Annotated in this window: 55 protein-coding genes (1 of these 55 running past the window's edge); 30 read left to right on the top strand and 25 right to left on the bottom strand. The window is 71.4% G+C overall.

The genetic code is table 11. The annotated features are described in order from the left end of the window. Position 1 precedes the first annotated feature (1 nt). Both ACZ4MF_RS07055 and ACZ4MF_RS07060 read left to right on the top strand, forming a co-directional pair. Positions 2–208 (top strand): DUF397 domain-containing protein, encoded by a 207-nt coding sequence (locus ACZ4MF_RS07055; protein ID WP_467490530.1) that lies wholly within the window; start codon positions 2–4, stop codon positions 206–208. Beyond that, positions 205–426 (top strand): DUF397 domain-containing protein, encoded by a 222-nt coding sequence (locus ACZ4MF_RS07060; protein WP_467490532.1) that lies wholly within the window; start codon positions 205–207, stop codon positions 424–426. Before ACZ4MF_RS07055 ends, ACZ4MF_RS07060 begins: the two co-directional genes overlap by 4 nt. 7 nt (positions 427–433) lie before the next feature. Here the strand turns inward: ACZ4MF_RS07060 and ACZ4MF_RS07065 are convergent, their stop codons facing one another. Continuing rightward, complete coding sequence (locus tag ACZ4MF_RS07065) at positions 434–1840, bottom strand: glutamate decarboxylase (RefSeq protein WP_467490534.1); 1407 nt, start codon at positions 1838–1840, stop codon at positions 434–436. Positions 1841–1879: 39 nt separating this feature from the next. Next, positions 1880–3166, bottom strand: a complete 1287-nt coding sequence (locus ACZ4MF_RS07070) for an ion channel protein (protein WP_467490536.1) — start codon at positions 3164–3166, stop codon at positions 1880–1882. A gap of 150 nt (positions 3167–3316) precedes the next feature. On the opposite strand from ACZ4MF_RS07070, the gene ACZ4MF_RS07075 reads away from it, so the two are divergent. Further along, positions 3317–4078: a MerR family transcriptional regulator gene (locus ACZ4MF_RS07075; protein WP_467490538.1), complete on the top strand. Its 762-nt coding sequence runs from the start codon at positions 3317–3319 to the stop codon at positions 4076–4078. A 69-nt stretch (positions 4079–4147) separates the two neighbouring features. Here ACZ4MF_RS07075 and ACZ4MF_RS07080 read toward each other — a convergent pair whose 3' ends face one another. Then, positions 4148–4513, bottom strand: coding sequence for a YbjQ family protein (locus ACZ4MF_RS07080; protein ID WP_467490540.1), 366 nt, complete (start codon positions 4511–4513; stop codon positions 4148–4150). A gap of 157 nt (positions 4514–4670) precedes the next feature. On the opposite strand from ACZ4MF_RS07080, the gene ACZ4MF_RS07085 reads away from it, so the two are divergent. Then, positions 4671–5672, top strand: a complete 1002-nt coding sequence (locus tag ACZ4MF_RS07085; RefSeq protein WP_467490542.1) for a DedA family protein — start codon at positions 4671–4673, stop codon at positions 5670–5672. A gap of 5 nt (positions 5673–5677) precedes the next feature. On the opposite strand, the gene ACZ4MF_RS07090 is transcribed toward ACZ4MF_RS07085, so the two are convergent. Together ACZ4MF_RS07090 and ACZ4MF_RS07095 are read right to left on the bottom strand one after the other, a co-directional pair. After that, entirely contained in the window at positions 5678–7327 is a 1650-nt protein-coding gene (locus tag ACZ4MF_RS07090) for a threonine/serine exporter family protein (RefSeq protein ID WP_467490544.1), read from the bottom strand. Positions 7328–7448: 121 nt separating this feature from the next. Further along, on the bottom strand, positions 7449–7940 hold the full coding sequence (locus ACZ4MF_RS07095; RefSeq protein ID WP_018547987.1) for an inorganic diphosphatase: 492 nt from the start codon (positions 7938–7940) through the stop codon (positions 7449–7451). A 124-nt stretch (positions 7941–8064) separates the two neighbouring features. Here ACZ4MF_RS07095 and dacB point away from each other — a divergent pair, with 124 nt between their 5' ends. The 6 genes from dacB to folE all read left to right on the top strand — a co-directional run bounded on the left by dacB (position 8065) and on the right by folE (position 15639). After that, a complete protein-coding gene (gene dacB, locus ACZ4MF_RS07100) occupies positions 8065–9621 on the top strand; it encodes a D-alanyl-D-alanine carboxypeptidase/D-alanyl-D-alanine endopeptidase (RefSeq protein WP_467490546.1) in 1557 nt (518 codons plus the stop codon). A gap of 67 nt (positions 9622–9688) precedes the next feature. Beyond that, complete coding sequence (locus ACZ4MF_RS07105) at positions 9689–10822, top strand: zinc-dependent metalloprotease (protein WP_467490548.1); 1134 nt, start codon at positions 9689–9691, stop codon at positions 10820–10822. A gap of 192 nt (positions 10823–11014) precedes the next feature. After that, a complete protein-coding gene (gene tilS / locus ACZ4MF_RS07110; RefSeq protein ID WP_467490550.1) occupies positions 11015–12043 on the top strand; it encodes a tRNA lysidine(34) synthetase TilS in 1029 nt (342 codons plus the stop codon). 97 nt (positions 12044–12140) lie between these two features. After that, positions 12141–12680: a hypoxanthine phosphoribosyltransferase gene (gene hpt / locus ACZ4MF_RS07115; protein ID WP_356029235.1), complete on the top strand. Its 540-nt coding sequence runs from the start codon at positions 12141–12143 to the stop codon at positions 12678–12680. 198 nt (positions 12681–12878) lie between these two features. After that, complete coding sequence (ftsH, locus tag ACZ4MF_RS07120) at positions 12879–14921, top strand: ATP-dependent zinc metalloprotease FtsH (RefSeq protein ID WP_356029232.1); 2043 nt, start codon at positions 12879–12881, stop codon at positions 14919–14921. A gap of 112 nt (positions 14922–15033) precedes the next feature. Next, positions 15034–15639 (top strand): GTP cyclohydrolase I FolE, encoded by a 606-nt coding sequence (folE, locus tag ACZ4MF_RS07125; protein WP_467490552.1) that lies wholly within the window; start codon positions 15034–15036, stop codon positions 15637–15639. A gap of 36 nt (positions 15640–15675) precedes the next feature. Here folE and ACZ4MF_RS07130 read toward each other — a convergent pair whose 3' ends face one another. The 6 genes from ACZ4MF_RS07130 to ACZ4MF_RS07155 all read right to left on the bottom strand — a co-directional run bounded on the left by ACZ4MF_RS07130 (position 15676) and on the right by ACZ4MF_RS07155 (position 20903). Then, the gene (locus ACZ4MF_RS07130; protein WP_467490554.1) at positions 15676–16164 is read right to left on the bottom strand and encodes a DUF3180 domain-containing protein; all 489 of its coding nucleotides are present in this window, start codon (positions 16162–16164) and stop codon (positions 15676–15678) included. Positions 16165–16235: 71 nt separating this feature from the next. Further along, on the bottom strand, positions 16236–16847 hold the full coding sequence (gene folK, locus ACZ4MF_RS07135) for a 2-amino-4-hydroxy-6-hydroxymethyldihydropteridine diphosphokinase (RefSeq protein ID WP_467490556.1): 612 nt from the start codon (positions 16845–16847) through the stop codon (positions 16236–16238). Further along, positions 16844–17203, bottom strand: a complete 360-nt coding sequence (folB, locus tag ACZ4MF_RS07140) for a dihydroneopterin aldolase (protein WP_358655199.1) — start codon at positions 17201–17203, stop codon at positions 16844–16846. Before folB ends, folK begins: the two co-directional genes overlap by 4 nt. A 248-nt stretch (positions 17204–17451) precedes the next feature. Beyond that, a complete protein-coding gene (locus ACZ4MF_RS07145; RefSeq protein ID WP_467490558.1) occupies positions 17452–18021 on the bottom strand; it encodes a nuclear transport factor 2 family protein in 570 nt (189 codons plus the stop codon). Beyond that, entirely contained in the window at positions 18018–18932 is a 915-nt protein-coding gene (gene folP / locus ACZ4MF_RS07150; RefSeq protein WP_467490560.1) for a dihydropteroate synthase, read from the bottom strand. Before folP ends, ACZ4MF_RS07145 begins: the two co-directional genes overlap by 4 nt. 132 nt (positions 18933–19064) lie before the next feature. Then, positions 19065–20903: a phosphatidylglycerol lysyltransferase domain-containing protein gene (locus ACZ4MF_RS07155; protein ID WP_467490562.1), complete on the bottom strand. Its 1839-nt coding sequence runs from the start codon at positions 20901–20903 to the stop codon at positions 19065–19067. Between the two features lie 200 nt (positions 20904–21103). Here ACZ4MF_RS07155 and ACZ4MF_RS07160 point away from each other — a divergent pair, with 200 nt between their 5' ends. Beyond that, the gene (locus ACZ4MF_RS07160) at positions 21104–22231 is read left to right on the top strand and encodes an alpha/beta hydrolase (protein ID WP_467490564.1); all 1128 of its coding nucleotides are present in this window, start codon (positions 21104–21106) and stop codon (positions 22229–22231) included. 95 nt (positions 22232–22326) lie between these two features. Further along, entirely contained in the window at positions 22327–23646 is a 1320-nt protein-coding gene (locus ACZ4MF_RS07165; protein ID WP_467490566.1) for a hypothetical protein, read from the top strand. Between the two features lie 85 nt (positions 23647–23731). On the opposite strand, the gene ACZ4MF_RS07170 is transcribed toward ACZ4MF_RS07165, so the two are convergent. After that, positions 23732–25072 (bottom strand): PH domain-containing protein, encoded by a 1341-nt coding sequence (locus tag ACZ4MF_RS07170; RefSeq protein ID WP_467490568.1) that lies wholly within the window; start codon positions 25070–25072, stop codon positions 23732–23734. Then, the gene (locus tag ACZ4MF_RS07175; RefSeq protein ID WP_467490570.1) at positions 25069–25599 is read right to left on the bottom strand and encodes a PH domain-containing protein; all 531 of its coding nucleotides are present in this window, start codon (positions 25597–25599) and stop codon (positions 25069–25071) included. The genes ACZ4MF_RS07170 and ACZ4MF_RS07175 overlap by 4 nt, the downstream gene beginning before the upstream one ends. Positions 25600–25630: 31 nt before the next feature. Here ACZ4MF_RS07175 and ACZ4MF_RS07180 point away from each other — a divergent pair, with 31 nt between their 5' ends. After that, complete coding sequence (locus ACZ4MF_RS07180) at positions 25631–26782, top strand: NADH-quinone oxidoreductase subunit D (RefSeq protein WP_467490572.1); 1152 nt, start codon at positions 25631–25633, stop codon at positions 26780–26782. Positions 26783–26791: 9 nt separating this feature from the next. Here the strand turns inward: ACZ4MF_RS07180 and ACZ4MF_RS07185 are convergent, their stop codons facing one another. Next, positions 26792–28153, bottom strand: a complete 1362-nt coding sequence (locus ACZ4MF_RS07185; protein ID WP_467490574.1) for an SAM-dependent methyltransferase — start codon at positions 28151–28153, stop codon at positions 26792–26794. Positions 28154–28271: 118 nt separating this feature from the next. On the opposite strand from ACZ4MF_RS07185, the gene ACZ4MF_RS07190 reads away from it, so the two are divergent. Together ACZ4MF_RS07190 and ACZ4MF_RS07195 are read left to right on the top strand one after the other, a co-directional pair. Next, on the top strand, positions 28272–29477 hold the full coding sequence (locus tag ACZ4MF_RS07190; RefSeq protein WP_467490576.1) for a sensor histidine kinase: 1206 nt from the start codon (positions 28272–28274) through the stop codon (positions 29475–29477). Between the two features lie 69 nt (positions 29478–29546). Beyond that, entirely contained in the window at positions 29547–30218 is a 672-nt protein-coding gene (locus ACZ4MF_RS07195; protein ID WP_467490578.1) for a response regulator, read from the top strand. 177 nt (positions 30219–30395) lie between these two features. Here ACZ4MF_RS07195 and ACZ4MF_RS07200 read toward each other — a convergent pair whose 3' ends face one another. Further along, entirely contained in the window at positions 30396–31499 is a 1104-nt protein-coding gene (locus ACZ4MF_RS07200; protein WP_467490580.1) for a DUF5937 family protein, read from the bottom strand. A gap of 170 nt (positions 31500–31669) precedes the next feature. Between ACZ4MF_RS07200 and ACZ4MF_RS07205 the strand changes: the two genes are divergently transcribed. Beyond that, on the top strand, positions 31670–31897 hold the full coding sequence (locus tag ACZ4MF_RS07205) for a hypothetical protein (RefSeq protein WP_467490582.1): 228 nt from the start codon (positions 31670–31672) through the stop codon (positions 31895–31897). On the opposite strand, the gene ACZ4MF_RS07210 is transcribed toward ACZ4MF_RS07205, so the two are convergent. Then, on the bottom strand, positions 31898–33055 hold the full coding sequence (locus ACZ4MF_RS07210) for a threonine aldolase family protein (protein ID WP_467490584.1): 1158 nt from the start codon (positions 33053–33055) through the stop codon (positions 31898–31900). It abuts the gene before it with no gap. 196 nt (positions 33056–33251) lie between these two features. Between ACZ4MF_RS07210 and ACZ4MF_RS07215 the strand changes: the two genes are divergently transcribed. From ACZ4MF_RS07215 to ACZ4MF_RS07260, 10 genes are all read left to right on the top strand, one after another. After that, a complete protein-coding gene (locus ACZ4MF_RS07215) occupies positions 33252–34187 on the top strand; it encodes a Rossmann-like and DUF2520 domain-containing protein (protein WP_467490586.1) in 936 nt (311 codons plus the stop codon). After that, positions 34187–35188 carry a pantoate--beta-alanine ligase gene (panC, locus tag ACZ4MF_RS07220; protein WP_467490587.1) on the top strand — a complete coding sequence of 334 codons (1002 nt, stop codon included), beginning with the start codon at positions 34187–34189 and terminating at the stop codon, positions 35186–35188. The genes ACZ4MF_RS07215 and panC overlap by 1 nt, the downstream gene beginning before the upstream one ends. Beyond that, positions 35185–36906: an L-aspartate oxidase gene (locus ACZ4MF_RS07225; RefSeq protein ID WP_467490589.1), complete on the top strand. Its 1722-nt coding sequence runs from the start codon at positions 35185–35187 to the stop codon at positions 36904–36906. Before panC ends, ACZ4MF_RS07225 begins: the two co-directional genes overlap by 4 nt. Positions 36907–36943: 37 nt before the next feature. Further along, positions 36944–37921 (top strand): carboxylating nicotinate-nucleotide diphosphorylase, encoded by a 978-nt coding sequence (nadC, locus tag ACZ4MF_RS07230; protein WP_467490591.1) that lies wholly within the window; start codon positions 36944–36946, stop codon positions 37919–37921. A 5-nt stretch (positions 37922–37926) separates the two neighbouring features. Continuing rightward, on the top strand, positions 37927–38724 hold the full coding sequence (locus ACZ4MF_RS07235) for a type III pantothenate kinase (protein ID WP_467490593.1): 798 nt from the start codon (positions 37927–37929) through the stop codon (positions 38722–38724). Positions 38725–38953: 229 nt separating this feature from the next. Next, positions 38954–39601, top strand: coding sequence for a hypothetical protein (locus tag ACZ4MF_RS07240; RefSeq protein WP_467490694.1), 648 nt, complete (start codon positions 38954–38956; stop codon positions 39599–39601). A 115-nt stretch (positions 39602–39716) separates the two neighbouring features. Then, positions 39717–39896, top strand: a complete 180-nt coding sequence (locus ACZ4MF_RS07245) for a hypothetical protein (RefSeq protein ID WP_071373304.1) — start codon at positions 39717–39719, stop codon at positions 39894–39896. Positions 39897–40064: 168 nt separating this feature from the next. After that, the gene (locus ACZ4MF_RS07250) at positions 40065–40532 is read left to right on the top strand and encodes a BlaI/MecI/CopY family transcriptional regulator (protein WP_467490595.1); all 468 of its coding nucleotides are present in this window, start codon (positions 40065–40067) and stop codon (positions 40530–40532) included. Between the two features lie 9 nt (positions 40533–40541). Further along, the gene (locus ACZ4MF_RS07255; RefSeq protein ID WP_356029173.1) at positions 40542–41075 is read left to right on the top strand and encodes an amino-acid N-acetyltransferase; all 534 of its coding nucleotides are present in this window, start codon (positions 40542–40544) and stop codon (positions 41073–41075) included. A gap of 203 nt (positions 41076–41278) precedes the next feature. Then, the gene (locus ACZ4MF_RS07260) at positions 41279–41614 is read left to right on the top strand and encodes a histone-like nucleoid-structuring protein Lsr2 (protein WP_071383679.1); all 336 of its coding nucleotides are present in this window, start codon (positions 41279–41281) and stop codon (positions 41612–41614) included. On the opposite strand, the gene ACZ4MF_RS07265 is transcribed toward ACZ4MF_RS07260, so the two are convergent. Next, a complete protein-coding gene (locus tag ACZ4MF_RS07265; protein ID WP_467490597.1) occupies positions 41593–42363 on the bottom strand; it encodes an SCO3374 family protein in 771 nt (256 codons plus the stop codon). The two genes, ACZ4MF_RS07260 and ACZ4MF_RS07265, sit on opposite strands and share 22 nt — an antisense overlap. A 457-nt stretch (positions 42364–42820) precedes the next feature. Between ACZ4MF_RS07265 and ACZ4MF_RS07270 the strand changes: the two genes are divergently transcribed. Beyond that, complete coding sequence (locus tag ACZ4MF_RS07270) at positions 42821–45346, top strand: ATP-dependent Clp protease ATP-binding subunit (protein ID WP_356029169.1); 2526 nt, start codon at positions 42821–42823, stop codon at positions 45344–45346. An 87-nt stretch (positions 45347–45433) separates the two neighbouring features. Here ACZ4MF_RS07270 and ACZ4MF_RS07275 read toward each other — a convergent pair whose 3' ends face one another. Beyond that, entirely contained in the window at positions 45434–46066 is a 633-nt protein-coding gene (locus ACZ4MF_RS07275) for an HAD family acid phosphatase (RefSeq protein WP_467490599.1), read from the bottom strand. Between the two features lie 407 nt (positions 46067–46473). Here ACZ4MF_RS07275 and ACZ4MF_RS07280 point away from each other — a divergent pair, with 407 nt between their 5' ends. After that, positions 46474–47022 (top strand): M23 family metallopeptidase, encoded by a 549-nt coding sequence (locus tag ACZ4MF_RS07280; protein WP_467490601.1) that lies wholly within the window; start codon positions 46474–46476, stop codon positions 47020–47022. A gap of 14 nt (positions 47023–47036) precedes the next feature. On the opposite strand, the gene ACZ4MF_RS07285 is transcribed toward ACZ4MF_RS07280, so the two are convergent. Next, entirely contained in the window at positions 47037–47636 is a 600-nt protein-coding gene (locus tag ACZ4MF_RS07285; RefSeq protein WP_356029163.1) for a TetR/AcrR family transcriptional regulator, read from the bottom strand. 126 nt (positions 47637–47762) lie between these two features. On the opposite strand from ACZ4MF_RS07285, the gene ACZ4MF_RS07290 reads away from it, so the two are divergent. After that, complete coding sequence (locus ACZ4MF_RS07290; protein WP_467490603.1) at positions 47763–49355, top strand: MDR family MFS transporter; 1593 nt, start codon at positions 47763–47765, stop codon at positions 49353–49355. 122 nt (positions 49356–49477) lie between these two features. Here the strand turns inward: ACZ4MF_RS07290 and cseC are convergent, their stop codons facing one another. From cseC to ACZ4MF_RS07315, 5 genes are all read right to left on the bottom strand, one after another. Beyond that, on the bottom strand, positions 49478–50833 hold the full coding sequence (cseC, locus tag ACZ4MF_RS07295; protein WP_467490605.1) for a two-component system sensor histidine kinase CseC: 1356 nt from the start codon (positions 50831–50833) through the stop codon (positions 49478–49480). Between the two features lie 11 nt (positions 50834–50844). Further along, the gene (cseB, locus tag ACZ4MF_RS07300; protein ID WP_071385193.1) at positions 50845–51549 is read right to left on the bottom strand and encodes a two-component system response regulator CseB; all 705 of its coding nucleotides are present in this window, start codon (positions 51547–51549) and stop codon (positions 50845–50847) included. A 57-nt stretch (positions 51550–51606) separates the two neighbouring features. Continuing rightward, complete coding sequence (locus ACZ4MF_RS07305) at positions 51607–52263, bottom strand: hypothetical protein (RefSeq protein ID WP_467490607.1); 657 nt, start codon at positions 52261–52263, stop codon at positions 51607–51609. Continuing rightward, on the bottom strand, positions 52251–52790 hold the full coding sequence (locus ACZ4MF_RS07310) for a SigE family RNA polymerase sigma factor (RefSeq protein WP_030751823.1): 540 nt from the start codon (positions 52788–52790) through the stop codon (positions 52251–52253). The genes ACZ4MF_RS07305 and ACZ4MF_RS07310 overlap by 13 nt, the downstream gene beginning before the upstream one ends. Positions 52791–53071: 281 nt before the next feature. Further along, positions 53072–53947 carry an HhH-GPD family protein gene (locus ACZ4MF_RS07315; protein ID WP_467490609.1) on the bottom strand — a complete coding sequence of 292 codons (876 nt, stop codon included), beginning with the start codon at positions 53945–53947 and terminating at the stop codon, positions 53072–53074. A 180-nt stretch (positions 53948–54127) separates the two neighbouring features. Here ACZ4MF_RS07315 and ACZ4MF_RS07320 point away from each other — a divergent pair, with 180 nt between their 5' ends. After that, positions 54128–54937 (top strand): hypothetical protein, encoded by an 810-nt coding sequence (locus ACZ4MF_RS07320; protein ID WP_467490611.1) that lies wholly within the window; start codon positions 54128–54130, stop codon positions 54935–54937. Between the two features lie 114 nt (positions 54938–55051). Here the strand turns inward: ACZ4MF_RS07320 and disA are convergent, their stop codons facing one another. Continuing rightward, positions 55052–55755: the 3' portion of a DNA integrity scanning diadenylate cyclase DisA gene (gene disA / locus ACZ4MF_RS07325; protein WP_071378492.1), read on the bottom strand. It continues 421 nt past the right edge of the window; only the last 704 of its 1125 coding nucleotides appear in the window; the start codon falls outside the window, past its right edge; its stop codon occupies positions 55052–55054.

Here is a 55755-nt window from a genome sequence, read left to right on the forward strand (position 1 = left end):
CATTCCGAACGCGGCCATACTGAACGGCTGGCGTAAATCGTCGCACAGTGATGACAACGCCGGCAGCTGCCTCGAAGTCCTCGACCACCACCCCTCTGGCGTCCCCGTCCGTGACTCCAAGCGCCCGGAGGGCCCCGCGCTGGTCGTCGCGGGGCCCGCGTGGGCGTCGTTCGTCCACGCGGTTGGCGGCGGGGCCCTGCGCCCATGACCGACCCGACCACTCCGAACGCCGCCCCGCTGAGCGGCTGGCGCAAGTCGACCTACAGCAACTCCGAGGCCGGTGACTGCCTCGAAGTCCTCGACCACCACCCCTCCGGCGTCCCCGTCCGTGACTCCAAGCGCCCGGAGGGCCCCGCGCTGGTCGTCGCGGGGCCCGCGTGGGCGTCGTTCGTCGCGGGGGTCAGGGGCGGAGCCCTGCGCCCCTGACCGTCACCTAGTGGTGGAACCCGGTCGCCGCCGCCTTGTCCCGGGTCAACGGGTGTGGCTGGCGGTTCAGTTGGGGCAGCAGGCGGGTCAGGTCGTCCAGGAACAGGTCGGCCAGGTCGTGCGAGAAGCCGTTGCGGCACACCACCCGCAGCACGGACAGGTCCTCGCGGTTCGCCGGGAAGGTGTACGCGGGCACCAGCCAGCCGCTCTCGCGCAGCCGCCGGGAGACGTCGAAGACGTCGTACGCCGTGACGTCGTCGGCCGTGGTCAGCGCGAACACCGGCAGCTCGTCCCCGTGGGTGAGGAGCCTGAAGTCACCCAGTTCTCCGATGCGTTCGGCCAGCGAGGTGGCCACGTCCCGGGTCGACTGCTGCACCGCCCGGTAGCCGTCGCGGCCGAGGCGCAGGAACGTGTAGTACTGCGCGACCACCTGCGCACCGGGCCGGGAGAAGTTGAGCGCGAAGGTCGGCATGTCGCCGCCCAGGTAGTTCACCCGGAACACCAGCTCCTCCGGCAGCGCCTCCGCGTCCCGCCACAGCGCCCAGCCGACGCCGGGGTACACGAGCCCGTACTTGTGCCCGGAGGCGTTGATCGAGGCCACGCGGGGCAGGCGGAAGTCCCACTCCAGGTTCTCGTCCAGGAAGGGCGCCACCATGCCGCCGGAGGCGCCGTCCACGTGGACCGGGATGTCGAGTCCGGTGCGCTCCTGGAGGGCGTCCAGGGCCGCGCACAGGTCGGCGATCGGCTCGTAGGAGCCGTCGAAGGTCGAGCCGAGGATGCCGACGACCCCGATGGTGTTCTCGTCGCACAGCTCGGCCGCCGCCTGCGGGTCCAGATGGAAGCGGTCGCCCTCCATCGGGACCTGCCGGGCCTCCACCTCCCAGAAGTTGCAGAACTTCTCCCAGCACACCTGGACGTTGATGCCCATGACGAGGTTCGGGCGCGCGCCCGGATAGCGGTCGGCGTTGCGCCGTGACCAGCGCCGCTTCAGCGCCATCCCGGCGAGCATGCACGCCTCGCTCGACCCGGTCGTCGAACAGCCCACCGCCGCCGACGGATCCGGCGCGTTCCACAGGTCGGCGAGCATCGCCACACAGCGCCGTTCCAGCTCGGCCGTGCGCGGGTACTCGTCCTTGTCGATCATGTTCTTGTCGCGGCACTCGCCCATCAGCACCCCGGCCTGCGGCTCCATCCAGGTGGTGACGAACGTGGCCAGGTTCAGCCGGGAGTTGCCGTCCAGCATCAGCTCGTCGTGCACCAGCTGGTACGCCGTGTTCGGGGGCAGCGGGCCGTCCGGGAGCCGGTGCGTGGGCGGGGCCTCGGTCATCCCCGCGACCGGATTGGCCTCGCCGAAGAACGGGTTGACCGACATCACGCGCTTCTGATGCTGCTCGGGACCTTTGTGCAGGGCCATGAGACGTGCCTCCGGGAGTTCGGGAAGGAATCGGGGGAATCAGCGGACCGGCGTGCCGTCCGGCCGCAACTGCATCTGCGGACGCCCCGTCACCAGCAGCCAGGCGGGCAGCGAGGCGACGCACAGCAGGGTGAGGACCGCGGGCGAGGCCGCCAGGACGGCGGCGGTGAACAGGCTCACCCAGCCCTGTCGCGTGACAGCCAGGAGCATGCCCAGCACGCCGGTCGCCACGCCCACCGAGGGATGCACGGCCGGAACGAGCGCATGGGCACACAGGCCCAGCGACGCGCCGATGAAGACCGCCGGGAAGATACGGCCGCCACGGAAGCCGCTGGCCGCGGCGACCAGCAGCGCCGCCAGCTTCACCACCGCCATCACGGCGAACTGCCCCGCCGACCAGCCCGCCGGGTTCCGGGCCAGCTCCCCGACCTCCGCCAGCCCCTTGAACAGCGTCAGACGACCGCCCAGCGCCCCCAGCGCGCCCAGCACGAGCCCGCCCGCCGGCAGCATCAGCATCGGGTGCCGCAGCCACCAAAAGCCCGCGTGGACGTACGGGAAGGCGTACACGGCGCCCATGCCGAGCAGCGCGGCGGCCGAGGCGATCACCACGGCGGCCAGCACGTCCTTCGCGTCGAGGTGGCGCAGCGGCGGCAGTCCCAGGTCGAAGGTCGGACGGAAGACGAGGGAGGCCGTCAGGGCCCCGCACGCGCCGGCCGTGAGCGGCGCGAACAGGTTGTCCCACAGCCGCCCCCGGTTCGGCTTCCCGGCCAGCGCCTCGGAGATGACCAGCGCCGCCGCCACCGGGGTGCCGAACAGCGCGCCGATCGTCGCCGACTCGGCCAGCACCGGCCACAGCGAGTCCGGCGTCCGGGGCAGCAGCCGGGTGCCGAGCCAGGCCGCGAGGCCCACGTTCACGGCGATGACCGGGTTCTCCGGGCCGAGGCTCGGACCGCCGGCCAGCATCAGCGCGGCCGCCAGCACCAGGCCCGGCAGCACGACCGGCGGCAGGGCCGGGGCGTCGAGGCCGAGCGTCGCCGGATCGGGGCCGGCGTGGCCCGGCACCTTCCAGACCACCAGCCCGACCGCGATCCCGGTCGCCACGAGCATGACGAACATCCACTGCACCGAGTAGCGGCCCACCCCGAGCGCGTCCGGCAGCGGCCCCCACAGCACGTGCTGGAGCTTCTCCGCCGCTGCGCTCACCCCGACGAAGACCAGGGCCGCGGCCACGCCCACGACGACGGCGGGCAGGATGAACGGCAGCAGGGACCGTGCCGGAGCCGTGGAAGCGATCGGGGGCGGCTGCCGCGCGGTGTCCTGGGCCACGGGCTCACCATAAGCGGATGGAACTAACAAAACGGTCAAAGCGGATGAAGCGTCCGGAGTGATCCGGAACGCGAACCGGCTTGCACCTCACGCCGCGTGAGGCCTCAGCGTGGGGACGTACCGACGACAAGGACGTCAAGGAGCGGAAAAGTGAGCTACTCCGTGGGACAGGTCGCGGGGTTCGCCGGGGTCACGGTGCGCACCCTGCACCATTACGACGAGATCGGCCTGCTCGCGCCCGGCGGGCGCACGCACGCCGGGCACCGGCGCTACACCGACGCCGATCTCGACCGGCTCCAGCAGATCCTGTTCTACCGGGAGCTCGGCTTCCCGCTCGACGAGGTCGCGGCCCTGCTCGACGATCCGGCGGTGGACCCGCGGGAACACCTGCGCCGGCAGCACGACCTGCTGACCGCCCGGATCGAGAAGCTGCAGAAGATGGCCGAGGCCGTGGAGCACGCCATGGAGGCACGCACGATGGGCATTCAACTCACCCCCGAGGAGCGGTTCGAGGTCTTCGGGGACAAGGACCCCGAGCAGTACCGCGAGGAGGCGGAGCAGCGCTGGGGCGACACCGAGGCGTACGCCGAGTCCCAGCGCCGGGCCGCCACGTACACCAAGGAGGACTGGAAGCGCATCCAGGCCGAGGTCGACGACTGGCAGGAGCGCTACGCCGCCCTGGTGGACGCCGGCGAGGAGCCGTCCGGCGAGGCAGCCATGGACCTCGCCGAGGAGCACCGGCAGCACATCGGCCGGTGGTACTTCGAGGTGCCGTACGAGATGCACCGGTGCTTCGCCGGGATGTACGTCTCCGACGAGCGCTTCAAGGCCTTCTACGACGCGGTGCGGCCGGGCCTCGCCGAGCATCTGCGGGGCGCGATCGACGCCAACGCCGACCGGCACACCTCCTGACCGGTCCCGGCCCGGGGGCGCACGAGCTCACTCCCGGGCCGGGACCGCGGCGGTCACTCCTTGGAGCGGTCACTCCTTGGAGAGGACCACCGCGGTGCCGTAGGCGCACACCTCGGTGCCCACGTCGGCGGCCTCGGTCACGTCGAACCGGAACGCGAGCACGGCGTTGGCACCACGCGCGCGTGCCTGCTCCACCAGGCGCTCCATGGCCTGGTTGCGGGTCTGCACGAGCGTCTTGGTGAGGCCCTTCAGCTCGCCGCCGATCATCGACTTCAGTCCGGCGCCGATCTGGCTGCCCAGGTGGCGCGAGCGCACGGTGAGTCCGAAGACCTCGCCGATCACCTGCTCCACCCGGCGTCCGGGCACGTCGTTCGTCGTCACGACCAGCACGTCCGGCTGCGGCTCCTGGCCGCCGCCGTAGTCTTCGAGTCCCATGAGGCACAGCTTTCTCTCGGTTGTCCCACAGTGCATCCTGGAGGCATCGGTGGAACCTGGGGCGGTCACTTCACGTTGATAGCTTTGGGCGGCACTCGCAGGGAAGTACGCCGTTCAGCCGCCGCAACCGCCTTCACCCCCTCAGGAGCCCGGACCCGTGATGACACTCGCCCTCGGCCCGAGCTGGCTCGATCCCAACAACCTGCTGGACAACTTCGGCATATGGGGCCTGCTGCTCGTCGTCTTCGCCGAGTCCGGCCTGCTCATCGGGTTCTTCCTGCCCGGTGACTCGCTGCTGTTCACCTGCGGCCTGCTGATCACCTCGCACCAGATGAACTTCCCCCTGTGGGGCGCCGTCGGCCTGATCTGCCTCGCCGCGGTACTCGGCGACCAGGCGGGCTACATGTTCGGCAAGAAGGTCGGTCCGTCCCTCTTCAACCGCCCGGACTCCCGCCTGTTCAAGCAGGAGAACGTCACCAAGGCGCACGAGTTCTTCGAGAAGTACGGCCCGAAGTCCCTGGTCCTGGCCCGCTTCGTGCCCGTGGTGCGCACGTTCACGCCGATCATCGCGGGCGTCAGCGGCATGAAGTACCGCTCGTTCGTGACGTTCAACGTCATCGGTGGCACCCTGTGGGGCGCGGGCGTCACGCTGCTCGGTTCCTGGCTCGGCAACATCGACTTCGTCAAGAACAACATCGAGGCGATCCTGATCCTGATCGTCCTCGTCTCCGTGGTCCCGATCGCGATCGAGTTCCTGCGCGCGCGGAGCAAGGCCCGGAAGGAGGCTGCCGCCCGCCCCGAGCCGCAGCCCCTCCCGCAGCAGCCCCGGCCCGCGTACCAGCACCAGCAGCCGGTGATGGAGGACGCGACGGCCCAGCTCCGCCGCATCGAGCCGACCGAGCCGGAGCCGTACGCCTACCAGCAGCCTCAGCAGTACCAGCAGCCGCAGTACCAGCAGCCGCTGCAGGAGTGGAACCAGCAGCAGTACTACGACCAGGGGCAGTACCAGCAGCACGGACAGCAGCAGCAGTACGGGCAGCACTACGGGCACCAGCAGTACGACCAGCAGCAGTACGACCAGCAGCAGTACGACCAGAACCCGTACGACCAGAACCCGTACGACCAGAGCCCCTACCCGGACGGCTACCGCAACCAGTAGGCCGCTCAGAACCCCCTGGTCCGCTTGGCGGCCCTGCGCTTCCCGGCGGAGGGGATCCGCAGGAACAGCCGGGAGATCTCCGACCCCAGGTTGACCCCGATGGCGATGGCCATGGCGAGTGACGCCGCCTTGGCCAGCGACACCAGCCCCTTGTCCACCTGGTTCTGGGCGATGCTGAGCAGCCCGAAGTACGTCGCCGAACCGGGCAGCAGCGGCCCGATCGCCGCCGTCGTGTACGGCAGCGCCGACGCGAACCGGTAGCGCGACAGCAACTGCCCGAACAGACCCACCAGCCCCGCCGCCACGGCCGTGGAGGCCACCGGCGAGATGCCGCCGACGTAGTGCATCGCGCCGTACACCGACCACGCGACGCCCCCGTTGAGGGTCACCCACAGCACGGTCGAACGTTCCTGCTGGAGCAGGACCGCGAAGGTCAGCGACAGCACCATGGACGCCGCGATCTGGATCAGCGGCCGTTCGTTGATCATCATCGCCGCGTCCGGGTTTAGCGTGCCGCCGACCTTCACGCCGAAGTACAGGACGAGCAGCACGCCGGTGACGATGCCGACGAAGAAGTACATGACCTCCAGCAGGCGCGCGGAGGCGGTGATGTAGAAGCCGGTCAGGCCGTCCTGCACGCCCGCCACCAGCGCCCGCCCGGGCAGCAGCGCGAACAGCCCACCGGTGACCACGGCGGACGCCTTCACGTCGACGTTGGCCAGCGCGAACGCCACCCCGATCGCGGCGGGCGGCATCGCGGCGACCGTGAACTGATAGAACTCCGGCAGTCCGCGCCCCGCGCACAGCCAGGCCAGCCGGTCGCCGAGCATCGCGCCGAGGGCCGCCGCGACGAACACGATCAGGTCACCGCCGACCAGGACGGAGGCGGCACCGGCCAGCAGCCCGCCGGCGAGGGTCAGCACCCAGCCGGAGTAGGGGTGCCGGTTGCGGCGGATCTCGGCGAGGCGCCGGTAGGCCTCCTCCAGCGAGACATGCGTCTCCGGGTCGGTCAGGTCGTCCACCAGCCGGAACACGGCCGCGAGCCGTGTGTAGTCGGTGCCCCGCCGCCGCACCGTCCGCGACGCCGTCACCGGGTCCTCCACCAGTGACGGCTGGTGCGAGATCGACAGCAGCGTGAAGGTGACGTTCGGCTCGCAGCGGTCCAGGCCGTAGGAGCGGCACACCGCGAACATCGCGGCCTCCACGTCCTCCGCGCCCTCCCCGCCCGCGAGCAGCAACTCCCCGATACGCAGCGTCAGGTCGAGCACGCGCGGAACCGCCGGGCCCTCCTCCTCGTGGCGCTGCACGGGCTCGGGCGCCGGCCGCTCGGCCACCGGCATGCGCAGCATCGTGCGCATCCGGTCCTGCCAGGGCGCGTCCTTGATCAGGCTGACCGGTATCCCGGACGCCGGGGTGAACGCGGCCGACGCACCGGCGCTGTACGCGCTCGGCAGGCTGAACGCCGACCCCTCCGGCTCCGCGCCCGGCGCCTGCGGCACCGCCAGCCCGTCCGGCACGGCGAACTCGGACGTCGTCTCCGGTTCGACACTGCCCTCGGGGACCTCGATGCCCTGGGGAATGGCGAACTCGGACGTGATCTCCGGGTCGTACCGCGCCTCGTCCGACCGGGGCTTGCGGTCCTCCGCCTCCGTCACCTCGCACCGCTCCCTGAACGACACCCTTCTGCAAGCCTCAGTATGCGCATGCCTGCGCGGCGGACACACAAACGGGCCGCACGCGTGCGCGTGCGGCCCGTTTCAGCGGGACAGGACCGGCTCAGTGGCCGCCCGTCTCCTTGAAGCGCTTGTAGGACCGCTCGATCTCGGCCTCGGCGTCGGTGCGGCCCACCCAGTTGGCGCCCTCGACGGACTTGCCGGGCTCCAGGTCCTTGTAGACCTCGAAGAAGTGCTGGATCTCCAGGCGGTCGAACTCCGACACGTGGTGGATGTCGCGCAGGTGCTCCACACGCGGGTCGGTGGCCGGGACGCACAGCAGCTTGTCGTCGCCGCCCGCCTCGTCCGTCATGCGGAACATGCCGATCGCGCGGCACTTGATCAGGCAGCCCGGGAAGGTCGGCTCGTCCAGGATGACCAGCGCGTCCAGCGGGTCGCCGTCCTCGCCGAGGGTGTTCTCGACGAAGCCGTAGTCGGTCGGGTAGGCGGTCGAGGTGAAGAGGCGACGGTCCAGGCGGATCCGACCGGTCTCGTGGTCCACCTCGTACTTGTTGCGCGAACCCTTCGGGATCTCGATCGTGACGTCGAACTCCACCGGTGGCTCCTCCATGATCAGCACATAGTTCTGGTGGTTAAGTGTCCCTCACGCACGTGTGTGATCGCGAAAGGGGCTGGTGGTCGTGCCGGAGCCGAGGCCGTGGCGGGCCGCAGGACCGCAGGTGGAGCGGATTGCGAACGCCGTACGACCGCGTCTGGCGCGGGCCTTCGCAGCCGTACGGCCGCGGGCCGCGCGGCTGACCCGGGCCCTTGTCGCCCGGTCCCCGCACCTCCCCCGTCCGCGAGCCGTCAGGACCTGGCAGTACACCGCGGGCGCCGCCACCGCCGGCCTCGCACTCGCCGCCGGCGTGGTGACCGTGTCCGGCCCCTGGGACGCCAACGGTCAGCGTACGGCCGAGCGGGACAGAGCGATCGCTCTGGACCGCTCAGGTGGCGCAGATCACGGCGGTTCCGGCGCGGCCGCCGGGGCGCCGCTGCCCGCGCCGAGCGCCGCGCCCGTCCTGGTGGGCCTGGACGCCGCGACGCAGGCCGTGGGCACCAAGAAGGCCGCCCCGGGCGGAAAGCCCCTCTCGGACGTCCTCGGGCCCCTTCTGGACGCTCCCGCGCTGGGCGACAGCCACGCGGCGGCCGTCGTCGACGTCACCACCGGCAAGCGCCTGTACGGCAGCGCCGACACCGAGGCCCTCACGCCCGCCTCCACCACCAAGATCGCCACCGCGGTCGCCGCCCTGTCCGCCCTCGGCCCCGACCACCGCTTCACCACCCGCGCGGCCTTCGAACCCGACACCGGCGAGCTCGTCCTGGTCGGCGGCGGCGACCCCACGCTGACCGCCCACAAGGAGGCCGACATCTGGGCGAGCCTGCGCCGGCTCGCCGCCGACACCGCCCAGGCGCTGCACAGGCGCGGCATCCGCAAGGTCACGCTCTCCTACGACACGACCCTGTTCACCGGCCCCGCCCTGCACCCCATCGGCGTCAACGACAACCTCGCCCCGGTCAGCGCCCTGACCGTCGACGAGGGCCGTACCGACGACTCCGCCGGCGGCCCGGCACCCCGGGTGAGCGACCCGGCGAAGGACACGGCCGCCAAGTTCGCGGCCTACCTGAACTCCGCGGGCGTCACGACCTCGTCCCCGGGCCCCTCGAAGGCCTCCACGCGCGCGCAGACCCTCGCCACGGTCTCCTCGCCCCCGCTGGCCGACATCGTCGAGCGGATGCTGACCAACAGCGACAACGACATCGCCGAGACCCTGGCCCGCCAGACGGCGCTCACGAGCGGTCAGCCGGGCAGCTTCGAGGGCGGCGCCGAGGCGATCTCCGCGCGGCTGACGAAGCTGGGCCTGCCGATGGCCGGTGCCTCCTTCCACGACGGCAGCGGCCTCGACCGCGACGACCGGCTCACCCCCGACCTCCTCACCAGCCTGCTGGTCACAGCCGGCGACCCGGCCCGCCCCGGCCTGCGCCCCGTCCTCACCGGCCTGCCCATCGCCGGCTTCACCGGCACCCTGACCAGCCGTTACGCCAATGGCGCGGCCGGCGTCGTACGCGCCAAGACGGGCACCCTGACCGGCGTCAACACCCTGGCCGGCACGGTCGTCGACGCCGACGGCCGCCTCCTGGCCTTCGCCTTCATGGCCGCCGGCACGACGAACCCCGAGGAGGCCCAGTCGGCCCTCGACCGGACGGCCACCGCGCTGGCGGGGTGCGGATGCGGCTAGGCACACGCGCGTGCCGCACGTTCACACGGCCTGCCCGAAGTGGGAACGCTCACGTACGGTTGACGACATGACTGGCTTCGGTGGCACCACATCTCCCGGGATGGTCGACTGGAACCTCGCGGTGGCGACCGCGACACGGCTCGTGCGACCGGGCCCCGACGTCAGCCGCGACGAGGCACGCACCGTCGTCGCGGAGCTGCGACGGCACGCGAGGGCCTCGGAGGAGCACGTCCGGGGCTTCACCCGGATGGGCACCGGCGAGATCCACGACACGCCGGTCCTCGTCGTCGACCGCCCCGGCTGGGTCCGGGCCAACGTCGCCGGCTTCCGCGAGATCCTCAAACCGCTCCTGGAGAAAATGCAGGAGCGCCGCTCCGGAACCCCCGGCAACGCGGTCCTCGGCGCCGTCGGCGGCAAGGTCACCGGGGTCGAACTGGGCATGCTGCTGTCGTTCCTGTCCTCCCGGGTCCTCGGTCAGTACGAGACCTTCGCCCCGGCCACCCGCGAGCTGCCGGCCGGCGAGAACGGCGGTGGCCGCCTCCTGCTCGTCGCGCCCAACATCGTCCACGTCGAGCGCGAACTCGACGTCGAACCACACGACTTCCGCCTGTGGGTGTGCCTGCACGAGGAGACCCACCGCACGCAGTTCACCGCCGTGCCCTGGCTGCGCGACCATCTTGAGGGCGAAATCCAGTCGTTCTTGGCGGAGACCGACGTCGACCCGATGACGTTCCTGGAGCGCATCCGCGAGGCCGCCCAGTCCCTGGCGGGGGGCCGCCCCGAGGGCGAGGAGGACGACGGCGGCCGCTCCTTCGTCGAGCTGGTGCAGACCCCCGCCCAGCGGGAGATCCTCGGCCGCCTCACCGCTGTGATGTCCCTGCTGGAGGGCCACGCCGACTACGTCATGGACGGCGTCGGACCGAGCGTCGTACCGTCCGTGGCCGAGATCCGCGAGAAGTTCCAGCAGCGCCGCGCCAAGGGCGCCTCCCGGCTGGATCTCGCCCTGCGCAAGCTGCTCGGTCTGGATGCCAAACTGAGGCAGTACCGGGACGGCGAACGGTTCGTACGGGCCGTCGTCGAGCAGGTCGGCACCGACGGCTTCAACCGGGTGTGGACCTCGCCCAACACCCTTCCCACCAAGGCCGAGATCGCGAAACCGGCGGACTGGGTCGCGCGGGTGCACCGCAAGGCCGAGTCGTGAACGCGACGGCCGCGTCGTGAATCGAATTCGGCCTGCGGCAGGCGAACGCCCCTCCAATCACCCGTCCGAGGGACCGTGAGCCTTGCGTAGGCGTGCAATGCTCGGGGAACCTCCCGGTTCTGTCACCATCTACACACTCTGAGTGACTGAGCTCGGACCCACCCCCCGACAACTTCATGAAGGGAACCGACCATGGGTCCCCATCCTGCGGTCGCGGCGATACGCCTGGCGGTCCGCCGCGTCCTCCACGACATCCTCAATGACCAGACCTCGGGCGAGATCCCGGGCCGGACGGCCGAGCGGCCCCCCTCCCCGCTCGTCCTCGTCGCGTGCTCCGGCGGCGCCGACTCCATGGCCCTCGCCTCCGCGCTCGCCTTCGAAGCGCCCCGCCTCGGCATCCGCGCCGGCGGCGTCACCGTCGACCACGGCCTCCAGGCCGGCTCCGACCTCCGCGCCGACGAGGTCGCCCTGCGCCTGCGCGGCCTCGGCCTCGACCCGGTCGAGTCGGTCGCCGTGACCGTCGGCCGCGAGGGCGGACCGGAAGCCGCCGCCCGCGACGCCCGCTACGCCGCCCTCGACGCCGTCTCCGAACGCCACGGCGCCACCGCGATCCTGCTCGGCCACACCCGCGACGACCAGGCCGAGACGGTCCTGCTCGGCCTCGCCCGCGGCTCCGGGATCCGCTCCCTGTCCGGCATGGCCGCGGTCTCGGGGGCCGGCGGCCGCTACCGGCGGCCCTTCCTCCAGCTCGACCGGCAGACCGCCCGCAAGGCCTGCATGGTCCAGTCCCTGCCCGTTTGGGACGATCCTCACAACGCCGACCCCGCCTACACCCGCTCCCGGCTGCGGCACGAGGGTCTGCCCGCCCTGGAGAAGGCCCTCGGCAAGGGCGTCGTGGAGGCGCTCGCCCGCACCGCCCAGCTCTCCCGCGACGACGCCGACGCCCTCGACAGCTGGGCCCGCCAGGCCGAGGGTTCCGTACGGGACGGCGCCGGCCTGCTGGAATGCGCCAAGCTGTACGCCCTGCCGCCCGCCGTGCGCCGCCGCATCCTGCGCCGCGCGGCCATCGAGGCCGGTGCTCCGGCCGGCGCGCTGTTCGCCCGTCACATCGAGGAAGTCGACCGCCTGATCACCGGCTGGCGCGGCCAGGGAGCCATCAATCTCCCGGGCAAAGTCGTCGCCCAGCGACAGGGTGGCAGACTGGTGATTCGGCAAGGCTGAATCCCGACACCCGGCGGAGCGACCCTCCGGCGGTCCGGGCGGCCGGCCGCCGGGAAGTGCGGGACGACCGAAAGTGATGCGGGTGGACGCGAAAGACATGGGTGCCGACCTCGAGAAGGTGCTCATCACCAAGGAAGAGATCGACGCGAAGCTGGCGGAGCTGGCCGCGAAGATCGACGCGGAGTACGCGGGCAAGGACCTGCTCATCGTCGGCGTCCTCAAGGGCGCGGTGATGGTCATGGCGGACCTCGCCCGCGCGCTGTCCACGCCCCTCACCATGGACTGGATGGCCGTGTCCTCCTACGGCGCGGGCACCCAGTCCTCCGGTGTCGTGCGGATCCTCAAGGACCTCGACACCGACATCAAGGGCCGGCACGTCCTGATCGTCGAGGACATCATCGACTCCGGGCTGACCCTGTCCTGGCTGATCAACAACCTCGGCTCGCGCGAGCCCGCCTCGCTGAAGGTGTGCACGCTGCTGCGCAAGCCCGACGCCGCGAAGGTCGCGATCGACGTCGAGTGGGTCGGCTTCGACATCCCGAACGAGTTCGTCGTCGGCTACGGCCTCGACTACGCCGAGAAGTACCGCAACCTGCCGTTCGTCGGTACGCTCGCGCCCCACGTCTACGGCGGCTGAGCCACTCGGCTCAAGCCTTGTAGGACGATCGGGAACCCCGGCGGGTTCCGCGCCGTTGAAGCATGCAGAGACGGGCCTCCCGGCTGTTTCGAAACGCTTCGTGCGGCTTCGGACACAGCCACGCTGGGGTACCGTCAGAAGAACTGTCTTATCAAACTCACTATGGCAGGAGGGACGGGGCGGCACCGCTCCGTATGGATGGACGTGAAGCGATACTTCCGTGGGCCGGTCATGTGGATCGTGCTGGCCGTCCTTGCCGTGGTCGTGTTGATGCAGGTCGTCGGCTCGTCCGGCGGCTACAAGACGGTGGACACCGGCCAGGTCGTTGCAGCGATCAATGCCGACAAGGTCCAGTCGGCCAAGATCACCACTGGTGACGAGCAGACCATCAAGGTCACCCTCAAGGACGGCCAGAAGGTCGACGGCAGCTCGAAGATCCAAGCGAGCTACATCGGCGACCAGCAGGGCACCCAGCTCGCCAGCAACCTTCAAACCAAGTACGAGAGCAAGCAGATCCCGGACGGCTACACCGTGTCGCCGTCCAAGCAGAACCCGTTCGTCGGCGTCCTGCTCTCCCTGCTGCCCTTCGTCCTGATCGTGGTCGTCTTCCTGTTCCTGATGAATCAGATGCAGGGCGGCGGCTCCCGGGTCATGAACTTCGGCAAGTCCAAGGCCAAGCTCATCACCAAGGACACCCCGAAGACGACGTTCGCCGATGTCGCGGGCTGCGACGAGGCCGTCGAGGAACTCCACGAGATCAAGGAGTTCCTGCAGGAGCCGGCCAAGTTCCAGGCCGTCGGCGCCAAGATCCCCAAGGGCGTGCTGCTCTACGGCCGCCCGGGTACCGGCAAGACGCTGCTCGCGCGCGCCGTCGCCGGCGAGGCGGGCGTGCCGTTCTACTCGATCTCCGGTTCCGACTTCGTCGAGATGTTCGTCGGTGTCGGTGCCTCCCGTGTCCGTGACCTGTTCGAGCAGGCCAAGGCGAACGCCCCGGCGATCGTCTTCGTCGACGAGATCGACGCGGTCGGCCGCCACCGCGGCGCCGGCCTCGGCGGTGGTCACGACGAGCGCGAGCAGACGCTGAACCAGCTGCTCGTCGAGATGGACGGCTTCGACGTCAAGGGCGGCGTCATCCTGATCGCCGCCACCAACCGCCCCGACATCCTGGACCCGGCGCTGCTGCGCCCCGGCCGCTTCGACCGGCAGATCGCGGTCGACCCGCCGGACCTCCAGGGCCGTCTGGAGATCCTCAAGGTCCACCAGAAGGGCAAGCCGGTCGCGCCTGACGTCGACCTGTCCGCCGTCGCCCGCCGCACCCCGGGCATGACCGGTGCCGACCTCGCGAACGTGCTGAACGAGGCCGCGCTGCTCACCGCCCGCGGCGATCAGAAGCTGATCGACAACAAGGCGCTGGACGAGGCGATCGACCGCGTGGTCGCGGGCCCGCAGAAGCGGACCCGGATCATGTCGGACAAGGAGAAGAAGATCACCGCGTACCACGAGGGCGGTCACGCCCTGGTCGCGGCGGCCTCGCCGAACTCCGACCCGGTCCACAAGATCACGATCCTGTCCCGCGGCCGTGCCCTCGGTTACACGATGGTCCTGCCCGACGAGGACAAGTACTCGACCACGCGCAACGAGATGCTGGACCAGCTCGGCTACATGCTGGGCGGCCGCGCGGCCGAGGAGCTGGTCTTCCACGACCCGACCACCGGCGCCGCGAACGACATCGAGAAGGCCACCAACCTGGCCCGCGCGATGGTCACGCAGTACGGCATGACCGAGCGGCTCGGCGCCATCAAGTTCGGCGGCGACAACAGCGAGCCCTTCCTCGGCCGTGAGATGGCTCACCAGCGCGACTACTCGGAAGAGGTCGCCGCCCTGGTCGACGAAGAGGTCAAGAAGCTCATCGAGAACGCGCACAACGAGGCCTGGGAGATCCTGGTCGAGAACCGCGACGTGCTCGACCAGCTCGTCCTTCACCTGCTGGAGAAGGAGACCCTGGGCAAGGAGGAGATCGCCGAGATCTTCGCCCCGATCGTCAAGCGCCCGCCGCGGCCCGCGTGGACCGGTTCCTCGCGCCGCACCCCGTCCACCCGCCCGCCGGTGCTCTCCCCGAAGGAGCTGGCACTGACCAACGGTGCGAACGGCTCGACGGCCTCGATCAGCACGGTCAAGTCCACTGCGTCGGAGTCCGCTCCGGTGACGGACCAGGCTCCGGAGGACCGCTCCGAGAGCTGAGCGTGTTTCGGCCAACCGGCCCGGAATGCACGCCGCGCCCCCCAGGGTTTTAGCCTGGGGGGCGCGGCATTTTCCTTATGCACGCATGTGGACGACAGGAACGAGGCACCAGATGACCGACCCGGTGACGCTGGACGGTGAGGGACGCATCGGCGAGTTCGACGAGAAGCGCGCCGAGAACGCCGTACGGGAGCTGCTGATCGCGGTCGGTGAGGACCCGGACCGCGAGGGGCTGCGGGAGACGCCGGCGCGGGTGGCCCGGGCGTACAGGGAGATCTTCGCGGGCCTGTGGCAGCAGCCGGAGGACGTCCTGACGACGACGTTCGACATCGGTCACGACGAGATGGTCCTCGTGAAGGACATCGAGGTCTACTCGACCTGCGAGCATCACCTGGTGCCGTTCCGGGGCATCGCGCACGTCGGGTACATCCCGTCGACGTCCGGGAAGATCACGGGCCTGTCCAAGCTGGCCCGGCTCGTGGACGTCTACGCACGCCGCCCGCAGGTGCAGGAACGTCTCACTACGCAGATCGCGGACTCCCTGATGGAGATCCTGGAGCCCCGGGGCGTGATCGTGGTCGTGGAGTGCGAGCACATGTGCATGTCCATGCGCGGCATCCGCAAGCCGGGGGCGAAGACCATAACGTCGGCCGTCCGCGGTCAGCTGCGGGACGTCGCCACCCGGAACGAGGCGATGAGCCTGATCATGGCGCGCTGAACCGCGCGCCGGACCCGGCGGGGTGCGGCCGGGCGGTCACGCCGCCGGTTCCGCCCCCGGGTGGTTCTGGTCCTCGTCGTCCGGGAGCTTGCACACGCGCTCCAGGAACAGGGCCGCCACTATCACCGCGATGCCGGCCAGCACCGAGAAGCCGGCGTAGATGGCCTGGTCGCGGCGGGTGGGCAGGTCCAGCAGCTCCAGCAGGAACACGCCCGTGCCGCCGTACATGCCGGCGACGAGGGCCGCGACCAGGGCGCTGGCCTGGCCGAAGACGACCGCGCGGGCGGCCATCAGCGGGTCGACGCCCTTGGCGCCGGGCCGGCGCTCGCGCTGGGCCTTGAACCGGGCGCGCAGCGAGAGCGCCGTCGCGGCCAGGACCACGGCGATCAGGGCGAGCACGACGGGCGCGGCCAGGGGGACGCTCGGCAGGGTCCCGATCGCGTTCCAGAGGCGGGCGCCCGCCCACGACAGGACTCCGGCCACGACGAACACGCCGGCCAGCACCCTGATGCGCAGCTCTTTCACGGTGTCCCTTCAGCTCCCCCGGACCGGCCCGGACCGTGGTCGTTCCGACCTTGCCGTCCTGACCTTAACGACTACTCGGGCAGTCGGAGTTCCAGGTCCGCGCGGGGCGTCACGCCGTCGCGGGTGACGGCCGCCAGCAGATCGGCCACCGGACCCCGGCCGGGGAGCTTGGCCTGCGGGTCCACGTCGTGCCAGGGGGCGAGCACGAAGGCGCGCTCGTGGGCGCGCGGGTGGGGGAGGGTGAGCCGCGGGTCGTCGGAGGTGACGTCGGCGTAGGCGACGATGTCGACGTCCAGGGTGCGCGGGCCCCAGTGTTCGTCCCGGACCCGCTTGAAGGCCTCCTCGACGGCGTGCGCGCGCTCCAGCAGGGACTCGGGGGGCAGGGTGGTCTTCAGGACCACGATCGCGTTGAAGTACGACGGCTGGGTGCCGGGTGCCACGCCCCACGGCTCGGTCTCGTACACCGGCGAGACGGCTTTGACGCGCACTCCCGGGGTGTCCTCCAGCGCGTCGACGGCGCCCTGGAGGGTCTCCAGGCGGTTGCCGAGGTTGGCGCCGATGGAGATGACGGCCCATTTGGGGTTCTGCAAGGTCGTGTCGGCGGCGTCGACCTGCTCGACGACCGAGGCGGGCACCGGCTGGACGGTCGGGTCGCTGTGACCCTGGAGGTACGGTCGGGTCATACTCGGCTCCTGGTGATGGTGACGGTCACGTCGTCGAAGGGGACGGTGATCGGCGCGTCCGGCTTGTGGACGCACACCTCCACCTCCAGGACCCCTTCGTGCTTCAGACAGGTGCGCGCGATCCGCTCGGCGAGCGTCTCGATGAGGTTCACCGGCTCGCCCTCGACCTCGGCCACGACTTCCTCGGCCACGACGCCGTAGTGCACGGTCTTCGTCAGGTCGTCGTCCGCCGCGGCCGGCCGGGTGTCCAGCCCGAGGACGAGGTCCACGATGAAGGTCTGGCCCTCTTCGCGCTCCTTGGGGAACACACCGTGGTGCCCGCGGGCCTTGAGGCCGCGCAGCGCGACACGATCCACGCGAATCACTCCTGCAATCGTCGGGAAGGACCGGTCCGTACCGCGTGCGGGCGGCACACCGGCCTCTGACGAATCTACCTGCGGGTGCTGACACAGCCGGGGCGCGGGGCCACGGGGCCGCCGCGGGCCATGAGCGTTCATCTCGTGTTTCCCCCGGGAAACCCGGCCACGCCATGGGCTGATAGCCGCTCATACCCCGGGGTAGGTGATTCCAACCACTTCTTCGCAGCCGGGGAACCGCCGGCTGTTCAGCCGAGGAGGCCGTCGTCCGGATTCGTGCCGTTTGTTCCGGGCGTGTCGTCCGTGGCGTCCATGTCCTCGACGGCCTCGGCGTCCTCGGCGTCCTCGCTCTCCGCCATCACGGGGGAGGCGTGATGCGACCAGATCTTCCAGCCGGCGGGGGTGCGCCGGAACACGTTCGTGGCGACGACGAGCTGACCGACCAGCGGCCCCAGCTCCCCGCCGTCCGCGGGTGCCGGGCCGCCGCTGAGGATGTTCTCGGTGCAGGTCACGAGCGCCGTGTCGCCGGTGACGGACACGTGCACGTCGGTGAGGAAGAACTGGATGTAGTCGGTGTTGGCCATGATCAGGGCGTACGACCTGAGGACCTCGCCGCGGCCGGTCAGCACGGGCCAGCCGGGGTGCACGCAGGAGATCACCCCGGTGTCCGCCGGGTCGTGGTACTCCTCGTCCACGCCCAGGTCGGCGGGGCTGAGCCAGAGCGAGGACAGCTCCTCGAAGTCGCCGCGTTCCATCGCCTCGTAGAAGGCGGTGTTGGCGGCCTCCACCTGTTCGACGTCGATGTGAGGGGCGCTCACCGCTCTCCTTCCACCTCGTGCTCGCCGCCGGCGTCCGGCGTGTGACCCGTTTCACGCGCCCCTTCCACGGCCCGTGCGACCCGAACCGCGTCCGCGGTGGCGCGTACCTCGTGCACACGCACCGCCCAGGCGCCGGAGTGCGCCGCGAGCGCCGAGACGGCGGCCGTGGCGGCGTCGCGCTCCCTGGCCGGCGGGGGCGCCCCCTCCGGGCCGGCCAGCACCCGGCCGAGGAACCGCTTGCGGGAGGCGGCCACGAGCAGGGGGTGGCCGAGGACGCGCAGACGGTCGAGGTGGGCGAGGAGGGTGAGGTCGTGCCCGGCCTCCTTGGAGAAGCCGAGGCCGGGGTCGACGACGATGCGGTCCGGGGCGACACCGCCCGCCAGAACGGCCTCCACGCGCGCGTGCAGCTCGTCCACGACCTCGGCGACGACGTCCTCGTAGACGCCCTGGACGTTGCCGCCCGCCAGGAAGCCGCGCCAGTGCATCACGACGAACGGGGCGCCCGCAGCGGCGACCACCGGGATCATCGCGGGGTCGGCGAGGCCGCCGCTGACGTCGTTGACCAGGGCTGCACCGGCCGCGAGGGACTGCTCGGCCACGGAAGCGCGCATGGTGTCGACGGAGACGACGACGCCCTCGGAGGCGAGGCCGCGCACGACGGGGATGACGCGCCGCAGCTCCTCGGCCTCGTCCACGCGCGTGGCGCCGGGCCGGGTGGACTCGCCGCCGACGTCGACCAGGTCCGCGCCCTCGGCGACGAGGTCCAGACCGTGTTTGACGGCGCGTGTCGTGTCGAACCAGCGGCCGCCGTCGGAGAAGGAATCGGGGGTCACGTTGACGACGCCCATGACCGCGCACCGGTCCCATGCCGGAAGGCCCGTCACCCGGCCGCGTCCGCTGAGATTGTTCATACGTTCAGCGTAGGCCCAGGAGCGGGCCGTGAACGCGCGGCGGCCCGGGCGGAAGCCCCTGCTGGAGGAGGTGGGACTGCCGTCCGGGCCGGTCCTCGGTCATCCCGCGCGGCGCCGTGCCGTGCGCGCCGTTCAGGCCGCGCGCACGTCGTGTTCCGCCATGGTGTGCGCGCAGGGGCGCTCGGCGACCGCCCTGCGCCGGCGCAGGAAGCGCGGGAGCGGCAGGGCGATGTGGACGAAGCCCTCCGCCTGCATGGCCGCGAAGCCGATGCGGGGCAGGTCGGCGGAGTTGCGGTAGACCACGAAGCGCGGCTCCCAACGCGGCCGGAACTTGGCGTTGAACTTGTACAGCGACTCGATCTGGAACCAGCGCGAGAGGAACACCAGCAGCCCGCGCCAGGCACGCAGCACCGGACCGGCGCCGATCTTCTCGCCGCGCGCGAGGGCGGAGCGGAACATCGCGAAGTTCAGCGAGATCCGGGTGATGTCGAACTTCGGCGCGGCCTGGAGGGCGGCGACGATCAGGAGCTCGTTCATGCCCGGGTCCGCGCTGCGGTCGCGGCGCATCAGGTCCAGCGAGACGCCGTCCTTGCCCCACGGCACGAAGTGCAGGATCGCCTTCAGGTCGCCGTACTCGCCGGGCTCGTCGTCCTGCTTGTGGGCGGTGGCGATCAGGCAGTCCCCGTCGGCCGGGTCGCCGACGCGGCCGAGCGCCATGGAGAAGCCGCGCTCGGTGTCCGTGCCGCGCCAGTCGTCGGCGGCGCGCCGGACGCGCTCCAGCTCGCCGTCGCTGAGGTCACGGATGCGCCGTACCCGGGTTTCGTAGCCGGCCCGCTCGATGCGCTTGACCATTTGTCGGACGTTGCGCATCGCGCGTCCGGCGAGCGAGAAATCCGCGACGTCCACCACCGCCTCGTCGCCCAGTTCGAGGGCGTCCAGGCCGGTCTCGCGGGTCCACACCTCGCCGCCCGTCTCCGAGCAGCCCATGACGGCCGGGGTCCACGAGTGGGCCTTGGCCTCGTCCATGAAGCGCTCGATGGCGCCGGGCCAGGCCTCGACGTCGCCGATGGGGTCGCCGCTGGCGAGCATCACGCCGGAGACGACGCGGTAGGTGACCGCCGCCTTGCCGCTGGGCGAGAAGACGACCGCCTTGTCCCGGCGCAGCGCGAAGTGGCCGAGCGAGTCCCGGTGCCCGTGCTTGGCCAGCAGCGCGCGCAGCTGCGCCTCGTCCTCCTCGGTGAGCCGCGCGGCCGGGTGCTCGGGGCGGAAGGCCAGGTAGATCGTGGTGACCGCGGTGATCCAGCCGAGCGCGCCGAGGGAGAAGGCGACGGTCCAGGAGGCGTTGCCCGCGTAGTCGACGGGGCCCTCGAAGCCGAACAGGCCGTAGACGACGTGGGTGAGCCGGTCGGCCAGGCTCGGGTTGCCGATCGTCCGGTGCGGGTGGACGCTCACGATCACGAGGCCGAGCACGAGGGAACCCGCACTCATAAGTACGAAGTTGGTAAGAGCACGCCACCTGCTGCGCGGGTCCGGCAGGGCCGCGAACTCGTTCCGGTGCCGCAGCAGCGGCAGGAGCAGTGCGACCGCGATCAGCATGCCGACGAGCGAGTGGCGGTACGCGAACTGCGCCACGGCACCCGCCGGCAGCAGCGCGACCGCGGCCCGCCATGCCCGGCGCTTGCGCCGCTTGAGCCCGTGCGCGAGCAGGAGGAGCAGCACGCCGGCGCTCAGCGAGAGCGCCGCCGCGAAGGGCCCGAACGAGCCCGGCAGCACCTCGGCGATCGCGTGCATGCGACTGTGGCGGAAGCGCGGGAAGACACCCGCGGCAATGTCCAGGACGCCCACGAGTGCGGCCGCCCTGCTGACCAGAGTGGGAACGACCTCGGGACGCGGGCCGCGAAGTATGCGCCGCGCCCGGCTCTTACCACCCGGAACCTCGCCCGACAATTCCCCATCTATCCTGACAGACATCGCATCCCGTAGTTCTGCGAGAGACCTTGAACCCGGGCCCGATCAGGGCATCCGGCGACATTGCGCCCTCTAGGACGGTGTCTCGGGGGGAGAGGTTCACTCCTCATCGGAAAGTCGGGTCAAAGGCCAAGGAAAGCCCCGGGCAAGCCCTCGCAATAAGGCGTGGGTACCGGGCGGAGAGCGCAGGCAGGAAGCAGCCCATGGGACTCACGAGCAATAAAGTGCTGTTGCTGGCGATCGTGTTCGCAGCCGTGCTGTTCGCCGGCACGGTGTGGCTGTGGCCGCGACTGGCACGGCAGAGCTGGCAGTCCGTCGGCGGGCGCATCGGTCTGCTGTTGACCACCCAGCTCGCGATCTTCGCCTCCGTCGGGCTCGCTGCCAACCAGGCCTTCGGGTTCTACGCCAGCTGGTCGGACCTGTTCGGCCAGGAGAACGCCCAGGGTGTGGTCGTCGACCACATAGCGGGCGGCGGCAAGACCGGTTCGATCAAGGTGGTCTCCACGTCCCACGTCGCGGGCGTGGGCGGCGGGATGCCGCAGCTGACCGGGCAGGTCCAGAAGGTCGACATCGTCGGCCGTACGACCCACCTCGCCACCCCGGCCTACGTGTACCTGCCCCCGGAGTACTTCCAGCCGCAGAACCACGCGCGCAAGTTCCCCGTCTCCGTGGTCCTCACGGGCTACCCGGGCACCGCCGAGGCGCTGGTGAACAAGCTGGACTACCCGAGCACGGCGCAGCAGCTGGCCAAGAGCGGCAAGATGCAGCCGATGATCCTGGTCATGCTGCGGCCGACCGTGGCGCCGCCGCGGGACACCGAGTGCGTGGACGTTCCGGGCGGCCCGCAGGTCGAGACCTTCTTCGCCAAGGACCTGCGCAACTCGGTGATGGAGCAGTACCGCGTCGACAAGACGCCTGCCAGCTGGGGCATCGTCGGTGACTCGACCGGCGGCTACTGCGCGCTGAAGATCGCCATGCACCACCCGGGCTCCTACGCGGCCGCCGCGGGTCTCTCGCCGTACTACAAGGCTCCGATCGACCCCACCACCGGCGATCTCTTCCACGGCAACAAGGACCTGCAGAACCGGGCCAACCTGTTCTGGGCGATCAAGCATCTGACCGCGCCCGAGACCTCGCTCCTCGTGACCAGCAGCAAGGTCGGTGAGCACAACTACAAGGACACGATGAAATTCATCCAGGCCGTGCAGGGCACGAACGTGACCAGGATTTCCTCGATCATCCTTCCGAGCGGCGGGCACAACTTCAACACCTGGAAGCGGGAGATCCCGCCGACCCTCCAGTGGCTCAGCACGAAGCTGACCGCCAACTGAAATCGTTGCCCTGATGCCCCGTGAAGCGCACAGTGTGGCTGTGTTTTTACGGGGCGGGGGCCCGCGATTCGCCTACGCGCGGTAAGTTTCTGGCCATGCCACGTGGACGCCACCGCCATTCCCCACCTCTGCACCGGCTGTTGCCTCCCTCGGCGATCGCCGGTGTCTCCGTCGTCTGCGCGCTGGGTCCCTGGGTGTTCTCCGGGGCCACGGTGTTGCGCGCACTGGCCGCGGCCGCCGCGGCGACCGCCGTCGTCGGCGCGATCGTGATGCGCCGCTGGGACGCGCAGGCGGGCAAGCAGGTCGCCGAACTCACGCGCGCGCGTGCCAGCGACGAATGGCGCAACGAGGAACGGGTCGCCGAACTGGAGACCGACCTTGAGGAATCCCGCGAGCTGCGCGCCAAACTGGAGCAGCGGCTGCGCGCCAAGCGTGCCGAGCTGGCCGGCCTGCGCAACGAGCACGCGGCCCTGCTGCGCCGGTACGCCACGGCGGAGACCGAGCGCGCGAGCGCCCTGGAGGGCCGCCGGCTGCTGGAGATCGAGGCCGCCGAGCCCTCGTCCTCACTCGCCCTGCCGCCCGCGCGCAGCGCCGAGCCCCGGCAGGAGCCGGAGCCGGTTGCGGCCGAGGTCACGCAGGAGGACGACCACGAGGCCTCGTCGGCGAACGCGGTGTTCTCGTCCGAGGGCGCCTGGCTGTACAAGCGTGCCCTGACGGCTCTGGCCGGGTTCGAGCGGGAGGCTCCGGCCGAGGCCGAGGCCGAGGCCGAGGCCGTCGGCGAGTCCGGGTTCGAGTCCGAGGCTGTGGCGCTCGACGAGGAGGAGGCCGAGCCCGAGGCGGCCGAGGACGCGGTTCCTGAGGCCGAGCTCTCCGACGACACCGATTCCGATGGTGCCGATTCCGAGACCGAGACCGACTCCGTCGCCAAAGGAGAAGGCGCCGAGTCCGTCGAAGCCGAAGCCGAAGCCGGAGCCGGGGCCGACGAGGACGCCGCGAACGCTGTGACCGGCGACGTGACCGACGCCGCCGGTGCCGCCGCGAGCGAGGCCGCCGCGCCGAGCGCGGCTCTTGAACCGGTACGGCCGATGGGGCAGCCGCCCGCCGGGCACTTCACGGTGCCGACCGCGGTGGCCGTCGTACCTGCCGCACCCGCTCGGCGACCGGTGGTCGAGGGTGGTTTCGACTTCTTCGGCACCCAGAAGGCCGCGCCCGAGACCGCGCTGGACTCCGTGCAGAACGAGGACCTCGCCGACGTCGTCGGACAGGAGGCCATCGCCGTGCACAAGGCCGAGGCCGAGGCCGCGTTCAAGCCCGCCGACGCGCAGGCGGACGGCGCGGGTCAGGTCATCGACCTGACCGCGCACGACGAGACCGAGCAGATCGACGTCCAGGGGCTGCGCAGCGCGGCTTCCTGACGCGTGCTCCGCAGTCCCGCGAGGCACACGGCCCGGCTTCCCCGAGGGGAGCCGGGCCGTACGTCGTTCCTGCGCTCCCCAGCGCTCACCCGGCGGTCATCCAGCGGTCCGGGCGGGCGTCCCGGCGTCCGGTGCGGGACCGCTCGGCCTGCTCGCGCAGGAGCCGTACGGCCTCCTCGGCGTCCCGCTGCCCGGCGGTGACGGTCTTTCCGGCCCCGGTGTCCACGTGGACGTCGGCGAGCCGCCACACGCGCTGCCAGGGCCCCTGGGTGAGCCGTACGCTCTGCACCTTGGCGTGCGGGACCAGCGAGAGGCTGCGGCGCAGCAGGCCGTGCCGGGTGGCGAACACCGTGCCGGTGACCGCGAGGCGACGGCCGCGCCACCACACCGGTACGCACCACCGGGCCCGCCCCGGTGCGCGGGACAGTTCCCGAGGCACCGTCACGCCCGGCAGCACGCGCGCGATGACGGACTCGGCGACCGCGCGCGGGGCGACCGGTATCAGCACCGAGTTGGCGGACCCGGCCACGTCCAGCTCCACCCGCACCCAGCCGAGCCGCCGCCACAGCAGGGGCTCCACGATCCGCACGGTCTGCACCCGGCCGGGCGGCACCGTCTCGTGCGTGCGGTCGAGCAGCCCGTGGTCGATGCGCAGCCCGTCCGGGGACTCGGCCACCTTCCAGTCGAACTCGGCGGCGAACCGTCCCGCGCTGTGCGCGCCGGCCCCGCCGAGCAGCGGCAGGGCGGTGCCGAGGACGGTCCACAGGCTGTGGGTGGTGAGCCACAGCACGGTCGGCACGAGGAGCGCGGCGCACAGCGAGCCCCAGGTGGCGGCCGTCAGCACCAGGGAGAGCGCGAGCGCGCGCGGGGGCACGTGCAGCAACTCGTGCGCCGGTGCCTCCCCGACTTCATGCGCCGTCTCGGGTGCGAAACCCGCCGCGCGCGCGAGCAGTTCCGCGCGCAGGGCGCGCGCCTCCTGCTCGCCGAGGAAGGCCAGCTCGTCCTTCTTGTCGGCGCCCACGACGTCGATCCGCAGCTTCGCGACGCCCGCCACGCGCGCGAGGAGGGGACGCGAGACGTCCACGGCCTGGATGCGCTCCAGCCGGATGTGCGCGGTGCGCCGGAACAACAGGCCGGTGCGGATGCGCAGTTCGGAGCCGGTGACCGCGAAGTGCGTGAACCACCAGGACAGGAAGCCGTACAGACCGGCCACCGGCACCAGGACCGCGAGGCCCAGCAGGAGCATGGTGTCGGTCAGCCGCGCCAGCTGCTCCTGCGCGCTGTTCGGGTCGTGCGCCGCCCAGCCGACGAGTACGGCGACCGGCGCCCACGCCCGCCGGAAGGGCGTGACCGGGTGCAGCCGGCGCTCGGTCACGGGTACGCGCTCCTCGGCGTCCGTGCCGTCGGCGTGGTCCTGGCTGCTCACAGGCCCGCCGATCGTGCCTCGCCCAGCTCGGTGAGCCGGTCCCGCAGCCGTTCCGCCTCGGCCGGGTCCAGGCCGGGGATGGTCGCGTCGGTCGCGGCGGCCGCCGTGTGCAGCTGCACGGTGGCCAGCCCGAAACGGCGCTCCACCGGCCCGGAGGTGACCTCCACCAGCTGCATCCGCCCGTACGGCACCACCGTCTGCTCGCGCCACAGCACGCCGCGGCTGATCAGCAGGTCGTCCGCGCGCTCGGCATACCGCCACGAGCGCCAGTTGCGCCCCAGCAGCCGCCAGCACCACGCGGCGCCCGCGACGGGCAGCAGCGCGAACGCCGCCCACGCGGGACCCGCGAACAGGCCCGGCAGCAGACCCGCGGCGAGCGCGAGCAGCGCCGTCCACACCGCGAGCAGCAGCCGGCGCATCCGCAGCAGGCCGGGCGGCAGTCCCCGCCACACCGGCTCGTCCCCGGGCATCCCTGGTATCCCCGCTGTCCCCGCTGTCCCCGCCTCGTGCGGGCTCCCCGTTTCCATGGGGCCAGCGTACGTAGGGGAAACTGGGGCCATGACTCCTACGACCCAGACCACCGTCGGGATCGGCGGCGCCGCGGAGAGCACGGACATGGTGCTCAACATCGGGCCCCAGCACCCGTCCACGCACGGTGTGCTGCGGCTCAAGCTGGTGCTGGACGGGGAGCGCATCGTGCGCGCGGAGCCCGTGATCGGGTACATGCACCGCGGCGCCGAGAAGCTCTTCGAGGCGCGCGACTACCGGCAGATCATCGTGCTCGCCAACCGCCACGACTGGCTGTCGGCGTTCTCGAACGAGCTGGGCGTGGTCATCGCCGTGGAGCGGATGCTCGGCATGGAGGTGCCCGAGCGGGCGGTGTGGACGCGCACGCTGCTCGCCGAGCTGAACCGGGTGCTCAACCACCTGATGTTCCTCGGCTCCTATCCGCTGGAGCTGGGCGGCATCACCCCGGTGTTCTACGCGTTCCGCGAGCGCGAGGTGCTCCAGAACGTGATGGAGGAGGTCTCCGGCGGGCGCATGCACTACATGTTCAACCGCGTCGGCGGCCTCAAGGAGGACCTGCCGGCCGGCTGGAGCGCACGCGCGCGTGCCGCCGTCGCCGCCGTGCGCTCGCGCATGGACGTCTTCGACGACCTGGTGCTCGGCAACGAGATCTTCCGGGGGCGCACGCGCGGGGTCGGCGCGCTGACGCCGGAAGCGGTGCACGCCTACGGCGTCAGCGGACCCATCGCGCGAGCCTCGGGCGTCGACTTCGACCTGCGCCGCGACGAGCCGTACCTGGCGTACGGCGACCTCCAGGACACCCTGAAGGTCGCGACCCGGAGCGAGGGGGACTGCCTCGCCCGCTTCGAGGTGCTTCTGGAGCAGACCCACAACGCGCTCGACCTCGCCGACGCCTGCCTGGACCGGCTCGCCGGGCTGCCGCCGGGCCCGATCAACCAGCGGCTGCCGAAGGTCCTGAAGGCGCCCGAGGGACACACGTACGCGTGGACCGAGAACCCGCTCGGCATCAACGGCTACTACCTGGTCAGCAAGGGCGAGAAGACGCCGTACCGGCTCAAGCTGCGCTCGGCGTCGTTCAACAACATCCAGGTGCTGACCGAACTGCTGCCGGGGACGCTGGTGGCGGACATGGTGGCGATCCTGGGGTCGATGTTCTTCGTGGTCGGCGACATCGACAAGTAGGCCGGGCGGCTAGCGGGCGGCCGGGGGCTTCGCCTCCAGCGGGTCCGGGACGCCGACCGGCTGGACCAGCCAGCCGAAGTCGCCGAGGCCGCCCGGCGCGGTGAGTTCGCCGGCCTCTCCAGCGCTCGCGAGGGCGCGTACGTAGGCGGCGGGGTCTGTGGAGGCCAGCGCGAGCGGGGGGCGCGCGCCGGTGATGTCCAGGGCGTGCAGGGCGGCGCGCTGCGTGAGCAGGCGCGCGGGCGACAGTGTGCGCGCCGAGTCGTGGGGCTCCCGCGCCGCGTCATGGGGTGTGCGCGCCGTGTTCTGGGGCGCGGAGGGCGCGGGAGGGGTGTTCAGGGGCGCGCTGGCGGTCTTCTGGGATGTATGCGCCCTCTCGGGGGGCGTGCGCGCCTCGCTGGAGGGCATGCGCGACCAATCGGGAGACGTGCGCGCGGGAGACGTAGGCGGCGAATCGGGGGATGTGCGCGGTTTGCCCTGGGGTGACTGCCCCGTACTCCCGGAATCCGGGGCGCCGGCCGCCGCGCACGCGTCCAGTGCCACGTGCGCGGTGATGTCGCACGATCCGTCCGGCACGGGCGCCGTCTCGCGTCCCTCCCGGAAGCCGGTGAGCGTCCCGAACGGGGGGCGCGTGTCGAGGGTGTGCGCGTAGTCCACCGCCACGGCGAGTCCCCGCACCAGCCGGCCGACCGCCGACGCCCACGCCAGGTCCCGGGGCAGCCCGATCTCCGCGCGCAGCCCCTCCTCGGCGGGCAGCGGCCACCAGCGGGCGAGCCAGTCCGCGTCCGCGCCCGTCACGGGCTCCCCGAGCCGCTCGGTGCCGTCCTCGGCGACGAGCACCAGCCGGGGCACCCCCGCGGAGTCGACCTCGGCGACGTCGGCGGGCACGTTGTCCAGCCACTCGTTGGCGAACAGCAGCCCGGTGACCGCCGCCGGGGGCTCGGGCAGCCAGGTGATGCGCGGGTCCAGGCCGGGCGGGCGGTCGGCGCGTTCCACGGCGTATCCACGCGCGCGTGCGGCCACGTCGGCCGGCAGGGCGGCGAGCACGCCGGCGACCAGCTCGCCCCGGCCCGCTCCCATGTCGACGAAGTCCAGCGCGTCGGGCCGCCCCAGGACCTCGTCCACCCGGCACAGCAGCCGGGCCACGGCCCGCGCGAACAGCGGGGAGGCGTGCACGGACGTGCGGAAGTGGCCGGCCGGTCCCTCCGGGCGCCGGTAGAAGCCGCCGGGCCCGTACAGCGCCGCCTCGGCCGCCACACGCCAGCCGCGCCAGCCGCGCCAGCCGCGCCCGCCGTGCTCGTCCGGTCGGCCGCCACCGCCGTCACCGTGGCCGCCGGAAGCCCATTCCGCTTCCCGCGCCGTTTCATCCGTCACCGGAACAGACTAGGCGCACAGATGATCACTTCCTCCACCTTGCGGAGTACGCGCACCGGGTGTGGATCGGCCCTCCGGTTGACCCCTGCACGCATCCCGTTTCCCTACTCTGGGTTACGTGCAGAGCCTCTACGACTTCCTCCGCCGCCACCCGACCTGGGTCGACACCTTCTGGGCCGTCGTCCTGTTCGGGCTGTCCGGCGTGAGCGTGGTCAATCTGCACAGATCGGGAGGGCACCACGGGTCGATCGCCGCGGGCCTGGCCGTGTCCGTCGTCCTGTGCACGGTCGTCGCACTGCGCCGCCGTTTCCCGGAGGCGATGCTGCTGGTCGCGTGCGCGACCGGACTGGCCCAGCTGGTCCTGGACGTCGAGACGACCGTCGCCGACTTCGCGATGCTGGTGATCACGTTCACGGTCGCGGCGACCGGCGCGCGCTGGGCCTCGCGGGTCGCGCTCTGCGTCAGCCTCGTCGCGGCGACCGTCGCGCAGATGCGCTGGCCGACCGCGCACTCCGGCTTCGTCGGGCACATCGCCGTCGCGGTCTTCCAGACGGTGCCCTTCGCGCTCGCCTGGGTGCTCGGTGACTCCATGCGCACGCGGCGCGCCTACTTCGCCCAGCTGGAGGAGCGCGCCGCCCGCCTGGAGAAGGAGCGCGAGGCCCAGGCGAAGGTCGCGGTCGCCGCCGAGCGCGCCCGGATCGCGCGCGAGCTGCACGACGTCGTCGCACACAACGTGTCGGTGATGGTGGTGCAGGCCGACGGCGCCGCCTACGTCCTCGACGCCGCCCCCGACCAGGCCAGGAAGGCCCTGGAGACGATCTCCTCCACGGGCCGGCAGGCCCTCGCCGAGATGCGCCGCCTGCTGGGCGTGCTGCGCACCGGTGAGCACCAGGAGGGCGGGGAGTACGTCCCGCAGCCCGATGTCGACCAGATCGACGACCTCGTCGAGCAGTGCCGCACCTCCGGGCTGCCGGTCGACTTCAAGGTCGAGGGCACCCCGCGTCCGCTGCCGAGCGGCGTGGAGCTGACCGCGTACCGGATCGTGCAGGAGGCGCTGACCAACACCCGCAAGCACGGCGGGCCCAACGCGGGCGCGAGCGTGCGGCTGGTGTACTTCGACGACGGCCTCGGCCTGCTGGTCGAGGACGACGGCAAGGGCGCCCCGCACGAGCTGTACGAGGAGGGCGGCGCCGACGGCCAGGGGCACGGGCTGATCGGCATGCGCGAGCGCGTCGGCATGGTCGGCGGCACGCTGGACGCGGGCCCGCGCCCGGGCGGAGGATTCCGCATCAGCGTCCTGCTCCCGCTCAAACCGGCGCACTGATGTCTTCGCGCGCTCCCGACTGACACCCGTAAGCCGCCCCCTGAAAGCCGATTTCTGAAAAGAGGCCCGATGACGATCCGCGTGATGCTCGTCGACGACCAGGTGCTGCTGCGCACCGGGTTCCGGATGGTGCTCGCCGCCCAGCCGGACATGGAGGTCGTCGCGGAGGCGGGCGACGGCGTCGAGGCCCTCCAGGTACTGCGCACCACCCCGGTCGACGTCGTCCTGATGGACGTCCGCATGCCGAAGCTGGACGGTGTGGAGACCACCCGGCGGATCTGCGCGGAGCCGGACGCGCCGAAGGTGCTGATCCTGACCACGTTCGACCTGGACGAGTACGCGTTCTCCGGACTGAAGGCGGGCGCCTCCGGGTTCATGCTCAAGGACGTGCCGCCCGGTGAGCTGCTGGCCGCCATCCGGTCCGTGCACAGCGGTGACGCGGTCGTGGCGCCCTCCACCACCCGGCGGCTGCTGGACCGCTTCGCGCCGATGCTGCCCTCCGGCGGCAAGGAGCCGCGGCACAAGGAGCTGGAGCGGCTCACCGACCGGGAGCGGGAGGTGATGGTGCTCGTCGCGCAGGGCTTGTCCAACGGGGAGATCGCGGCCCGGCTGGTGCTCAGCGAGGCCACGGTCAAGACCCACGTGGGCCGCATCCTGACCAAGCTCGGCTTGCGCGACCGGGTGCAGGTGGTCGTGCTGGCGTACGAGACCGGGCTGGTCCGCGCGGGCGGGCACGGCTGACCCGAGCTCAACCGGAGGCGTGCGGGCGCCCGACGGGGGCGGGGGCGTCGCACGGTCGGCCGGCGCCGGTGTGCCGGCCTCGACGGGTCTGCGGGCACCGACCGGGCGGGACCGGTGCCCGCCGTGGGGTGACACGGGGCTCCGGTGGGGTGGACTGTCGGCCCCCGCGGGGAGGCGTCAGCGCAGGACGCCCTCGATGAAGTCGCTGCCCAGCCGGGCCACCGCGGACAGGTCCAGCTGGTGCTGAACGTACCGGCCGCGGCGGCAGTCCGTGATCAGGCCCGCCCTCTTCAGCACCGCGAGGTGCCGGGATATCTCGGGGGCCGACATGCCGTGCGCGTCGGCCAGTTCGCCCGTGGTGTGCGGGGCGCGCGCGAGATGCCGGCACAGCCGCATCCGCACCGGGTGGGCCAGCGCCTCCAGGCGGCGCGTGAGCTGTTCGACGGACGGGGCCTGCGGACGCGTGCCGCTCGCGGGGTAGGTGATCGACGGCTGCCAGCCGAAGCGGTGCAGCACCATGACGTGCGGCCAGCCGAGGCTGGTCGGCACCAGGACCAGGCCGCCCTCGCCCGTGGCGGTGCGGCCCACCGAGAGCTTGTCGACCGTGATCAGCCCGGCCTCCTCGTCCAGCGAGACGGCCTCGGACAGCGACGTGACGGCTTCGCCGAGGCCCCTGTGGCGCAGCAGTTCGGTCCGGTGCCGGGCGTCGGCGGCGAGCTGGGGCTGGATGCGGGCCCAGGTGTCGGCGAAGAAGGCCTCGTCGCAGTCGAGCATCAGCTGTCGGAACCACGCCCGGACGAGCGGCGGGTCCTCCAGCAGCCGGCGCGTGAACTGCTCCTGTACGGCCCCGCGCGCGGCGGCCAGCTCCAGGGCGCGGCGGCGCAGCTCCGGGTCGTCCAGCAGGGCCGGCTCCTGGACGTCGTAGCGCAGCCGACAGGTGAACTCCAGGGCGGCGTCGACGAACTGCTGGTCCGTCAGCTTGTCCAGGAGGTCCAGGTCCTCGGCGAGGGTGGCGCCGGGCACCGTGCGCCGGCCGGGGATGCCGCCGAAGGGGGCGAAGACGTCCGAGAACGTCGTACGCCACAGGAAGTCGGCCTCGCAGAGCCGGTCGGCGAGGCGGGGGTCCAGCCGGGACGAGACGGCGGTCGCCCAGCCCTGGAGATCGGGGTGGTGGCCGGGCTCGCTGAGCGCGTGCAGCGCCATCCCCAGCTCCGCCAGCGGGGAGGGCACGACCCGGACCCGCTCGGGCGGCAGTCCGGTGATGTCGATCGTCACGCTCATGCACCCATCGTGCACCGGCCCACTGACAGTGCCCCCGTGGATTGACGGCGGTCGTCAATCCACGGGACATCCGCACCGGGCTCGACCAGGCTGAAGGCACCGGGGCAGCCGCGGAGCCCGATCACCCACAGAACAGCCACGTCCCGAACATCCTGTAGAGGCGATCCGCCATGAGCGTCACCCAGCAGTACCTCCTCGACATCCACCGGGCGCGCACGCTCGGCGAGCCCGAGCCGCCCGCGCCGGGCCGCCACGACCTTCAGACCGTGCGCGAACTGCGCGCGTACCGGCGCTTCAGCGCGGTCGTCGCCGAGCGCCCGGCACGCGGGCGCGTGCGATACGCCCTGCGCCGCCGGCTGGGCCCGCGCGCCCTGTCATCACAGTCCCGCGGGCGCTGATCACGGCGCGGGCAGGCGCGTCACGAACTCGGCTACGGCCGCCCGCACGTCGTCCGCCGTCCACTCCAGGCCCTGCGCGCCGACCGTGACCTCGGTGAACGCCAGGTCCGGCCCGCCGTGGTCCCAGGCTCGCGCGAACAGCAGGACCGAGGTCTCCTCCGCCTGCCGCACCGCCGCCTCGGCCGGCACGTCGGGGGCGTACGGCAGCCAGACCCGGAACTCGTGGGTGTGCGGCACCGCGGGGTGCACGCGGGCCCCCGGCACGCCGGCCTCGGCGAACCCCTCGCGCAGCGCCGCGGCCACCACGCGCGCGTGCCGCACGTAGCCGGGCAGCCGGGGCAGTTCCGTGTCGAGTCCGGCGAGGGCCGACAGCACGGTCGGGAACTGCTGGAAGATCATGCCGCCGTACCGGTGCCGCCAGGCCTTCGCCTCCTCGATCAGCGTTTTCGGGCCGGCCAGGGCGGCCCCGCCGAAGCCGCCGAGGGACTTGTAGAACGAGAGGTAGACGGTGTCGGCGAGCGCGGCGATCTCCTCCAGGGGGCGCCCGAAGTGCTCCGTGCACTCCCACAGGCGCGCGCCGTCGAAGTGCACCACCGCATCGCGCTCCCGCGCGGCCTCGACGATCTCGGTCAGCTCCTCCCAGGCGGGCAGGACGTAACCGGCGTCCCTGAGGGGCAGTTCCAGCATCAGCGCGCCGAAGGGCTCGTCGAAGTCGCGTATCTCGGCGGCCGTGGGCAGCCGGGGCTCGCTGGTCACCCGCACCGGGCGCAAGCCGCTGACCTGGCTGAACGCGTTCCGTTCATGCACCTCGGGATGGGCGAGGCCGTGCAGGGCGACGGTGGGGTCTCCGGTGCGGGCGGCCCAGCAGCGCAGGGCCACCTGCTGGGCCATCGTGCCGGTCGGGAAGAACGCGGCGGCCTCCGTGCCGAGCAGCGCGGCGATCCTGTCCTCCAGGGTGCCCACGATCCGGTCGCCGTACATGTCGACCCGCTCGTCGAGGTCGTGGACCTCGGGTGCCGTCCGGGCCAGCCAGTCCAGGCGCTCCCGGATCGTGCCCTCGAACGGGGCGCGCCACAGCACGCGCCGCGCCTGTTTGGACGCGGCCACCCGCCGCTCGTACCGTGCCCGCCTCTGATCCTGCTCAGCCGTATCGGTCATAGCGGCGATCATGCCGTGCCCCGCACCCGCCCGGTACCGGGATTTGCGCGCCGCGAAGCCCTCGCGGCGGCGTGGCGAAACCCACAGCCTGTGGACGACCGGCCGCTGCCGGACCGGATAGCGTTAACATGACGAGAAATCGTCCGGTACATCGTCCGGTACCCAGAGCGGACTGGAACGGGAAGGCCGCCGTCGCGTGAGTACAGTCCACCAGCCAGACCTCAAGGACCGCCCCGCGCGGCTCACCGTCGGCGTCGTCGGCGCCGGCCGCGTGGGCCCCGCGCTGGCCGCCTGCCTCAAGCTCGCCGGGCACCGACCGGTGGCCGTCTCCGGAGTCTCCGACGCCTCCCGCAGGCGCGCCGAGACCATGCTCCCGGGCGTGCCGCTGGTGCCGCCCGCCGAGGTCCTCCAGCGCGCCGACCTGGTGCTGCTGACCGTCCCCGACGACGCCCTGCCCGGCCTGGTCGCCGGCCTCGCCGAGACCGGTTCCGTACGGCCGGGCCAGCTGCTCGTGCACACCTCCGGCCGCTACGGCGCCGGGGTCCTCGACCCCGCCCTGCACGCGGGCGCGCTGCCGCTGGCGCTGCACCCGGCGATGACGTTCACCGGCACCCCGGTGGACGTCCAGCGCCTCGCCGGCTGCTCCTTCGGCGTCACCGCGCCCGAGGAGCTGCGGCTGGCCGCGGAGGCTCTGGTCATCGAGATGGGCGGCGAGCCCGAGTGGATCAGCGAGGAGAACCGCCCGCTCTACCACGCGGCCCTCGCCCTCGGCGCCAACCACCTGGTCACCCTCGTCGCTCAGTCCATGGAGCTGCTGCGCACGGCCGGTGTGACGGCGCCCGACCGGATGCTCGGCCCGCTGCTCGGCGCCGCCCTGGACAACGCGCTGCGCTCCGGCGACCTGGCGCTCACCGGGCCTGTCGCGCGCGGGGACGCCGGCACGGTCGCGGCGCACGTCACCGAGTTGCGCAAGCACGCCCCGCAGACCGTCGCGGGCTACCTCGCGATGGCCCGCGCCACCGCGGACCGGGCCCTCGCCCACGGCCTGCTGAAGCCGGAACTCGCCGAGGATCTGCTCGGTGTGCTGGCCGACGGATCCATCGGCACCAACGGCACCAAGGGGAACGCCTGATGACCACCGTCCTGCTGAGCACCGCCGAAGAGCTGCACGCACGCGTGCGCCGCGGCCGACGTGCCGTCGTGATGACGATGGGCGCCCTGCACGAGGGCCACGCGACCCTGATCCGCAGCGCGCGGGAGCTGGCGGGCCGCGACGGCGAGGTCGTCGTCACCGTCTTCGTCAACCCTCTCCAGTTCGGCGCGGGCGAGGACCTCGACCGCTACCCGCGCACCCTCGACGCCGACCTGAAGATCGCCGAACAGGCGGGCGCGGACGCGGTGTTCGCGCCCTCCGTGGACGAGGTCTACCCCGGCGGCAACCCCCAGGTACGCATCACCGCCGGCCCGATGGGCGAGCGTCTGGAGGGTGCCTCGCGGCCGGGCCACTTCGACGGCATGCTCACCGTCGTCGCCAAGCTGCTGCACCTCACCCGCCCCGACGCGGCCCTGTTCGGGCAGAAGGACGCCCAGCAGCTGGCCCTGATCCGGCGCATGGTGCGGGACCTGAACTTCGGCGTCGAGGTCGTCGCCGTACCCACGGTGCGCGAGGCGGACGGGCTCGCCCTGTCCAGCCGTAACCGCTACCTCTCGCCCGACGAGCGCGCTACCGCGCTCGCGCTGTCCCGCGCGCTGTTCGCCGGCCGCGACCGGCACGCCGCGCAGGAGGCGCTGCGCGCGCGTGCCCGCGAAGTGCCCTCCACGCACGCGCGTGCCGAGGCGCTCAGCGCCATAGGGGAGTCCCGCGCGGCGGCCGACGCGCACGCCGTCGCCACCGCCGTGCCCGGCGGTCCGGCCGCGGTCCGCGCGGCGGCCCGCCAGGTCCTGGACGAGGCCGCGCGCTTCGTCCCGCCGCTCCGGCTGGACTACCTCGCCCTGGTCGACCCCGCCGACTTCACCGAGATCGGCGACGACTTCACCGGCGAGGCCGTCCTCGCCGTCGCCGCCCGGGTCGGCACGACCCGGCTGATCGACAACCTCCCCCTCACCTTCGGAACCTTCGGAGCCGCCTCGTGACCAGCACAGGCACCAACCCGGCCACCAGCACGGGCATACGTCTGCACGCGCCCGCCCCCGGGTGGAGCATCTCCGCGGACGTGGTCGTCGTCGGATCCGGCGTGGCCGGGCTGACCGCGGCCCTGCGCTGCGAGGCCGCCGGGCTCACGACGGTCGTCGTCACCAAGGCCCGCCTGGACGACGGCTCCACGCGCTGGGCGCAGGGCGGCATCGCCGCCGCCCTCGGCGAGGGCGACACACCCGAGCAGCACCTCGACGACACCCTGGTGGCCGGCGCGGGCCTGTGTGACGAGGACGCCGTCCGGATCCTCGTCACCGAGGGCCCCGGCGCCGTACGCCGGCTGATCGACACCGGAGCCCACTTCGACGAGTCCTCCGAGGGCGGACTGGCCCTCACGCGCGAGGGCGGCCACCACCGGCGCCGTATCGCGCACGCGGGCGGCGACGCGACCGGCGCCGAGGTCTCCCGGGCCCTGGTGGAGGCGGTACGCGCGCGGGGGCTGCGCACGATCGAGAACGCCCTGGTGCTGGACCTGCTGACCGACGCCGAGGGCCGTACGGCCGGTGTCACGCTGCACGTGATGGGCGAGGGACAGCACGACGGCGTGGGCGCCGTGCACGCCCCCGCGGTGGTCCTCGCGACCGGCGGCATGGGCCAGGTGTTCTCCGCGACCACCAACCCGTCCGTGTCCACCGGCGACGGCGTGGCGCTGGCGCTGCGCGCGGGCGCCGAGGTCTCCGACCTGGAGTTCGTGCAGTTCCACCCGACCGTGCTGTTCCTCGGCGCGGACGCGGAGGGGCAGCAGCCGCTCGTCTCGGAGGCCGTGCGCGGCGAGGGCGCCCACCTGGTCGACGGCGACGGCGTGCGCTTCATGGTGGGCCAGCACGAACTGGCCGAGCTGGCGCCCCGGGACATCGTCGCCAAGGGCATCCTGCGGCGGATGCTGGAGCAGGGCGCCGAGCACATGTACCTCGACGCCCGGCACTTCGGTGCCGACATGTGGGAGCACCGCTTCCCGACCATCCTGGCCGCCTGCCGCGCCAACGGGATCGACCCGCTCACCGAGCCCATCCCGATCGCCCCGGCCGCGCACTACGCCTCCGGGGGTGTGCGCACCGACGCGCGGGGCCGGACGACGGTGCCGGGCCTGTACGCGTGCGGCGAGGTCGCCTGCACCGGCGTGCACGGCGCGAACCGGCTCGCGTCCAACTCCCTGCTCGAAGGCCTCGTCTACGCCGAGGGCATCGCCGCCGACATCGCCGCCGCGCGGGCGGAGAACGGCCTCCACGCGCGCGTGCCCGCACCGGTCCCGTACCCCGAGACGCCCGCCCACCCGCTGCTCGCCCCCGAGACCCGCTTCGTCATCCAGCGGATCATGACCGAGGGCGCGGGCGTGCTGCGCTCGGGGGAGTCCCTCGCCCGGGCCGCCGAACAGCTCCAGGGGCTGCACACGCAGGCCCGCGACGCGCTCCAGGAGCACGGCAAGACCGCCGAGCCCGGTGTCGACACCTGGGAGGCCACCAACCTCCTGTGCGTCGCCCGCGCCCTGGTCGCCGCCGCCCGGTTGCGCGAGGAGACCCGCGGCTGCCACTGGCGCGAGGACCGCGCCGAGCGCGACGACACCAACTGGCGGCGCCACATCGTCGTACGGCTGAGCCCGGACCGATCCCTGGCCGTAGGCACCACCGACACCGCAGACTTCCCCCCTACCCGGTAACACCCGCGAACCCAGCGCCCCAGGAGCAGTGACAGACGTGAGCACCGACGACCTTCCCCTCGCCTCCGCCGGCGGCTGCGGCGACGACTGCGCCTGCGGCGCCGAGGGCGACCACGAATACCTGGAGTGCGGGCTCGACCCCGCGCTCGCCGAGCTGCTGGCCGCCGCCGGGCTCGACCCCATCGAGGTCGAGGACGTCGCCAACGTCGCCATCCAGGAGGACCTGGACGGCGGCGTGGACGTGACGACCGTCGCGACCATCCCCGAGGAGTCCACCGCCACCGGCGACTTCACCGCGCGCGAGGCGGGCGTCGTGGCGGGCCTCCGGGTCGCCGAGGCGGTGCTGTCCGTGGTCTGCACCGACGAGTTCGAGGTCGAGCGGCACGTCGACGACGGCGACCGGGTCGAGGCCGGGCAGAAGCTGCTGTCGGTCACCTCGCGCACGCGAGACCTGCTCACCGCCGAGCGCAGCGCGTTGAACATCCTGTGCCGCCTGTCCGGCATCGCGACCGCCACGCGCGCGTGGGCGGACGCGCTGGAGGGCACCAAGACCAAGGTCCGCGACACCCGCAAGACCACCCCCGGCCTGCGTGCGCTGGAGAAGTTCGCGGTCCGCTGCGGCGGGGGCGTCAACCATCGCATGTCGCTGTCCGACGCGGCCCTGGTGAAGGACAACCACGTGGTCGCCGCCGGCGGCGTCGCACAGGCCTTCAAGGCCGTACGGGAGGCCTTCCCGGACGTGCCGATCGAGGTCGAGGTCGACACGTTGCACCAGCTGCGCGAGGTGGTCGAGGCGGGCGCCGACCTGATCCTCCTGGACAACTTCACGCCCGGCGAGTGCGCGGAGGCCGTCGGCATCGTCGGCGGCCGGGCCCTGCTGGAGGCCTCCGGGCGGCTGACGCTCGGCACCGCGCGCGCGTACGCCGACACCGGTGTGGACTTCCTGGCGGTCGGCGCGCTCACCCACTCCTCGCCGATCCTCGACATCGGCCTGGACCTGCGCGAGGCGGAGTAACGGCCATGCTGCTCACGATCGACGTCGGCAACACGCACACCGTCCTCGGCCTGTTCGACGGCGAGGACATCGTCGAGCACTGGCGCATCTCCACGGACGCGCGCCGCACGGCGGACGAGCTGGCGGTGCTGCTCCAGGGCCTGATGGGCATGCACCCGCTGCTCGGTGAGGAGCTGGGCGACGGCATCGACGGCATCGCCATCTGCGCGACCGTCCCGTCGGTGCAGCACGAGCTGCGCGAGGTCACCCGCAGGTACTACGGCGACGTGCCCGCGGTGCTGGTGGAACCGGGCGTGAAGACGGGCGTGCCGATCCTCACCGACAACCCCAAGGAGGTCGGCGCGGACCGGATCATCAACGCGGTCGCGGCCGTGGAGCTGTACGGCGGCCCGGCGATCGTCGTCGACTTCGGCACGGCGACCACGTTCGACGCGGTCTCCGCGCGCGGGGAGTACGTCGGCGGTGTCATCGCACCCGGCATCGAGATCTCCGTGGAGGCGCTCGGCGTCAAAGGCGCGCAGCTGCGGAAGATCGAGGTGGCCCGGCCGCGCAGCGTGATCGGCAAGAACACCGTCGAGGCCATGCAGGCGGGCATCGTGTACGGCTTCGCGGGGCAGGTCGACGGGGTGGTCGAGCGGATGGCCCGGGAGCTGGCCGAGGACCCGGACGACGTGCGGGTGATCGCCACGGGCGGGCTCGCGCCGATGGTGCTGGGGGAGTCCTCGGCGATCGACGAGCACCAGCCGTGGCTGACGCTGATCGGGCTGCGCCTGGTGTACGAGCGGAACGTGTCGCGCATATGAGACGGCCGGCGCCCTCTTCGGGAGGCGCCGGTCTTTCGACCGGGTGGCGCCGGTTCTCGCATTCCACGCGCGCGGACGTCGCCCGGATATGGCGCGCGGGTGCGTGTTCGTGGCCCCGGGCGAGGGAAACACGGAGCGACACGCGGCGACACAGCATTACGGTCCGTCACTTTTGTCCGATTAGCGGTAGCGTCGCCGCATGCCCACGCCATACGGATCCCGCGGCGGCATGGCGTTCGGCGTGGAGGAGCTGCGTGTGCTCCGTCGCGCCCTCGCCCTCGCCCTTCACCCCGGCCAAGCCTCTGCCGGGGACGTCCAGGACTGTTTCCGGCTCGCCGAGTCGCTCGACGAGGCGATGTGCGAGGGGGCGAGACTGCGCGCGTTCCTGGTGGCCGACCTCGGCCGGTACCGGGCCGCGCTGCCGGGTACCGCCGCCGGTTACCTCACCCTCCTGGAGGAGGCGCTGGGCGCCGGGCACCGGCCGACGCCGGACGACCTGGCCGCGCTGCGGGCGCTGCGCGGCAATCCCGCGGCGGCCGCGCTGCTGGACCGTTGCCAGGCGCTGGCCGAGCAGGACGTACGAGCCCGGTTCGCACAGGGCGCCCGGACGGTGCCCGCTCCCGCCGTACCGCCCGCACGGACGCGCCTGACGGCCCTTCCCGGCGGCGCGGGCGAGTCCGGGGTCCAGGAGGCCGGGGAGCCGGCGAAACCGGCGGAGAAGCCCGCTCAGAAGCCGGGGCCGGCCCCCGCGGAGCGCCCCGCCCCGCAGCCGGCGCCCCCGAAGCGCCCCATCCCGACGCCGGGCGAGGTCTTCCCGCGCCGCAAGCCGATGCCGCCGGCGGAGGACAACGGGTCCCGTCAGCTCGCCGCGGGCTGACCCGCCCGCCCGTACCCGCCCGCCCGTCGGGGTGTCCGCGCAGGTCGGGAGGCCAGCCGGGTGGTTCGCGCACCCCGCACCTTTCGCCCGTTCCCGCCTGGCTACCCTGTCAGGCATGGACTACGTCTCCGCGCTCGTGCCTCCGGTCGTGATGGCCGTGTTCTTCATCGGTTTGGTCAGGGTGATCGTGAAGACCCAGGGCGGGGCCGCCAAGGCCAAGGAGGACGCGGCCGTCGACGCCGCCCTCGCGCGCGCGGAGAGTGCGCGGCAGGCCTCCGCCGGCGGCGACGCCTGATCCACCCCGGGCGTACGACTCCCGCATCCCGTGGGGTGCGGATCCGAGTCGTACGCCCTTTTTGTTCGCGTTCGCAGGGTTAGTGCACGTCCGGCACGCCATTGTCAGGATCTACCACTATTGTTCTGAGCTGTGCCTCGCCCATTGGGAGAACTCGAAGACGCGGTCATGACGCGGGTGTGGAAGTGGAACCGCCCGGTGACGGTTCGAGAAGTCCTGGAAGACCTCCAGCAGGAACGCTCGATCGCGTACACCACCGTGATGACCGTTTTGGACAATCTCCATCAGAAGGGCTGGGTGCGCCGGGAGGCCGAAGGACGGGCCTATCGATATGAGGCCGTCTCGACACGGGCCGCCTACGCCGCCGCCCTGATGAACGACGCGTGGTCGCAGAGCGACAACCCGGCCGCCGCTCTCGTCGCCTTCTTCGGGATGATGAGCGAGGAACAGCGGCACTCCCTCCGCGACGCGGTACGCATCGTCCAAGGACCGGAAACCCCGGAAGCTTCCGCAGCCCCCGAAGCTCCCGAACCCCGGCAACAGGAAGCCGCGCAACAGCAAGCTCCGCGACAGGAACCGGCCGAACCTCGCCAAGAGGAGAACCCCGGCTCGGCAGAGGACGCCGCCGGGCGATAGCGTCCGCTCATGTCAGCCGAGCGCCCCGAAGTCTCCGCAAAAGACATCACCGTCCGCCGGGCGCGGACCAGCGATGTCCCGGCCGTACGCCACCTCCTCGACGCCTACGTGCGTGACCGCATCCTGCTCGACAAAGCCACCGTCACGCTTTACGAGGACATCCAGGAGTTCTGGGTCGCGGAACGCGACGACAACGCCGAGGTGGTCGGTTGCGGTGCGCTGCACGTCATGTGGGAGGACCTCGCGGAAGTCCGCACTCTCGCGGTGAAGCCGGGCCTCAAGGGCGCCGGCGTCGGCCATCAGTTGCTGGAGAAGCTGGTCGAGACCGCACGCCGGCTCGGCGTTCGCCGCGTTTTCTGCCTCACCTTCGAAGTGGACTTCTTCGGGAAGCACGGCTTCGTGGAGATCGGTGAGACGCCCGTCGACGCGGATGTCTACGCGGAGCTGTTGCGTTCCTATGACGAGGGCGTCGCCGAGTTCCTCGGTCTCGAACGAGTGAAACCGAACACCTTGGGCAACAGCCGGATGCTTCTGCATCTGTGATCGTCATTGCCCGAGTGCCCTATGTCCGAAACGCGCATGTTTCCGGGTCTAGGGAGTCCACCGGTGCTCTCCCGGGGGTTTGTGTTTTTCCGGCAAAAGCGGTTTGCTTTCCGGCGTAGTGCAGTACTGCATATAACAGGGGCGGCGAAACGGCGGACGCCGCACACCCCTGGCCCTCAACGTTATCGATGAAAGGAAATCCGGTGGCACAGAAGGTTCAGGTCCTTCTTGTCGACGACCTCGACGGCGGCGAGGCGGACGAGACCGTGACGTTCGCGCTGGACGGCAAGACGTACGAGATTGATCTCACGACCACCAATGCGGACAAGCTGCGTGGGCTTCTGGAGCCCTATGTGAAGGGCGGCCGTCGTACCGGAGGCCGTGCCTCTGGTGGACGCGGAAAGGCCCGCGCCGCTTCCGGTGGCAACCAGGACACCGCGGCGATCCGCGCCTGGGCGAAGGAGAACGGTTACGAGGTCAACGACCGCGGCCGTGTTCCGGGGAACATCCGCGAGGCCTACGAGAAGGCCAACGGCTGATCCCGCCGCACGGCGGGCGACGGCCCGGCGCCCGCGCGCCGCAGCCGGACGCGGTGACACTCCGCTGCCACCGTGTCCACCAGTCGCACGAGATCGGGGGCGCTCCCCTCGCGTCCCATCGCCGACAGCGCAGGCAGCGAGGCCTCGGCCTCGCCTCCCGGCCGGGGGGGCCGCAGCCACACGGCGGCCCCCCGTACGGAGCCGAAAGGCACGGAGCCGAAAGCCGGACCGGCCGTCGGCAGGTCGGCCGTCGGCACACCGGCCTCCGGCACACCGGCATCCGGCAGCGATGACCTCGGCGCCTCCGGCGCACCGCCGGCCCCCGGTGGCGGCTCCGGTGCCTCCACCGCGCCGCCCGCGCCCAGGGCCCGCAGGTCGAGGGGGACGGCGCTCCACTCCAGCCAGTCCAGCAGCCCCGGCAGCTCCTCCGCGCCGCCCGCGGCCACCAGCAGCTTCATGCGGTCGCCCCGCAGCGCCACCGGAGAGCCCGGCGCGAGATGCCGGAGCGCCCGCGCGCCCGCCTCGGCCGGCACGTCCAGGACGTCGAACCGCACCCCGGTGAGCAGCCGCAGCGGCCGTCCGGGCACGGTCGCCCACCCCAGATCGTTCTCGTACCAGTGGCGGGTTCGTGCCTCCGGGCCGGCCGCCGCGGAGCACGGCCCCGATTCCGGGGCAGGAGGGTCGAGGAGGCCGTCGCCCGGGTCGAGGGGCCGGCGGGGAAAGGGGACGGTGTGGACAGGGTGAGTCATGCGGTGCTCCCGGGCCGGGCCAGCCATGCCAGGTGCAACCGGCCGAGCGACCTGATGGTTACGCTGCGTACTCGAAAGGTTGCTCACGGTTTCGCAAGAGGAGGCGTGTGGGGGGTCCGGGGAGCGCGAGGTTGTTCGCCCTTAGCGGAGGGAACGGGGCCGTACGGCATGGAGTGTCAGTCCCCGCGGGTAAGACATGCCTAGTGGGAGGGGGCGACACGCAGGACGGCCCGTCTCACGTTCGCCATCGGCGTACTGGCGATGAGGGTAACTGCCTGGCCTGCGGGAACATCGTCTCGCACCATCAGGTTGGGACAGATGTCGGCGTTCGGGGTCAGGAGGCCAAGGACGGTGTCGGCAGTTGGAATGAGCGGTCCCCGCTTGCGGGACTAAGCTGCGGAAGGACAGGGAGGGGAAGTTCCCCCCACTGCCTGACCGCTCTGAGGAGCGATTAACGATGTTCGAGAGGTTCACCGACCGCGCGCGGCGGGTTGTCGTCCTGGCTCAGGAAGAAGCCCGGATGCTCAACCACAACTACATCGGCACCGAGCACATCCTCCTGGGTCTCATCCACGAGGGCGAAGGTGTCGCCGCTAAGGCCCTGGAGAGCCTCGGCATTTCGCTTGAGGCGGTCCGCCAGCAGGTGGAGGAGATCATCGGCCAGGGCCAGCAGGCCCCGTCCGGGCACATCCCCTTCACTCCCCGTGCCAAGAAGGTCCTGGAGCTGTCGCTCCGTGAGGCTCTTCAGCTGGGCCACAACTACATCGGCACGGAGCACATCCTGCTCGGCCTGATCCGTGAGGGCGAGGGCGTCGCCGCCCAGGTCCTGGTCAAGCTGGGCGCAGACCTCAACCGGGTGCGGCAGCAGGTCATCCAGCTGCTCTCCGGTTACCAGGGCAAGGAGACCGCCACCGCCGGCGGCCCGGCCGAGGGCACCCCCTCGACCTCCCTCGTCCTCGACCAGTTCGGCCGGAACCTCACCCAGGCCGCTCGTGAGTCCAAGCTCGACCCGGTCATCGGGCGCGAGAAGGAGATCGAGCGGGTCATGCAGGTGCTGTCCCGCCGTACGAAGAACAACCCGGTCCTGATCGGTGAGCCCGGCGTCGGCAAGACCGCCGTCGTCGAGGGCCTCGCCCAGGCCATCGTCAAGGGCGAGGTGCCCGAGACGCTCAAGGACAAGCACCTCTACACGCTGGACCTCGGCGCCCTGGTCGCCGGCTCCCGCTACCGCGGTGACTTCGAGGAGCGCCTGAAGAAGGTGCTCAAGGAGATCCGCACCCGCGGCGACATCATCCTGTTCATCGACGAGCTGCACACGCTGGTCGGTGCGGGTGCCGCCGAGGGCGCCATCGACGCCGCGAGCATCCTGAAGCCGATGCTGGCCCGCGGTGAGCTGCAGACCATCGGTGCGACCACGCTGGACGAGTACCGCAAGCACCTGGAGAAGGACGCGGCCCTGGAGCGCCGTTTCCAGCCCATCCAGGTCGCCGAGCCGTCCCTGCCGCACACGATCGAGATCCTCAAGGGTCTGCGCGACCGCTACGAGGCCCACCACCGCGTCTCCATCACGGACGAGGCCCTGGTCCAGGCGGCCACCCTGGCCGACCGGTACATCTCGGACCGCTTCCTGCCGGACAAGGCGATCGACCTGATCGACGAGGCCGGGTCGAGGATGCGCATCCGCCGGATGACCGCTCCGCCGGACCTGCGCGAGTTCGACGAGAAGATCGCCGCCGTCCGCCGGGACAAGGAGTCCGCGATCGACTCGCAGGACTTCGAGAAGGCCGCCTCTCTGCGTGACAAGGAGAAGCAGCTGCTGGCCGCCAAGGCCAAGCGCGAGAAGGAGTGGAAGGCCGGCGACATGGACGTCGTCGCCGAGGTCGACGGCGAGCTGATCGCCGAGGTCCTCGCGACCGCCACCGGCATCCCGGTCTTCAAGCTGACCGAGGAGGAGTCCTCCCGCCTGCTGCGCATGGAGGACGAGCTCCACAAGCGGGTCATCGGCCAGGTGGACGCCGTCAAGGCGCTGTCGAAGGCGATCCGTCGTACGCGTGCCGGTCTGAAGGACCCGAAGCGTCCCGGTGGTTCGTTCATCTTCGCCGGCCCGTCCGGTGTCGGTAAGACCGAACTGTCCAAGGCGCTCGCCGAGTTCCTCTTCGGTGACGAGGACGCGCTGATCTCCCTCGACATGTCGGAGTTCAGCGAGAAGCACACGGTCTCGCGTCTCTTCGGTTCGCCCCCCGGCTACGTGGGCTACGAAGAGGGCGGCCAGCTCACCGAGAAGGTGCGCCGCAAGCCGTTCTCCGTCGTCCTGTTCGACGAGGTCGAGAAGGCCCACCCGGACATCTTCAACTCGCTGCTGCAGATCCTGGAGGACGGTCGCCTGACCGACTCCCAGGGCCGGGTCGTGGACTTCAAGAACACGGTCATCATCATGACGACCAACCTCGGCACCCGGGACATCTCCAAGGGCTTCAACCTGGGCTTCGCGGCCTCGGGTGACACGAAGACCAACTACGAGCGCATGAAGAACAAGGTCCAGGACGAGCTGAAGCAGCACTTCCGGCCCGAGTTCCTCAACCGTGTCGACGACGTGGTCGTCTTCCCGCAGCTGACGCAGGAGGACATCCTGCGGATCGTCGACCTGATGATCAGCAAGGTGGACGAGCGCCTGAAGGACCGGGACATGGGCATCGAGCTCTCCCAGTCCGCCAAGGAGCTGCTGTCCAAGAAGGGTTACGACCCGGTGCTGGGCGCGCGTCCGCTGCGTCGCACGATCCAGCGCGAGGTCGAGGACACGCTCTCGGAGAAGATCCTCTTCGGCGAGCTGCGCCCCGGTCACATCGTGGTCGTGGACACCGAGGGCGAGGGCGACGCCCAGACCTTCACCTTCCGCGGTGAGGAGAAGTCGGCGCTGCCCGACGTCCCGCCGATCGAGCAGGCGGCCGGCGGTGCCGGGCCGAACCTGAGCAAGGAGGCGTAAGCCTCCGGCGGACCAGCCGAGTTGAAGGGGCCGGTGCCTTTGGCACCGGCCCCTTCAGCGCATCCGGAGATCAAGCGCCGACGGTCGTCAGGACAACTGCCCGTTGTAGTCGGGGAGCTTGAAGGTCTTCTCGGCGTGGCCGCCGGAGAGGTCGGTGGCGCTGTTGCCGATGTTCGCGATGATCGTGTAGCCCTTGTTCTCGATGTCGACGCGCTGGGCCGTCTTGTAGGCGGCGACGTCCTTGAAGAGGTCGAACAGGCCGCGGACGTAGAGGCCGGAGACGTCGTAGCCGTCGTACTTCAGGTTCCACTCGGTGGGCTCTTCGATGATGCCCGGGCGGGCCGTGACGAAGAAGAGCGAGACGCCGTGCTCCTGGGCGTACTGCGCGACGTTCAGCACGGGCTTGTTGGCCGGCTGGGGGAAGCTGAAGCCGTAGTCGGTCTCCAGCGTGGTGTTGTCGATGTCGAAGACGATCGCCTGCTTCTCGCCCGGCTCGGCGGCGGCGATGCGCTCCTTCAGGTACGGCAGGGCCTGGTCCATCACCGTCTGGCAGTCCTTCTGCCAGGTCGCGTAGTCCACCTTCGTGGCCGTCGCGGTGGCGGTGGTGCCGGCCGCGGTGCTGCTCGTGGTCGCGGCCTGGGCCGGGGCGGCCAGTGCGGCCAGGGCGGCCACGGAGACGGCGGTGGCGGAGATACGGCGAGCCCAGGGGCCTCTGGTCATCGGTGGGGGTCCTCTCACGCGGACGGGTCCTGAATGTCAGGGGCATGATCTGAGGTGAGGGTGGCGTGAGGGGAACCGTAGGGTTACTGAACGGTAGGCGCCCAGGGGGTGTGCGTCACATTCACGTGATCGCCGACGGGGAACCCGGTGATAAGCCGCACAGGTCATGTGCCCGCTACTAGCCCGGATAGTGGAGCCGGCCGGACGGGTAAAGGGCCGACAAAGAGAGCGTCATGACCGGAGCCGGTGGGTAAAGAACGGCGGCCTCGGAGCGATGGCATCTACTACCGGGCGCCGTAGGAGAGGCGTTTTGGGGTGGGCGGGGTGCTGGGCTACCAAGGAGTGGCCGCCCGGAGGGACATCCGTTCGCCGGGTGGCGGCTCTGTCCCCGAGTTCACGAGGTTTCGATGTTCCAGCGCGTCACGTCCCGTTCTTCCCGTACGTCCTCGCTCCGCGCCCGCGTGACCGTCCTGGCCGCCGCGATGGGGTCCCTGGCCGTCGTGGGGACCGGGGACGCGAGCGCGGCCGCGCCGTCGGCCGGCTGGGTCGCCCCGGTGAAGAAGTACACGCTGTCGGCCCGGTTCATGCAGGCCGGCGGCATGTGGCAGGCCAAGCACAGCGGTCTGGACTTCGCCGTGCCGACCGGCACCGCCGTCGTCGCCGCGCACGGCGGCACCGTCGTCAAGGCCGGCCCGAACGGCGCCGGCGACGGCCCCGCGTACGGCAACGCCGTCGTGATCAGGCATGGCGACGGCGCGTACTCGCAGTACGCGCACCTGTCCCGGATCGACGTCAAGGCGGGCCATGCCGTCAAGGCCGGCCAGCGCATCGCGCTGTCCGGCTCCACCGGCAACTCCACCGGTCCGCACCTGCACTTCGAGATCCGTACGACCCCGAACCACGGCTCCGCCGTCGACCCGGCCGCCTTCCTGCGCGGCAAGGGCGTCACCTTCTGAGCGGCGTCACCCCCCTACGTGCGCCGGCAGGCGTGTTCGTGGGCCTGGGTGATCAGGTCCAGGGAGACCGCGAGCGTGGCCGCGCGCTTCTTCTCCACGTCTCCCTCCAGGTCCTGCATCGCGAACATCCCTGCGTGCAGCGTGAACATCGCGCTGACGGAGCGCACCTGGTCGACGAGGTCGGCGCCGGGGTCGATGAGGATGTCCCGCAGGCCCCGCATCCGGTCCTTGAAGATGTCGCCGATGCGCAGTTCCCGTACCGTCGCCTGGTTCTCCTGCATGAAGCGGAACAGCGGCTCCGCCTCGGCGAGGGCCGCGCTGTAGCGGCGGATGATCTCCCGCTTCGTGTCGAGCGTGGACGGCTGCCCCCGGCCCCACTCGATCAGTTCCGCCATCGGTTTCGTCAGGTCCTCGAAGAGGCTGACGATGATCTCTTCCTTCGTCTTGAAGTGGTAGTACAGGGCTGCCTTCGTGACGTCGAGACGCTCGGCGATCTCGCGCAGCGAGGTCTTCTCGTAGCCCTGCTCCGCGAAGAGTTCGAGCGCCACGTCCTGGATGCGCTGGCGGGTGTTGCCGCGGCGCTGCTGTTTCGTGCCGTCCATCGTGCCGCCCATCCTCGTACTCCTTGCGCTCCCATGAAACTTACTTGACGCCCGGCTAGTGACAGGTCTACCTTCCGCAGTGTAGTCAACTAGCCGGGCGGCAAGTAAGTAGAAGCCGCAGGGGGAATGGAAAGAAAGATGGCGGACACAGTAGGAAGCGCCACCGCGGGCCAACAGCCCGCAAGTGAGGGCAAACAGCCCAAGAGCGTGCGGGTCGTGCTGCTCGCGCTGATGATCGCGATGATGCTCGCGATGCTCGACAACATGATCGTGGGTACGGCGATGCCGACGATCGTGGGTGAACTGGGCGGCCTGGAACACCTGTCCTGGGTGGTCACCGGCTACACCCTGGCCACCGCGGCCTCGACCCCGATCTGGGGCAAGCTCGGCGACATGTACGGGCGCAAGGGGTCCTTCCTCAGCTCGATCGTGATCTTCCTGGCCGGCTCCGCCCTCAGCGGCATGGCCCAGAACATGGGGCAGCTGATCGGCTTCCGTGCCGTGCAGGGCCTCGGCGCCGGCGGTCTGATGGTCGGCGTCATGGCGATCATCGGCGACCTGATCCCGCCGCGGGAGCGCGGCAAGTACCAGGGCATGATGGCCGGTGTCATGGCGCTGGCGATGATCGGCGGCCCGCTGGTCGGCGGCACCATCACCGACAACTGGGGCTGGCGCTGGGCCTTCTACATCAACCTGCCGCTCGGCGCCGTCGCGCTCGCGCTGGTCAGCGCCGTGCTGCACCTGCCGAAGAAGCGGGCCAAGGCGGGCATCGACTACCTCGGTGTCGTCCTGCTGACCGTCGGCATCACCTCGATCGTGCTGGTCACCACCTGGGGCGGCAGCGAGTACGCCTGGACCTCCGCGCGGATCATGGAGCTGATCGCCATCGGCGTGGCCTCGCTGGTCGGGTTCGTGTTCTGGCAGACCAGGGCCGCCGAGCCCGTGCTGCCGCTGCACATCTTCCGGAACCGCAACTTCACGCTGATGTCCTTCATCGGCTTCATCACCGGCTTCGTGATGTTCGGCGCGACGCTCTACCTGCCGCTGTACCAGCAGTCGGTGCAGGGCGCGTCCGCGACCAACTCCGGTCTGCTGCTTCTGCCGATGCTCGGCGCGATGCTGGTGACCTCGATGGTCGCGGGCCGGGTCACCACCAACAGCGGCCGCTACAAGGCCTTCCCGATCGTCGGCGGTGTCCTGATGGCCGTCGGTCTGTACCTGCTGTCCACCATGGACACCGGTACGACCCGGCTGACCTCCGGCATCTGCATGGCCGTCCTCGGCCTCGGCATGGGCTGCCTGATGCAGATCACCATGCTGGTCGCGCAGAACAGCGTGGAGATGAAGGACATGGGCGTCGCGTCCTCGTCCACCACCCTGTTCCGTACGCTCGGCTCGTCCTTCGGTGTCGCCATCATGGGCGCGCTGTTCAACGACCGGGTCAAGCACGTCATGGCCGAGCGGGCCGGTACGGCCGGCAAGCACATGACCGAGAAGAGCGCGGCGCTGGACGCCAAGAGCCTGCAGAAGCTGCCGCCGATGATCCGGGAGGCCTACCAGCACGCCGTCTCCGCCGGTACGCACTCGGCGTTCCTGCTGGGCGCGGCGATCGCGGTCCTCGTACTGGCCGCGGCGGTGTTCGTGAAGGAGGTCCCGCTGCGGGGCGCCGGCGCCAAGCCGTCGCCGGAGGGCGAGGACGCCGCCGCGCCGGTGATGGTCGAGGCCGTCTGATCCCACCCGCCTCACCCTGAACCGAAGACCCCGGCCGGTGTCCGCCCCGGGGTCTTCTTCCTTCTCCGCTCAGCTTCCCTTTCCGCTCGGCGGCCCGTCGCCAGGGGCGCCGTACCGCCGAATCAGCCGCTTCCCCCCGACAGCGGCAGCATCGGATAGCTCCCCGTCGCCGTCGGCGCGTGTTCCGGCAGCCACAGCACCGCCACCGCGCCCTCCGCCGGGATGTGGGGCGGGGAGCCGGCGGGGCGGATGTTGCGGAAGGTCAGGCGGGCGCCGAGGACGCGGGCCTGGCCGGCCGCGATCGTGAGGCCCAGCCCGTGGCCCTGGCCGGCGCGGTCCTTGCTGCCCGTGCGGAAGCGGCTCGGGCCCTCCGCGAGGAGTTCCTCGGGGAAGCCGGGGCCGTGGTCCCTTATGCGGATGACGCGGCCCTCGACGGTCACCTCGACCGGCGGGCGGCCGTGCCGGGCGGCGTTGGCGAGGAGGTTGAACAGCACCCGCTCCAGGCGACGCGGGTCGGTGGTGACCTCCGACTCGTGCACCACCTGTACGGCGATGTCCGGGTTCTTGGCCGCCACACGCCGGGTGACGAACTCGCCGAGCATGATGTCCTGGAGCTCGGCCCGCTCCGACGCGCCGTCGAGGCGGGCCACCTCCAGCACGTCCTCGACCAGCGTGCGCATCGCCTTCGCCCGGTCCAGGACGAGTTCCGTCGGGCGGCCGGGAGGGAGCAGTTCGGCGGCTGTGAGCAGACCCGTCACCGGGGTGCGCAGCTCGTGCGCGATGTCGGCGGTGACCCGGCGCTCCGCCTCCAGCCGCTGGCGCAGCGCGTCCGCCATGGCGTCCACCGCGCGCGCGAGGTCGTCGGTCTCGTCCCGTACGACCCCGCCGATGGCCTCGCGCACCCGCACGTCGGTCTCGCCCTTGGCGACCATGTTCGCGGCGGCCGCCGCCTTGCGCAGCCGCCGGGAGAGCTGGCCGCCGATCAGCACGCCGAGCGCGCTGCCGCCGAGGACGACCGAGACCGAGCCGATGATCAGGGCCTGGTCGAGATCGTTCAGCATCTCGGCCGAGGGATCCGGCAGATGGCTGTGGTACGACAGCACGTGCCCGTCCTTGACCGGCACGGCCGCCCAGATGTCCGCCCGGCCGGCGTGGTCGGAGACGTCGCTGACCATCCGGCCCTCTTCGAGCTTCTCGCGCAGCGCGTCCGGCAGGTCGGGGTCGTCGAGCTTGATGTTGGGGAAGTTGGGGCGACGGTTCAGCTCGTAGTTGCGCTGGGCGATCTGGACGCGGTCGTTGGCCAGCTGACGCGCGTTGTCCAGCATCGAGACCCGGGCCGCGTTGTGCACGACCAGGCTCAGCACGATCGCCACGAGCCCGGCCACCAGGGCGATGGCCGCGCTGAGCTTCCATCTGAGCCCGGTGCGCAGGTCCATGCGCTCCATGCGCAGCATCGGTCGCCGAAGGAACCCCCACATGTGCGCCTCGCTCAGGCCTTCAGCTTGTAGCCGAAGCCGCGGACCGTCTCGATCCGGTCCTGGCCGATCTTCTGGCGCAGCCGCTGCACATGCACGTCGACGACCCGGGTGTCCCCGCCCCAGCCGTAGTCCCACACACGCTCCAGCAGCTTGTCACGGGAGAGCACCGTGCCCGGCGCGGAGGAGAACTCCAGCAACAGGCGCATCTCGGTCGGGGTGAGCGCGACCGGCTGTCCGGCCCGGCGCACCTCCATGCCCTCGGTGTCGATCTCCAGGTCGCCGAAGCTGAGCACGCCGCCGGTCACCTCGTCGGCGGGCTGCTCGCCCTGCGCGCCCCCGCCCGCGTGCCCGAAGCGGCGCAGCACCGCCCGGATCCGGGCGACCAGGACGGCGCCGTCGAACGGCTTGGTCACGTAGTCGTCGGCGCCGGCCTCCAGGCCGAGGACGACGTCGATGGAGTCGGCGCGCGCGGACAGCATGATCACCGGCACGGTCGACTCGTCGCGGATGCGGCGGCACAGGCTGACGCCGTCCAGTCCCGGGACCATGACGTCGAGCAGCGCGATGTCGGGACGGTCGGCCCGGAACGCCTCCAGGCCGGACAGGCCGTCGGGCATCGCGGTGACCGCGAAGCCGTCGCGCTCCAGGGCGAGCTGGGTGGCCTCGCGGATGACGTCGTCGTCCTCGACGAACAGGACGTGGGTCTGGTCTGCCATCCCGGTGCTCTCAGTCCTCGTGCTCGGTCGGTGGTCGTGGGCGGTCGGTGGTCGTGGTCAGTTGTCGGGCGGGGGTGTCGACTCGGTGCCCGCGCCGGTCTTGCCGTAGTCGGTGTGCACCGATGGCCGTCCGACGAAGCGGCCCCCGGTCCAGTCGTAGGTGATCACATCCTCGCCGGACGGGCTGGAGATCGGATCGCCCTTCTTGTAGACCTGCTTGGTGACGGTCAGCAGGCCCTGGTCGACCTCCGCGTAGACCGGCGATTCCTCGGTCTTGAAGACATTCTTGTACGTCCCGCCCTCGTCCCGGTACACATACGACCCGATGCCGACCGCGTCGGCGCAGGTCAGCACGTTCACGACGACGTCGTCCGTCGAGCCGCCGGTGAGCTGGCCGTAGGTGACGTCGACCGGGTACTCCTCGCCGCTGCACGGCTTCAGCTCGCTCTTGACGGTCGTGGAGACCTGGGGGTCGTCCTTGACCAGCGACACCGCGTCCACCCGCTTGTACGTGCCGGACGGGCTCGCCGACGGCGAGGCGACGGCCCCCGCCACCGCCGAGGCATGTGCCGGGCCCTCGTCCCGGGCGCCCGTGCCCCCCGTGCCGCACGCGGCGACCAAAAGGGCGAGGGCGGCGAGCACGGCCCCCACCGTGATCACCGCCTGTGTACCGCCTGGGGCCCGCTCGGACCCGGCCTGTGTCAGGCCGCGCAACGCTCCCGCTCCTCACGCTCCAGCGCGCGTGCGTCCAGATCGCGGGCCTCCAGCTCCTCGCGGAGCCGGGCGAGCGCCCGGTGCAGCGTGCTCTTGACCGTACCGGCCGACATGCCGAGGGCGGCGGCCGTCTCCTCCGTGGACATCTGCTCCCAGTGTCGCAGCACTACAACACTGCGCTGTTTCGGCGCGAGCACCTTCATGACATCCATCAGCAGGGCCCGGTCGGCGTGCTGCTCGGTGGAGTCGTCCACGGACGCGTCCGGCAGCTGCTCGGTCGGGACCTCCTCCAGCTTGCGCGCCCGCCACCACTCGGTCCGGGTGTTGATCATGACGCGGCGCAGATAGGCGTCGGCGAGCCGCTTGTCGGCGATGCCCTCCCAGCGGCCGTACGTGCGCACCAGCGCGGTCTGGAGCAGGTCCTGTGCGTCGACAGGGTCCGGAACCAGTCGGCGCGCGCTGCGCAGCAGCGCGTCCTGCCGGGTGCGGACGTACTCCTCGAATTCGAGCACCTCGCCCTGCGCCATGATCAACCGCCTCCGTTCCCCGTTCACTCCGGCTCGCGCCTGAAGTCCTGCGTCTTGCGTTCCCCGTATCCCCGGTGGTCTGCCGGGCACAGAAACGAAGTTAGGCAGTGGTTGTCACGGCGCTGTGCGAGCCAGCCTTCGGCTAGCAATCGGCTATCCGTCAGTTGTGTAACGGAAGGCGGTGAGGGGTAAGAGGGGTGATCACTATGTCCCTTTATGGGGCGCTTTGTCGTGATGAGTGCTCGGTAACGGGGAGGCGTTCGCCGTGATGTGACCGCCCGTCAGCTGAGCGGCAGTCGATACAGGCCGCCGGGCAGCGGCTCCACCAGACCGTCCGTGACGAGTCCGTCGAGCGCGCGGGCCCGCTGCACCGGCTCGTGCCACACCCGGTCCAGCGTCGCCTGCGGCACCGGCGCGTGCGCCTCGCGCAGGACCGCCAGCAGCTTGCCGCGCACCTGGCGGTCCGTCCCCGCGTACGTCTGTCCGCGTCGCGGCGGCCCCGCGTGCTCCGGCTTGCCCGCCAGCCGCCACGCGCACTGCGCCGCGATCGGGCAGCGCGCGCACCCCTCGTTCTTCGCCGTGCACACCAGCGCGCCCAGCTCCATGGAGGCGGCGGCCCAGCGTGCGGCCGTCGCCTCGTCCTTCGGCAGCAGCTCGCGCGCGAGCCTGCGCTCGGCGGCCGTCGTCGCGTTCGGCGGGTACTGCACCCCGGTCACCGCGCGCGCGAAGACCCGGCGCACATTCGTGTCCAGCACCGCGTGCCGCTGCCCGTACGCGAAGGAGGCGACGGCCGCGGCCGTGTACTCGCCGATCCCGGGCAGGGCCAGCAACTGCGCGTGGTCCGTGGGTACGTCCCCGCCGTGCCGCTCCGTTATGGCCACCGCGGCGCCGTGCAGCCGCAGGGCCCGGCGCGGATAGCCGAGCCGGCCCCAGGCGCGCACCGCCTCGCCCGGCGCCTCCTTGGCGAGATCGGCCGGGCGCGGCCAGCGGGCCAGCCACTCCTCGTAGACGGGCAGCACCCGGCTGACCGGGGTCTGCTGGAGCATGAACTCGCTGACCATCACACCCCACGGACCCGCCTGCGGGCGGCGCCAGGGGAGGTCGCGGGCATGGGTGTCGAACCAGGCGATCACGGGGGTGTGGAGCTTCTCAGTCATGGCCTTCCGATCCTGCCACGCCTGGGCGGGCAGGGTGGGTGACGGCACGATCACCGAGCGTACCGAAACGTGAAGAACCCTGACTGTTACGGCAGTTACCGGGATGATGATCCGGAAAAGTTGGTACCGGAGCGGCGGGTGGCACAAGACAGCGCGCCGTTCTCTCGTAAGGTTTGGGCCGTGGGATCTCTGCGCAATCCGGTCGGGCCGCTTCCCTCCTCCATCTACTGGCGAAGGAGGGCCGTCATGCTGGCCGTGGTCGCCGTGCTGGCGCTGGTGATCACACTGGTCGTCACCGCCGGCGGCGGAGGCGGCAAGAAGAACAGCGGCGCGTCCAACGGCAAGAATCCCGCGAACACCATCACGCCGGGCCCTTCCTCGTCCGGGCCCGCGATCAGCCAACACCCGGGCGGGCGCGACGAGTCGAGCGGCGGCAGCAGCGCGGGCGACTCCGGGTCGGGCGGCGACGGCGGTTCCGGCTCCGTGGACTCCTCCGGCGGCTCGGGGTCCGGCGGCGGCTCGTCCTCGGGCGGGGCGGGCGGCGGTACGGTCGTCGCGGGCGACGCGCTCCCGGCGTCCTCCTCGCTGCCCAACTGCACGTCCTCCGCAGTGGCGTTGAGCCTGAAGAGCCTGCACAACTCCTACTCGCCGGACCAGACGCCGACCTTCGAACTCACCGCGAAGAACAGCTCCTCGGCCGACTGCAAGATCGATCTCGGGCCGAAGAACGCGGTGTTGACCATCACGCCGTCGTCCGGCAGGGACGCGTTGTGGACGTCGTCCGACTGCCCCAAGGGCGCGGCGAGCCTCGTCTTCCGGGTGCCGGCGGGGCAGAGCATCACGTACAGGGTGACGTGGGACCGCAAGCCGAGCGCCGCGCAGTGCGCGACGCCTGCGGCGGGCTCGGCGAAGGCGGACACGTATCTGCTGGAGGCCAGCACCCCGGGCTTCGGCAAGCAGCAGGCTTCGTTCGTGCTGTCGGCTGATTGACGCGTGACAGCTCGGGTGGGGCTGTCGTCGGGCGGCTGCGGGTTCGTCGTGGTTGTTCGCGCCCACGCGGCGGAGCCGCATATCGATGCGGCCCCGCGCCCCTGACGGGGCGCGCTAGACGTACCGCTCCAGAATGGAAGACTCCGCCAGCCGCGACAGGCCCTCGCGCACGCTCCGGGCGCGGGCCTCGCCCACGCCGTCCACGGTCTGGAGGTCGTCGACGCTCGCGGCGAGCAGCTTCTGCAGGCCGCCGAAATGCTCCACCAGCCGGTCGATGATCGCGCCCGGCAGCCGCGGGACCTTGGCCAGCAGCCGGAAGCCCCGTGGGGAGACCGCCGAGTCCAGCGTCTCGGGGGACCCGGTGTAGCCCAGCGCACGTGCCACCGTGCCCAGTTCGAGCAGCTCCCCGTGGGTCAGCGCGTCCAGCTCGGACAGCGCCTCCTCGACCGTGCGGGAGCGCTTCGCCGTCGGCTCGGGGACATAGTCCCGCACGACCAGCTCGCGGTCCGGCTCGACGCCCGCGATCAACTCCTCCAGCTGGAGGGCCAGGAGGCGGCCGTCGGTGCCCAGTTCGACCACGTACTCGGCGATCTCGGTGGCGATGCGGCGGACCATCTCCAGCCGCTGGGCGACGGCGGAGACGTCCCGGACCGTCACCAGGTCCTCGATCTCCAGCGCCGACAGCGTGCCCGCCACCTCGTCCAGGCGGAGCTTGTACCGCTCCAGCGTGGCCAGCGCCTGGTTCGCACGGGACAGGATCGCCGCCGAGTCCTCCAGGACGCGGCGCTGACCGTCGACGTACAGGGCGATCAGGCGCA

It is taken from the genome of Streptomyces sp. NPDC025793, from assembly GCF_055558375.1.

What these genes read in the sequence shown, in the direction of transcription:
- ACZ4MF_RS07060 (WP_467490532.1), top strand. Translation starts at nt 205, where the DNA reads ATGACCGACCCGACCACTCCGAACGCCGCCCCGCTGAGCGGCTGGCGC.
- ACZ4MF_RS07065 (WP_467490534.1), bottom strand. Translation starts at nt 1,840, where the DNA reads ATGGCCCTGCACAAAGGTCCCGAGCAGCATCAGAAGCGCGTGATGTCG.
- ACZ4MF_RS07080 (WP_467490540.1), bottom strand. Translation starts at nt 4,513, where the DNA reads ATGGGACTCGAAGACTACGGCGGCGGCCAGGAGCCGCAGCCGGACGTG.
- ACZ4MF_RS07105 (WP_467490548.1), top strand. Translation starts at nt 9,689, where the DNA reads ATGACTGGCTTCGGTGGCACCACATCTCCCGGGATGGTCGACTGGAAC.
- tilS (WP_467490550.1), top strand. Translation starts at nt 11,015, where the DNA reads ATGGGTCCCCATCCTGCGGTCGCGGCGATACGCCTGGCGGTCCGCCGC.
- hpt (WP_356029235.1), top strand. Translation starts at nt 12,141, where the DNA reads ATGGGTGCCGACCTCGAGAAGGTGCTCATCACCAAGGAAGAGATCGAC.
- ftsH (WP_356029232.1), top strand. Translation starts at nt 12,879, where the DNA reads ATGGACGTGAAGCGATACTTCCGTGGGCCGGTCATGTGGATCGTGCTG.
- folE (WP_467490552.1), top strand. Translation starts at nt 15,034, where the DNA reads ATGACCGACCCGGTGACGCTGGACGGTGAGGGACGCATCGGCGAGTTC.
- folK (WP_467490556.1), bottom strand. Translation starts at nt 16,847, where the DNA reads ATGACCCGACCGTACCTCCAGGGTCACAGCGACCCGACCGTCCAGCCG.
- folP (WP_467490560.1), bottom strand. Translation starts at nt 18,932, where the DNA reads ATGAACAATCTCAGCGGACGCGGCCGGGTGACGGGCCTTCCGGCATGG.
- ACZ4MF_RS07155 (WP_467490562.1), bottom strand. Translation starts at nt 20,903, where the DNA reads ATGTCTGTCAGGATAGATGGGGAATTGTCGGGCGAGGTTCCGGGTGGT.
- ACZ4MF_RS07160 (WP_467490564.1), top strand. Translation starts at nt 21,104, where the DNA reads ATGGGACTCACGAGCAATAAAGTGCTGTTGCTGGCGATCGTGTTCGCA.
- ACZ4MF_RS07165 (WP_467490566.1), top strand. Translation starts at nt 22,327, where the DNA reads ATGCCACGTGGACGCCACCGCCATTCCCCACCTCTGCACCGGCTGTTG.
- ACZ4MF_RS07175 (WP_467490570.1), bottom strand. Translation starts at nt 25,599, where the DNA reads ATGGAAACGGGGAGCCCGCACGAGGCGGGGACAGCGGGGACAGCGGGG.
- ACZ4MF_RS07180 (WP_467490572.1), top strand. Translation starts at nt 25,631, where the DNA reads ATGACTCCTACGACCCAGACCACCGTCGGGATCGGCGGCGCCGCGGAG.
- ACZ4MF_RS07195 (WP_467490578.1), top strand. Translation starts at nt 29,547, where the DNA reads ATGACGATCCGCGTGATGCTCGTCGACGACCAGGTGCTGCTGCGCACC.
- ACZ4MF_RS07200 (WP_467490580.1), bottom strand. Translation starts at nt 31,499, where the DNA reads ATGAGCGTGACGATCGACATCACCGGACTGCCGCCCGAGCGGGTCCGG.
- ACZ4MF_RS07205 (WP_467490582.1), top strand. Translation starts at nt 31,670, where the DNA reads ATGAGCGTCACCCAGCAGTACCTCCTCGACATCCACCGGGCGCGCACG.
- ACZ4MF_RS07210 (WP_467490584.1), bottom strand. Translation starts at nt 33,055, where the DNA reads ATGACCGATACGGCTGAGCAGGATCAGAGGCGGGCACGGTACGAGCGG.
- panC (WP_467490587.1), top strand. Translation starts at nt 34,187, where the DNA reads ATGACCACCGTCCTGCTGAGCACCGCCGAAGAGCTGCACGCACGCGTG.
- ACZ4MF_RS07235 (WP_467490593.1), top strand. Translation starts at nt 37,927, where the DNA reads ATGCTGCTCACGATCGACGTCGGCAACACGCACACCGTCCTCGGCCTG.
- ACZ4MF_RS07240 (WP_467490694.1), top strand. Translation starts at nt 38,954, where the DNA reads ATGGCGTTCGGCGTGGAGGAGCTGCGTGTGCTCCGTCGCGCCCTCGCC.
- ACZ4MF_RS07245 (WP_071373304.1), top strand. Translation starts at nt 39,717, where the DNA reads ATGGACTACGTCTCCGCGCTCGTGCCTCCGGTCGTGATGGCCGTGTTC.
- ACZ4MF_RS07250 (WP_467490595.1), top strand. Translation starts at nt 40,065, where the DNA reads ATGACGCGGGTGTGGAAGTGGAACCGCCCGGTGACGGTTCGAGAAGTC.
- ACZ4MF_RS07255 (WP_356029173.1), top strand. Translation starts at nt 40,542, where the DNA reads ATGTCAGCCGAGCGCCCCGAAGTCTCCGCAAAAGACATCACCGTCCGC.
- ACZ4MF_RS07265 (WP_467490597.1), bottom strand. Translation starts at nt 42,363, where the DNA reads ATGACTCACCCTGTCCACACCGTCCCCTTTCCCCGCCGGCCCCTCGAC.
- ACZ4MF_RS07270 (WP_356029169.1), top strand. Translation starts at nt 42,821, where the DNA reads ATGTTCGAGAGGTTCACCGACCGCGCGCGGCGGGTTGTCGTCCTGGCT.
- ACZ4MF_RS07275 (WP_467490599.1), bottom strand. Translation starts at nt 46,066, where the DNA reads ATGACCAGAGGCCCCTGGGCTCGCCGTATCTCCGCCACCGCCGTCTCC.
- ACZ4MF_RS07280 (WP_467490601.1), top strand. Translation starts at nt 46,474, where the DNA reads ATGTTCCAGCGCGTCACGTCCCGTTCTTCCCGTACGTCCTCGCTCCGC.
- ACZ4MF_RS07285 (WP_356029163.1), bottom strand. Translation starts at nt 47,636, where the DNA reads ATGGGCGGCACGATGGACGGCACGAAACAGCAGCGCCGCGGCAACACC.
- ACZ4MF_RS07290 (WP_467490603.1), top strand. Translation starts at nt 47,763, where the DNA reads ATGGCGGACACAGTAGGAAGCGCCACCGCGGGCCAACAGCCCGCAAGT.
- cseC (WP_467490605.1), bottom strand. Translation starts at nt 50,833, where the DNA reads ATGTGGGGGTTCCTTCGGCGACCGATGCTGCGCATGGAGCGCATGGAC.
- cseB (WP_071385193.1), bottom strand. Translation starts at nt 51,549, where the DNA reads ATGGCAGACCAGACCCACGTCCTGTTCGTCGAGGACGACGACGTCATC.
- ACZ4MF_RS07310 (WP_030751823.1), bottom strand. Translation starts at nt 52,790, where the DNA reads ATGGCGCAGGGCGAGGTGCTCGAATTCGAGGAGTACGTCCGCACCCGG.
- ACZ4MF_RS07315 (WP_467490609.1), bottom strand. Translation starts at nt 53,947, where the DNA reads ATGACTGAGAAGCTCCACACCCCCGTGATCGCCTGGTTCGACACCCAT.